Origin of the sequence: Vagococcus vulneris (assembly GCF_003950515.1) — a bacterium.
Taxonomy (GTDB): Bacteria; Bacillota; Bacilli; order Lactobacillales; family Vagococcaceae; genus Vagococcus; species Vagococcus vulneris.
In genome coordinates, this window is record NZ_NGJS01000001.1 from 230686 (window position 1) to 288356 (window position 57671).

Consider the following 57671-nt stretch of genomic DNA (forward strand, 5'->3'; position numbering starts at 1 on the left):
ACTATATAACCAACCTACTCCGAGACCAATCACAATAGCACAAATCATTCCCTTTCCTGATGTCCAATCTTTTGAAATCACATTAATTGCCAAGTTCCCATCCTCTGTTGCCACAGAAGACGGTATCAGTAAAACAAACGCGGATAAAGCAGTGAGACTTCCGGCAAGTGATGCCTGGATTCCTTCATTTTTGATATAAGTGTAAGAAATACCGATTACAGCAAAGAACGCCATTAAATTGAAGGACGATTGAAAAATTTGTGAAAATACTATTCCCAATCTATTACCATTAACCCAGTTTGCTACTATCGGAATTGGAATATTTGCTAAAAGCAAGAAAATTGATCCCACGATAAGAAATGGCATTGTATACATCATACCATCTTTTAGTGCCCTAATTGCTTTGGTACTAGTGAACTTCAAAACTGCAGGTATCACTTTTTCATTAATTAAGTTTCCCAATTTATACACCTCTTTTATCATTTTATACCTAAGATTAATCTTTCAAACATTCTCCGTTTGAATCTATAACATCTTTATACCAATAAAATGAAGCTTTCTTATAACGTTTTCCTGTCCCAATGCCGCCATCTTCCAAATCAACATAGATAAATCCATACCTTTTTGCATATTCACCTGTAGAAGCGGCCACAATATCGATAGCTGCCCAAGGAGTATAACCTACTACTTCAACTCCATCAATTTCAATAGCCTTTATCATTTGTAGGATATGATTTTGCAAATATTCAATTCGATAATCATCCTCTATTTGACCATCTTGGAATTTATCATAAGCCCCAAAACCATTTTCAACAATAAACATCGGCAAGCCATAACGTTCATAGACCTCATTTAGAATTATTCTCAATCCGATAGGATCTATAGCCCATCCCCAATCACTTTTAGGAACATTGGGATTTGGTAATTCTATAAACTCGTTCTGCTCATCGAACTTCGCAGTTGTCGACTTATAGTAGCTGAATCCGATAAAATCAACACATCCATCTTTAATGAGCCCTAAATCTTCATTGGTAATATCCAACTTGAAAGCTTTCCGTTCCCATAACTTTAGAGTGTACGACGGATAATTCCCTCTTACATGAAGGTCACTAAAGAAATATCGTCGATCCATAGCTTTTACAGCTGCCATTACGTCTTCAGGTTTACTTGAATACGGATAGATTGGCCCAAAGTGAAGCATACATCCAACTTGACAAGTTGGATCAATTTTCTTTGCATCAATCACAGCTTGAGCGCTAGCTACAAATTGATAGTGGCTAATTTGATACATTGTTTCCTCAATATTCTCTTCACTATTGTATAAAACGCCACCACCAGTCCATGCATTAAAAGGATTGTCGGTATCAATTAAATTATTTATCTCATTGAAAGTCATCCAGTATTTTACTTTTCCTTTATACCTTTCAAAACAAGTATGTGCAAATCGTCTAAAAAAATCTATCATTTTACGATTCCGCCATCCTCCATAAGCTTTTGATAAGTGCAACGGCATTTCGAAATGAGATAATGTCACAATAGGTTGAATCCCAAATTTTAAACATTCATCGAATACACGGTCGTAATAAGCTAATCCAGCCTCATTAGGTTCCGTTTCATCCCCATTTGGAAAGATTCGAGTCCACGCGATACTTAGGCGAAAACACTTGAATCCAGCCTCAGCAAACAGCTTAATATCTTCTTTATAATGATGATAGAAATCTATAGCATTATGATTTGGATAGTACAAATTTGGAAGAACTTCACCCGTAATTTCTCGCGGCTGTGTCACACTGCCTGCAGACATCACATCTGTTACGCTTACTCCTTTCCCGTCAATATCCCAAGCTCCCTCGTATTGGTTTGCAGCTACTGCTCCACCCCATAAAAAATCTTCTTTCATCATCACTAATCAATCCTTACTTTTTTCTTTTTCGACTAATTCTGAAATATTTTCAATTTCTTCATAATTTTGAAGCAATTTAACTGATGTTAATACATCAAAAACATATTGTAAGCTTGCAAGGTAAACAAAATTACTCAATTCAATAGTGTTTTTAGTTGTCATTATGACTACCGTTTCATCACAGATTCGACTAATTTCCCGATTGTGGCTATCACAAATTGCAAGCAAATGATATTCATCGTTCAATAAATGATCAGCAATCTCATACATATGTCTATTGCGCCCTGTATGAGTTAATATAATTCCCAATGTTCTTTGTCTATTTCCTTTTTTTACAAATTTTGAATTCATGGGATTCAACGCATTGTAAGCGTACGCGTCAACACCAATTTCTTGAAGATTCAATTGAAAAACCTTAGCTAGTTCAAAATTTAAACCCTCACCATAAATTTCAATACGCCGAGCATTTCTGACTAAACAATGAATATTTTTCAGTTGATCTGATTCTATAAGATTTTTTGTATAACTAATTGAGCGTTTGTGAATCGCCTCAATTTTTTTTAAAATCATCAACATATCATCTTCAATTTGTAAATTTTGAACATCTAAATCTCCAGCTAATTCCAAAATATTAGGTAATTCTGAGGCATAAATCATTTTGAATTCTGAATAGCCACTGACCCCTGCTTTTTTACAAAGTCTAAATACAGTCGCGGAGCTTGTATAACTTACTTGCGCTAACTCTGTGATATTCATCGTTAATATGTCTTTTGGATGAGCTACCAAATATTCAACCAAATGTTTCTCTTGCGGTGTCAAATTCTCGATATTTTGTATTTTGTCCAGTAACAATTTTCTATCTCCTTCGGCCGAAATGGGGAAATACTACTGATCTGTTTCTATCTTAAAACCTTACATATCAAAAAACAATAGGTATAGACTTGTTAGAAAAACGTTTTCAAAAAAAACAATTCATTTCTTTAAGATTGAAAATATTTTCCAATCTATATGTTTCTAGCTTAATTTTACAATCAGCTTATTATAAAAAAAGAAAAAGGGTGTTCCTACTCAGATTGAGTAACAACACCAAATATTATAGAGCCCAAAAAATACGTCAAAAGAATCATTTGTCTATTCAAATAATTTTTTCATGTAGGTAATGCCTGATCGAATCAGTAACAGTCCATATTCAACTATCTAAAGATTAACCGTTTGCGAAAGCGTTGTTAATAAATTATTGCTAAATTTTCTTAGAATTTGTTCCCTTCTACATAAGTTGGCAAAGAACGCCTGACCAGTAAATTTCAATATAGGAAAAGGATCTAGAACCCTTTAAGATTCTAGATCTCTTTCTACTCTTCAAGTGATTGAATTATTTTTTTTGCGTTATTAAAACTAATTCCAAATCTAGAGACGCCTAGTTCTTTCATTTTATAAACTGTATCTTTGTCTCTAATCCCACCAGCTGCTTTTATTGGAATCCTGCCTCGAACCTCATCTGAAATTAACTTTATGTGACTAAGTGTGGTATTTCCTGATAAACCTGTAGCTGTCTTAATATAATCTGCCTTAGTATCAATCAATAAACAACTCGCTTCTCGAATTTCTTGATTGGATAATACCGGCGTTTCAATGATACATTTTAACGGAATGGTTGGACCAATCGCTTGCTTGACAGTATTAATGTCACGGCTTGCTTCTCGATACATCTTTCCTTTTAAATAACCAATATTCAGGACCATATCGATTTCTTTTGCACCTTGTTCAACTAAATACTTCGCATACGATGCTTTAATTTCAGTTGGGTCATGCCCTGCCGGAAAACAACAGCCTGCTCCAACCAATGTATCACTGCCTCTTAACTTTTCTACCATTAAGGGGACAAAACATCGCGGACCAATCACCGAGTAGAATTGATGATCTTTTGCATATTCAATCAACTCCAACGTGTCTTCCAATGTAGCACCCGCATGAGATAGCGTGCAATCCAACATTTGGGAAAACTGAAAAGTATTAACCATTCAATTTAACCGATATTGAGACGAGCCAACTCGTCATCGATTTTCTGCATATCACTCTCTGCTAATTGCCATTCGAACGTTTCGCAATTGATTTTGGCTTCTTTTTCATTTCTTACGCCCAATAATGCTGTATTTACAAAGCTTTTCTGAGTGGACCAATTAATAGCGACTTGTGCGACAGGTTTTTCATACTTCTCTGCCACATCATCCAAAGTTTCCAAAAGCTCCATAATTGTCGAAAATGCTGGTTCCTTAAAGAATGGATAGAATGTCAGCCGGAAATCCTTTTCATCGAACTGCGGCAGCTCACGAATAGTTCCTGTCAAAATACCTGCCCCTAATGACCCAGAAGTCATGGTAGCTATTCCTTTCATTTCTGCCCATTCCATCAATTCTTTTTGTGATTGGTTAACCATCGAAAATGGTGGTTGGATTACATTGATCTCACCATACTGCAACGCCTCTTCAATTAACTCTTTTGACGAATTACATAGACCGGTATATCGGATTTTTCCAGCTTTCTTCAAATCATTCAGCGCGGCCATCGTTTCTTCTATAGAGGTATTCACATCCGGCCAATGCATCAAATAGAAATCGATATAGTCAGTTCCCAGACGTTGAAGTGAGTCTTCTACCTCCCGTATGACTGCATCATATTTATTATTTCTAACAGGTTTTCCATCAAAATGGCTAATATAGGAGCCAAATTTAGTCGCAATATATAACTTACTACGATCATAATCTTTGATTGCTTCACCAACGATTTCCTCTGCTGTTCCTTCACCATAGATGGGTGCCGTATCAATGATATTCACACCTTCATCCAGCATTGCTTTGATCGCTGCAACTGATTCTTCACGATTTACTTCACCAAAGCTGCCTCCCGCTGAATTTTCTCCCCCCATTGCCCATGTCCCGACTGCAACAGAAGAAATCTCTAGGTTAGTATTACCAAATGTTTTATATCTCATCGTTTTTCTCCTCACTCTGAATTGAATCTGCTTGTTTTTTTATCAATTGGTATAAAATGTAATCTTGCTCTTTATTCAAGCCGCAGACATCTTTTAAAAGCTCATCAATTGTACGTTCATCACTTCTTTGTAAATATCTTAGACCGTATGCCACTCCTTTTGCGATATAGAATGGTAATACTTTATGTTCTAAACACAATTTTGCTGGACCAATGAACCGATCAGATGTACCCAATTTTGTCTCTGGATTAGCGATGACTCGTTGAATGGGGTCCTTAATATCTTGATTCAATTTATCTTGCATATAGACCGTCCACGCCTCATCTTCTTTCGAATCAAAAAGATAACTAGACTTAACTGCTTGATGAGCTTCTTCAAACGCCTTCTCAATCCATGTTCTTATAAGCTGATCTTGCTGAGCCTCGTATACATAGGTCATTCCTTCTACAGCTCCTATAAAAGCAGCCATTGTGTGGCGCATATTTCCGACATATACCTTCCTGTATATCCGACCTTCTGCATTGTCTACAAATTCAACATCTGAAATTTGAGGCTTTTCTCCTTTAAATGTTACTCCATCAATTTCCAAATGAGGATTGACAGTGATCATAACTGCGTATGGATAGTTTTTACTTAACTCATTAGACAACGGCAAGGCAGCAGAAAGGACCATTACCTGATTTACGCCTACCTTTTCATGGAAGTAATTCAACGCCTCTGGATCATCTTTCAAGTACTCAGTGACAAATCGACTGAACTTCTGCGGAGCTCCTAATGAATTCACACATAACATAATATTTTTAAAACTTTTTTGATTGCCTTGTTGAATCGTTTGTGCCAAGCATTTTGCTATACTTTCAAATGCGCCTTCATATACACAACAAAAAATGAAATCATGCAACATTAAAGCATCTGATAATTTGTTTGGAGAAACTATCGAAAAGGAAGAGATATGTTTCTCAGTTTGTCGAGATTTCTCCTCAACAAATACAGAATACCCTCCTTGTTCTTTCATTTTTTCTAAATTCTCAGAGTTAACATCATAAAAAGATAGATGATAACCTGCACTATTTAGCAAGTAACCCACAACACCACGTCCGATATTTCCGGCACCAATGATTAATGCATCTTTCATATTTTTTCTCCCTTAGGCTATGATGCCCAACATAAATAATGCTACACCGACTACCATTGTTCCTAATAATAATGGAACAACTTTAACGCCTCTATCTAGTAACCAATAAATGATACCTACAAGAATCAATGAGAGCATACCTGGTAAAATACTATCCAATGTTTCTTGTAACTTCATTGCACCATCTTTTACCGAACCTCCAATTACAATTGGAGTTGAAATTTTGATATTAAACGCGCACATCGCTCCAATGGCCATTAAACCTACAACTGAACATGCATAAGACACTTTTTGCATGAGGTTTGATTTTTCAGACTGGATAATAAAATCGCTTCCAAGATTATAGCCTAGTTTTAGAGAATAAAAACGCGCTAGGAAATTCGGGATATTGTAGACTAGCAGAAAAATAATTGGCGCTAAAGCACTCCCCTTCGCAGCCATTTCTGTAACCATCGCCGTAGCAATAATTCTTAAAGTTGCTGGAAAAATAGTATCACCAATAGCGGATAATGGTCCCATTAACGCTGTCTTCATACCGCTGATCGTAGTAACATCAAAATCATCAGTTTTGGCATTTTCTTCTTCCATCGCTAATGTAATTCCTAATGGGAAACCTGCCAATGAGGGGGTAATATTAAAATACTCAATGTGATGGCGAGACACTGCTTCATTCAACTTATCAGGCTGATCAGAATAAATTTTTTCTAAAGCTGGGAGCATCGAGAAAGTAAAGCCACTATGCATTTGTCCTGGGTAATCATTCATACAGTTTAATGCAATATATCTGACAAAAACGCGATTCAAGTCTTTTTTTGATAATTTAGAAGTCATCGTCCAAATCCTCCTGTCCTGTTGCCGGTGCAGTATTTAAGTTATGAGGGGTTAACATAATGATCACAAACATGACCGCTAACAATGTGATCGCAATTGTTGGCAATTTCAAGTATGCTGCCAACATAAAACCAATAAAGAAAAACGGAGACATTTTTTTACTAATAATCATTTTTAAAAGCATGGCGAACCCAATAGCGGGTAACAAATTCGCTGCTGCAGACAAGCCATTAATAACATCTACTGGAATAGATTTCACAAATGATTGAACAGCACCACTACCAGAATAGACTGCCAGTAAGCCAAAGATAAAATAAATACCAAAAGTAGATATCCAGCAACCAATCACATAGATTCTTGAAGCCGCCTTCATTTTACTTTTTTTCAACTGATTACTCATTGCTGTTGCAAATACTGAGTTAAAAAGTTTTACAACAATAAACAAGAATCCACCTAGAAGTCCGATTGGAACAGCTAAAGCCGTTGCTAATTCAGGTCCTGTATTGGTCATAATAGCAAATGCAGTTCCAATAACCCCTGCTGCTGCTCCATCAGGACTGACCGCTGCACCTACCGGGAAAGACCCGATAAAAATAACTTCCAATACTCCACCAATAATTATCCCCTGAGTCACATCTCCTAAAGCTAGACCCATCAAAGTTGAAGCAACCAATGGACGTGAAAGATAACAGTAACCAAAAAACATATCCATTTTACAAATACCTAACACCAGCCCTGCCAGTATTGCTTGTAACATATTATTTTCCTCCTCTACTCAAAAACAACACTCACGCGATAAGCACCCGGAACAGTTGCTGCCTCAAATGCAGCTTGAATATCCTCCAATGGGAATTTTTCTTCAACTAGTTTAGAAACATCTATCTTTTTATCACTAATCAAATCTGCAGCATATTGAAAATCATCAATATCCGCACTAAAAGTCCCTAGTAACTCCATCTTTCTATAATGAATCGTATTGGAGTCAATATTCATCTCTGGAGCTGGATAACCCGCGGCAAATAGGAGAATTTTTCCATCGATTTGTTTAATCATTTCTAGTGCTTGATTGTTAGCCGATGTTGCCCCTACAGCTACAACAACCGCATCCACTCCTTGATCATCAGTAAGGGCTTTTACCATCTCAACCGGATCTGCTTTAGAAACATCTACCACCTCAAAGCCATATTCTTTAGCCGTTTGAATTTTCTTTGGCATCATTTCAGTTAAGATCACTCGGCAGCCCATTTCACGAGCAATCAATGCATTTAAAATCCCCATCGTTCCTGCACCAATCACAACCAAGGTCTCGCCTTTTTTCACCCTCAACTTACGTAAGCCTTCAACAACTGTTCCAGCCGGTTCAACAAAGGCTGCTTCAGACGGATCAATCGCTGGATTCATCTTGCATAACGCCCGATAGGTCTTAACTACATATTGTCCACAACCAAAATTGCCATAATATCCATCATCAGAGGCAATATTCATGATTCCTCGATGCGGACATTGACTCGTTTTTCCTGCTTCACAATATTCGCACTCTCCACACCAATCGTAACCAACCCCAATGGTATCTCCAATTTCAAAACCTTTTACGTCACTTCCCATCTCAATAATTTTTCCACTGTACTCATGACCAAACGCCATCGGCAGTGGTTGTTTTCCTAACCGCGCCCCATTCCAAACACCATATTCTGAAGTACATAAATTACAGGCATTAACCTTAACAAGAACCTGATCATCCTTAAGTTCAGAAATTTTTCGTTCATGTACTTCTGCAATAAATTTTTCTGTAATGACGGCAAATTTTGTTGATGCTGGATTTGTCATTTGTTCTCCTCCATTTTTTTGATTTGATGATACGTAGCTTCATAAACTTTCTTTGGATTTTTTTGATACTTAGTTGCTGTATATTCCAAACAAAAATCTCCTGCATAACCAAATAACTCTAGTTCTTTTAAAACCTTAAAAAGTTCAAACTCTCCATCATGCCAAGCAACATGGGCAAATTGATTACTCTGATAATTTGTCAAATGACAATAATCTATCTTGTCACCAAAAGTCTGAAAATATTTTGAAATACTATCCTCACTCCGTAAAACTGTTCCCGTATCAAGAATGACTTTAAGATTTTTGTGATCAACTTCAGTAAAATACTCAAACATTCGATCACAGGAGTTTACAAGTTTTGTACTACTTTTGGTCAAAGGTTCGATTGCTATTTTAACTCCATAGGATTGAGCGAATTGGCATACCCACCGACACAGTTCAACCGAACGTCCCCAAGCCACTTCCCAAGCCTCATCTTGAAAGGACCAACCAGATGTAACCATAATCCTGGGCACTTCCAATTCATGGGCAGCATAGATAATTTGTTGAAAGTAATTTCTCGTCCGTTGGATTGCTTCCGTATTCTTTACAGCTAAATGGAAAGGATTCGGACAACTTTGTCGAGGACTTAAACAACTTATCACTAAATGCTGTTCGCTCAATTTCTTTCTCAAGGTATTTACATCTTCGTGCCAAAAATTGTCAACATAAAAATGTGTTGGACAGGTCCAGAGATCAATCTTTTTAAAACCAATCTCTGAAACCTCCCGTAAGAAAGTATCCAATTGATGCTGTTGGTAACAATGATTCATTGGCGCAAAACGTTCAATCATTTTACCAACGTCCATTTGACTTAAATAGCTTCATATAATGCATCAATTTCTCCTTATATCCATCTGCTCCGAGTGCATATAGCTGTTGCATATTCATTCGTTTCGTAGTAAATTCATCCATATTTACTCCAGCAGGGACTTTGATTTCAAAATTATTTTTACAACTTGCCTGTATTCTATCTAAACCAGACATGACTAAATCAGTGTTTAGATTTACTTTTTGAATTCCATGTTCAATCGTTTTTCTCAGATTTTCATCGCCAGAGCCAGAACCCCCATGAAGTACTAAAGGCTGTTCAATCTGCGCTGCTAAAGTATCTAGCAAAGGAAAATCGATCTTGCATTCTCCCTGATACACTCCATGTGAAGTTCCCACAGCCACTGCTAGACAATCAACTTGCGTTTGTTTTAGAAAGTCCGAAGCCTCTTCTGGCCTTGTCAAACCTGAATCTCTTGTCTTATCATATTCATATGCTTGACCCACATGTCCCAGTTCTGCCTCGACTGAAATGCCACAAGCATGGGCTATTTTTACAATCTCAGATGTTTCCTTTACGTTATCCTCAAAACTACTTTGAGAACGGTCGATCATGACCGAGCTGAAACCTGCATGAATCGCGTTTACAATATCTTCATAAGGTCCTCCATGATCTAAATTGAGTGCAACAGGAACCTCAGGGTATCTTCGTTCATAGAAACGAGCAATGTCCGCACATTCATAAATCCCATGGACGCCTGCAACATCTAAAATAATCGGTGCTCGCAATTCTTTAGCTGCTAAAAAACAAGCTTCAATGGTTTCACGATTGAATACATTTGGTGCCGCTACCCCATACTTCCCTTTTTTTGCTTCTTTAAGTAACTCATGCATTGGTATAATCATTGTCTTCCTCCAGTTTCTACTTATAATTTACGATCGTATCTGTTGGAACTTGTTGAATTTCTATGGTAATTCCGTTAGCGGCTAATTCTTTCAGTTGTTCTTCCTCACCAGGAAAAACATTGATAGCTTTGGAAATATTTTTTGTGCCTTCTCGTGCTTTCGTTCCACCAAGATTCAACTTCTCAATTTCTGGAACTCCACTGATCAGCTTGTATGCATCGCCAACTGAACCAACAACTATGAACAATTTATACTTTTCCGTCTTACCTGATTGAATTGCTTTAATTGAATCTTCAACGTTTTTGATCACAACCTTAATGTTATGGGGACAAGCCATTTTTAAAGTCGCCTTTTGTAATGGATCATTCACCACTGCATCGTTAGCTACAAGAATACAATCCGCTTTAATACTATTTGTCCAAGACAAAGCAACCTGACCATGAATCAAACGATGATCAACACGAATTAGTTTAATCATAATTTTCCCTCCTAAAAATCATCTTCTTCTAAATCCATTTGCAATTGATTACAATAAACAAAATTTTCTCGTGCACTCGTCATAGCCTTTTGTACTACTTCTGCTCCTTTCATCTTGGAATCATTGATCAATACCAGCAGTTCAATCACAAAGGCTAAGTTCATTCCTGCGATTAGATGGATCTTTTCCCCTTTATTGATTCTTTTTATCCATTCATTATTGACGCTGCCACCAAAAATATCGGAAACAATAAAAAGCTCATTCTCTTGATTTTCTAAAATAATGCGATCAATTTCTTTCTCAATATCTTCATCCTCTCTGACGTACGCGCAGTAATAATCGATATTATCAAAATTTCCTGCAATCATTTTAACTGTCTCAGTCATTCCTCTAGCCAAGTTACCGTGACTGAAACAAATAATTTTTCTCATCGAATTCCTCCTTCTTCTCTCTTCACTTTTAATATAGCAATTGGCGTGCCAAGTAGTTGGTTGCTAAGGAAAACACTTATAAATCAACTTGTTTTTGTTTTCTCAAAGCAAAAAGTGACACTATCTTCTTCAAAAGATAGTGTCACTCGTATAAATCAATAGTGTCAGTCAAGGTTTTGCGTAATATTGAAAATGTAATAGCACTCTTCTACAGGCAAAGAGATATTGTATAATTGTTCGATCGGTTGAAAAGCCATTCGAATGATTGAGCATAGGCGTTCCTGATGCTCGATGAAGTAATCATCCTGCGGAAAAGAATCCATCTGCTGACCACGAATCAAGCGCTCAATCATACAACTGATATGGACATAAATCGTTAATTTCTGGTTGTTATTCATTTGTCTATTCATAAACCGTTCTAATGACTCAATACAAGGTTCAATCTGAGTAATAATTTTACTACTATCTAAAATGGTTAGCGAATCAATAATCTTGTTCAAGGATAGATTTTTAATCATTTCATTATTCACTACTTCAGCTAGTTCTTTTGTTGTATGCTTTTCAAGTAGTTTCAGCAATCGATTATCCTTATCAGAAAACAAATCTTCAATTGAAATAAACAATAATCCTTCGATATAAGGATCTTTCGTACCAATTAAACCAATCACTTCATTTGACTTGAAGATTTCCATTTCGAAGCCATTCTTAAGAATCTGCTCAAAATCTTGAGCAGCAAATTGTATCGGGCTTTCCTCTGGCATGATCTTCATGAACATTTCCTTCAATTTTATGGCAGTGCCATATCCTGTACTGCAGGAAATGACGATCATTTTTTTCTTTTTCTTTTCTGGGTAAATGATCTGACAATGAATTTTCCCGCTTTCTTTCATTTTCTCAGAGATCTCAATCATACTTAATCCCTGCTGCAGTAAGTTGCCACCCCATAAAGCCATTTCAGTCGAAACATTATTCACTAAAATAATCGGTGATGAAATGCTTTGGACTAGCTTCCTCCCGATGTTATGCAGTGACCCCATATCCACTAACAAAAGTAACCCTTCCTGATATTGATTGTTCTTGATATATATTTCTACCCGTTCAATCAATTCGTCAACACTAACATCTAGTGGCATGTCAAATGAATCAAATATGTGGACCTTTAACATTCGATTAACAACACTGCTGATACTGCTTGCTGTTGCATAACCATGAGCGACAATCAGTCCACCAAACATACTTTGCTCCGTTTGATTAACACTACCCACCGCCTGTGTTAATTGAATAAAAAGTTTATCAAATTTAGTTAGAGAAATGTCCAAATTATTCTCTAGCATCTGAAAAAGAGTCGCCATATCCTGTTTCACTGATTTTTGGAGATACTGATACAGTCTTTCCAATTCAGCCTCGTCAATATTAAAATGCGAATTATCATTTTTTTTCAATAGATAATGAGCAATAATAAAGATATCATTTCCATTGAAAAAGCTATTTTTAGCATGTAGCACCATTTGAAAGCTTTCCTGAATCTGCCGGATCATATAGTTCAAAATCTCTTGTGAAGTATTCAGGTCATTAAAAATCAGCTGATCAATAAATGAGTATAGGTCCGATAAAACTTGTTGCTGGAACTCAGTCTGATCAATTGAATCTTCTCTAAGTGAATTAAATGTTCGTAATACATTAGAAATAAAACGATCGGCATATCTATTAAATATTGTCACTTCCTTAGACTCTCTGATTTCCATCAAAGGAGTAAATAGCACTGGCTCATTCAAAAATTTTTTCTCATTAAGAAGGTCAATATTTGCAGTAATCATTTCTTCTGGAATAGATGAACGTCTTATATCAACAGGGTTTTTATCTTTTTGAGCTGAAAATTCTTGCGCACAAACTCGTCTAATCAAATTCTTCACTTCACCAACATTTCCTTTATGTTCGGCATGAGTCAAAATATAGATTACTGTACTAGAGACACGTAATGAGCATCTCAAAATGTTCGCTTCCTTCTTCAACATTAAAAAAACTAAATCCCGCCGTTCTCTATATGTCCGATCAGAAAAGTTTGGAAGGTAACAGACCATTGGAATCCTTCTTAAAAAAGTCGGCAAGAAAGAAGAATGAACATCTTCTGTTGTAGCAAAAATTAATCGGATATTAGCATTCCTTTTATTGTCAGTTTCTCCGACTCGACTAAAAACTTTTTGATCCATCAGAATAAAAAGCTTTTCTTGACCTTCTGGAGGTAATCGATGGACTTCATCCAAAAATAAAATTCCTCCTTCTGCTTCCTCAATCAATCCGCCTCGATCCATATCGGCTCCTGTAAATGATCCCTTTTTATACCCAAATAATTGACTGGAAAGCAATTCAGGATTATTGAAATATTGCGCACAATTGAATACAACAAACGGCGACTTGTCTCCAAGAATCCCTTGCTGTAAGCAATACTCATACACCTTTTTTGCAAGCATACTTTTTCCTGTTCCAGATTCACCATTTAGTAAAATCGGTAACCCTTCAGGATAATTAGTCGCTGAAATTAGTTGATCAATCACGTTACTTAAGCTACCATTACGACCAATTACAGAATCGAAGGTATCTTTTTCTTCGATTCTAGCATTTTTCAATTCGGCGAAAGACGAATACTCTTTTTTAACCTCTCTCTTTAAAGCGCTCTCAACCAATTGCTTATGAAAAAATAAAACTGGACGTGTGTTTACTTTTATTAATCTGCCTTCATCCAACAGCTCATTTAAGTATCTGCTAGCTGTATTGCGTTTGATATTGAACATTTCACTAATTTGAATGGCAGTAATCGCATCCTGCTCATCGAAGGATTCATTAAAGTCAACAAATTCTTCCACATAATTCAGTATTTCTCTATTCATTATCAGCCCACCCTTTAAAAGTATAGTCAATAATATTTATCTATCATTTTACCAAACAAACTTGAGAAAACAACTCACCCCAAAAAATGAATGAATACAATAACAGAGACCATTATTTCCCGAATGATTAAAAAAATAATTAATAGGCCAAGAACTGGTTGAGTTTGAAGACTTCGTTCCAATGAAGTCATTTACAATAAACTATTACACCCAATTTGAAAATTTGTTTACTAATATTAATGACTCATAAACTTTGTCATCAATTCAATAAATTTCTGGGTATCTTCTTCTCCCATTTGCTCAAAAACATGAGCATAGCTACTTTGGATCTTTTCACAAGAATTGTTAGCACCGTTTGTTTTCCTTCCTGTTAAAGAAATTACGATTTGACGATGATCAATACTTGATTGTTTTCGTGAATTCATCTTTTTCTTCCCTAAAGCGTTCAAAATTGCGGATACGCGCATACTTGATAAATTTAGTGTCTCACTAATAAATTTTTGGACTAGCAGGACCCTTATAGATAGCAAGAAACTGGATAACATTTTCTTCTCCAGTATTTCTCTTTTTTTGCTAACTAGGATATGCTTGGTAATATTTAAGTAATAATTGAGAAAACTCATCTGCTACCTCTTCAAAAAATGGCATTTCAATCCTCCTAATTTCTGCCTAGCAAATTTTTATAAATCACGCAAAGGAGGAAGGTTATTAGCTGAGATGGCGAATATTGCTAGAAGAGAAAAGGTAAAGTAATTCATTTAGAAACTTTCTCATTTGAGGCACCTAATTTTTACAAAAAGAATGGGTACAAGGAGTTCGGAAGTATTAAAAATGTTCCAGTACAAAGTTGTGATTATTTCTTCTTGAAAAAGCAAGTTTAAAAGGATACTAGAGAATTTTGGATGAATACGCGAATAGATGTATATTATTTTTGTAGATTACCCTTACCCACTCAACGATCAAGCAAAAATTGCTTGATCGTTGAGTGGAAGCAGCATGTTGGTTACTAAAGATTTGTGAATGAAAAGCTATTAATTATTTAGCGATTATTTCTTTATGGTAACTCTTTTTTTCATTTATAGCATACTCGTTTTTCATTTAGCTTATGATGAATGACTAGCAAAACGGATGCGCGTATTACCTTTCTTTCAAGAAAAACTATTTCTCTTACACATACATTTTGTAATAACCATTACAGTTAATCTCTGTACTCTTTTGTCTTTGAAAATTTCATATAGTCTCCTGATTGAGTACGACATTTAGAGTAATCTTGTTTATAGAGACTTAATATCAAAGCATCGATTACAAAAATCAATCCTCCATTTTGCGTGTAGGCAGTCAATCTTGTTTTCTATGGATCATATAAGAAATGGATCAACATGGTTGAATAACCAGCTAACGTCGTGTTTCCAAAATTGGTAATAGAGATTACTATTTGACTTAGAACCCAAATAAAGAGTAGTGATCAAAATCATAAACAATTTTGATCACTACTCTCTTTGATTTTAACCATAATCAACTTTCTAATAGATCTTTAAACTTTATACGATTGTACAAAGTGTATAACCCATTCTTATCAACATTTTCATTTAACTTCTTGAACCCTTGTCTAGAATAGAAATTGTCATACATACATTCTCTACATTCCAAGATTACGTGTTCTCCACCAACAGCTTTACTAACTTCCCGCAATTGTAGATAACATTCATGCAAAATTTAATGTCCTGGCAAATCTTCAGAAGTATAAAAATCACTTCTGCCTAATTGTCCAATTAGAAATGCTGGAAATGAATTAAGATTATCTCTCCCCGGCATAGACCCTAATACTTTTTTTTGTTTCTTTTTTCCCATCTTAGAAATATCATAGGAAGTTAAAGCATTAGTGAAAAAACCCATTATAGAAAACTCGTTCTCATTTAATTTTTGTTTATCAATAAACAAAAAGGTTTTCCCAAACTCACTATTTTCATAGGTACATGCCTTATTATGCAAAAAATGTTCTAAATCTTTTTCTTTTTCACATGTAAATTGTTTTAGTTTATCTAATAGTTCGCCTTCATCATATAACTCTAAAAGTTCTCCTAAAGAAAAGACCACATAATCAGTCATTCAGAACTTTCTTTGGCGAAAGGACGTTATTAAGTTGACCTTGGAAATTTTTAGCACTAGAGAATTTAGATTCAAATTTTTTGCTCATATTTGCTCCTAATTTGTCACTAGTCATGACTGAGACAACTCTATCTTGTTGCTTTCTAGTCACAGTAAAGTTCTTTTGAAAACTTGAAGTTGCCATAGTACTTTCCTCCTTCAAATTAAAACTATGCTTCCACAGGCGAAATTAAACAAGTCGTAGTTTTAAAATTTTGTTCCTTTCGTGTATACTAACACAATTAAGGAGCTCTTGTAATCAAAAATGCCCACTTCTTAATATTTTTGTTACAATACTGAAATATTAAAGAAATATACACCCTGCTCACTTTTTTAGGCACCTGGACTAATTCAGAACGACCATAAGCAATCCGTTTTATCAAATTGACTTTGTTACTGTTATTTGTAACAGATTCATAGATTGTGTGGAAATTATCAAAAAAAGGATTATAGCATTCATCTACCACAATCCCTTCCCCATTATCATAATTATTCTTGATCATTTACAGTCATTTTTAATCCCTCGTAAAACTCACTCGCTAAATGCAAGGAGCGTCCTTTGACAATTCCATCAACCGCATGTTCTGGCCGGTACGACGCCAATTCGCTTCGAATCCATTGTCAAATGATTTAAACTGATGGTAAGGAATATTTACTTCGGTTAAGTCATCCGTTAAGCGAACCAAACCAGTCATTGGCATTTGATTCTAGAATTACAGGGCTTAGTTGATCTTCTTGAATGATGGCAACATGAACCAGCGTCGGTGTGCCATATATCCCAAAAGGTTCGATTCCTGTGATACTTTGCTCATTCATAATTACTTGAAAATGTTCGGGATAAGCAGACAAGCCAACCTTTTCATCTCTTTGAATTGTGCTCATAATTTGTATGAACGCTTCTAGAGAAACACTTTCTGCTTTCATGATGTGCCTCTTTATAAATGGCTTTTGCATCGTACCCTTTATCAAAGATAGCAGAGGTATTTCGGATACCAAGTTTATTCAAGGCTCTGAACAGGTGTAAAATGGCAAGTATACGAGCTGATGTTCATTACTACACTTACCTTAGCTTATCTTAGAAAGAAAATTTTTAGTCTTATATTTTAATCTAGCCAGTTGTATAAAGAGACATGTGGCAAAGGTTCTGAATCATTTTTAAACTCATCAAACCGCTCCCTTCTACGAATTCCTTCTATAAAATATTGAACAGGATTATATATCATAGTTTGTATTCTCATCATTTCTAGCTGTTCTTGGACTATTTTTGTTGTTAGACTTTTAAAATCTAATAAAGATAAAATTTGCTGAATATCTTTCTGAGTAAAAAGGTGGCTTTTCTTTAAAAGCTTTTTTAAAGACTGAGTAGAATACTCTTGTTCGTTATCTTGTTCCTTTTCAATTTCTGTTATCTCTTCTTCTCTTTTATTAGTTAATCTCTTTTCTGTAAATCTACTATCTTCCGTATTTGACATCTCCATTTTGGACTTTCCAGATTGGAAAGTTGAAGAATCTTTGCTGCAATCGCCTTTTTTGGAGTTCCCATTTTGAAAAGTCCAAAAAGAGAAATCCAAATTATTTTTTTCACCCTCTGTCAAAAATAGATAGTTTCGCAAATTCAAATCAGTATTTTTTTTCATTGACTTATGGTAAAGAAGAAATCCTTTTGAAAACATCTTTTCTAATAATTCTTGCGTTTCATTAACAGAGAATTTTTCTGTATTGAAGAAATATTGATACAAATATTTTTTCCCTTCTCGTCTACGAAATTGAAGAATATAGCCTTTACTAACTAATTCATCCCAAATTTTATCAACCACTTTTTCACTGTTTTTAAAGCGTCTTCTGAGTTCAGTTTTTCGAAGTATCCAATTTTCTGGATAACTTTGTAAATTACACAATAACCCTATTGCTTCTAAACTAAGTACTTTAGATTGCAACAGTTCTCTTGGTAGACTTTCATATCCTTTATTCTTACTAAACTTCTGAATACTATCCATTGCTAATTCCTCCATAAAAAAAGAGAAAACAATCATATGATCATTTCCTCTATTATTCCATATTCAAAATTCAAAATAAGTTTTTTCAAAACTCGCTCTATAGTATTGTAATCACTTAATTTGGTTTTCTCTTTTACATAGAAATTATAGTAATATTTAATAAATAACTGTTCTGTATCTCTATTTTCCTTCAAAAACCTAAGATAAGCATCTTTTATTTTACTAACTTACATGGTTCAGTTGCTGCCTTTCCGTTCTTGGATAAATCTACCTTTATAACTTTATCGCTTTCAATCTCAATATTTTCCATTGTAGTATATACGTCGGAATCAACAATCTTCATTCTAATTTCTGTACCATCTTTTTTGATTTCATAGGTTGCGTTTACTTCACCATCATCATCTGCTTTAGCCATACCATCCTCGAAAAAGATGATTTTGCCTTCACCTTCTTTAGTCACAAATGTCCAAATACCAGTTCCTTCAGTAAGCGTTGCTTCTAATTTTTTATCTTTGTTACTACAACCAGTAAAAAGAAACAGTGCTAGAAATAGTAGCCCAACAATCTTAAATCCTATCCTTTTCATACGTTATCCTCCCCACTAGAATCTTTTCTAAAATATTCCAGCATAAACAGATAATATTTTTTGAAGATTTCCTTTTCATTTGAAAACTTATTTTGTAAAAGAAACGCGTCAATTCCAGATGCTAAAGCTCCGATTCTAAGAGTCAACTTGTTTTCAAGGGAAAAGTAGAAAAAGAGTTCAAAATGGTGATTTCTCACTAAGATCAACTTTTCTCCCGGCTGCAAGGTTTCAATTTTATTGTTAAGTTCATACAGGTTTCTTGAGTCATCAACATTACTATTAGGAAATAACTCCGTTGGAACAGATACAGTGTACCCTGCAGCAGTTAATTCGTTTAGAAAGGCAATCCGCCAGGCTTCCAACGGATTGAACACTGATAATTCTCTGAATTTTGCTTCATTAAAATCAATTATTTTTGCCATTTACTTCCACTCCCTTCTGTCAGGCTCTTTTGAGATTGATGTACTGCCATAATCTTGTACTGATACTTTTAATAATCAAATAGACCGCATAAATTATACTAAATAAAACGATCCATCCGATAAACAGTTTCAACAGAAAAATAGCTGCTGGAATAACAATAAGAGTCACGATCACGATATAGGGAAATACCCATAAACAAGCTAAAAAGATACCTATAAAAATGAGAACTAGCATTGCACTGATTGGAATTTGAATGTTTTCAGGTAGTGATTGAATCTTACTAATTCCCCACCCACAAAAAGAAGTAATACCTTTCAAAATCAATTTGACCAACCACGCAAATAACCATCCTACAGTATCTACTATTAAGTTTACTCCATTAAATATATGCGTGAGTAGATTCATTTTCATTCCCTCCTTTGGAATTCATCTAACACTTCTCTATACATTTTTTCTAATTCTGCTTTATCGTCAGAATTATATTCTGGTGAGTCAATCAGTTCATTTATTCGAGCAAATATATATCGCTGGAAATCTATTAACTCAAAAAAAGTCGCATGTTTCGTTAAATAACCTTTAGTTGTTCTGCGGTAAGTTGCAATCCGCTCCTGATCTTTATTTCTTTGACGATATTCTCTTTTTGCTTTACGCTCCGCTTCACTCGTTTTGTAATTCAAAAAAAATCACCTTTTTCTTTTTATAGATACTTTGCTTTAACTACTATTGAATTCTTGGTAGTAGAGAACAATATCCTTTTTTAAAATTACTATCTCTATCCACAGTATATCCCGTATACGGGATATACACAAGGGATTGTTAAAAATACTTTCACTCATCTTCCTTGTTCCATTGCTAGAGAAGTAGGTTTGATGGAGCTTACTTCATCTGCTATCTCTACAGTAGGTTGTTGAATAGAAGTAGCATTTTCACCCATTTCTAAAGAAAGGTTGATGGCTGTCTGTTTTTCTAGCAACTGTTTCAATTCCTCCTCTTGTTCAAAAGGCTTAGCGACTTGTCGCTTGGCTTGATCGAGTTTTTTAACCAGATCCTCTTTTTCGTTTCTCAAATTATTGATCTTTTCAGGAAGTGTCCGCAAAACATTCGTCATGCGCGTTAGAGACCCTTTCCCATTTTTTTCTACAGCAACCGTATAGCTTCGTTCTCGCTCTAAGGAAACAATCATTTGACCGAAACGAGAAGGAGCGATTTTTAGATCAAAACCGTGCATTGAACCGATTATTTTTCCTTCCATTTCTGATCCCATTTCTATAATCGAATTGAATGCCTCTAACGCTTCCGATCGATCTTCATAAACCTGGTCTAATAGTGTCATGGAGAATTCACCATTTAATTGCTTAGCGACCCACTCATTGTCCTTGATCGTTTTTTCCAAATTTATTTGTGTATCTTCCAACTGTTTGGGATATACGTTTTCTAAGTTATGAGTTAATGTTAATCGGCTAGATTGCCAGCTGCTTTTTAGTAACTGCAGATTCATGACTTCCCGATCGACTGTCATCTTTTCTAAAAGCATAGGATTGTTGGTGGCCAGCGCTTTAGCTTCAGCCGCATCTAACGTTGATTGGTCAATATCATCTGCACTTCTAGCAATGCTTTTACCAGTCATAACCTGATTGATAAACTTCAATTTGTTTTCTTGGGTCTGCCATAAATAAGAATCAAAAGAATTTCGAGCAACATAGCGATAAATCTGAACTTCTGAGTTTTCATTTCCTTGCCGCACACCACGACCATCCCTTTGGGTCAGATCACTTGGGCGCCAAGGAACATCCAAATGGTGCAGGGCAATCAATTTATCCTGGATATTTGTACCAGTTCCTAATTTTTCAGTACTTCCTAAAATAATGCGAACGTCTCCCCGACGAACTTTTTCAAATAATTCGTCCCGCTGCCGGTCGTTTTTGGCCGAATGAATAAAAGCAATTTCATTTTCTGGTATTCCTTTTTCAACAAGAACTTTTTTCATTTCATCATACACATTAAATTTATTAGGATTGGGCGTACCAGAATCTGAAAAAATAATTTGAGTCGATCTCTTTTCAGACGTACTTTGCCAGATCTCATAAACGTTTTCTGCACATCTGAATAGTTTTCCATCCGTATAAACTGGTGCTGCTGGCTCTAACAGTCGGGGATCAATCGCCATTAATTTGGCTTCATTAGTGATTTTCAGCATATTGTCTTCTCGTGGATCTACTTGCCCCAAACGCACCGCATCTGCTCGTTCGGCCAATTCAGCCATTTTCTTTTGCTGAAATTCTGAAGGTTCAGAAATCACCAATTGCGGTTTTCCTGTCGCAATTTCAGGAACTGGTAAATGGAGCATATCACTCGTTTGGATATCTGCAGTTAAATGGAACGAGCTCATTAACTCCGGTAGATTATGGAATTTTGCAAAGCGACTCTTCATGCGGAAGCCACTGCCTTCCGGATTGATCTCTGGTGCTGTAACCACCTCACCAAAAGTAGAAGCCCAGCGGTCAAATGTATGAAGATTCATCCGAGCTAATTCATCTGGTTGAAGATAGCGCTGCATGGTATACAATTCACTCATTGAGTTAGAAATCGGTGTACCAGTCGCAAAAACAACTCCTCTATTTTGAAATTTTTCCAACATATATTGGCACTTCATAAACATATCTGTCGCACGCAAGCTGTTTGAAGTATTCACACCAGCAACATTCGACATTTTTGTATAGGTATAAAGGTTCTTATAATTATGAGCTTCGTCGACAAATAAAAAATCGACGCCCAACTCTTCAAAAGTTAGTAGCCGATCTTTGTACTCTTCATTTTGGAGGTTCTTCAGCCGTTCTTTCAGCCGTTTTTCAAAACTGACCATCTGCTTTAAACTCCAAGATTGTCCACTTTCACCCTTTTCGAGCCGGATTCCTTCCTCAAGTTCACTCAGTTCTCGCTTGATCAAAGCGGCTCTCCGCTCCTTACTTAAAGGAATTTTCTCAAATTGACTATGCCCAATGATAATTGCGTCATAGTCGCCTGTCGCAATTCTTGAAATAAATTTTTGCCGATTCTTTTTCTCAAAATCTTTTTTACCGGTAATCAAAACATTCTTTGAGGGATAAAATCGAAGTAATTCTTGGCCGAATTGTTCCGTCAGATGATTAGGCACGATATACATTGGTTTTTTAATCAAGCCCTGGTCTTTCATCATCATACCAGCACTGATCATACTAGCCGTTTTACCAGCCCCCACCTCATGAGCCATCAATGCCCGCCCATTCTCAACGATCCTAGCGACCACATTTTTTTGATGGGGTCTTAATTCAAATTGCTCATTCATTCCCTCAAAAGAAAGATAGCTGCCATCATATTGTCTTGGCCGGATTCTGTTGAACGTATCATTGTAAATCCTCAAGAGCATTTCCGCACGTTGGGCATCTTGGAACAGCCAGTCTTTAAAAGCATGGTGGATATGTTCTTGTTTCGATCGGGCCAACATGGTTTCTTTTACATTCAGCACATCTTTAGTGATTTGTTCCCCATTTACCCAAACTTCTTCCTTATCAAAGATTTGAACAGTTTTCATATTTAAAGACTTTTCAAGAATTTGATAAGCATTGATACGACTGGTTCCATATTCGTTATTGATCAACACCGAATTATCCGATTTTTTACCGTTGATATGGTACGTATCCGAATACTGATTGTATTCTACTTTTATTATTTCATGTGAAAGCTTGAATGGTGCTGTATCTAACACCTCTTTCATAAAGGTGTGATACGTGTCCAGTGGTATCCAACTGGTTCCAATATCATATTCTATTTCGCTAATCGTTAAATCTTTAGGTATGACTTCTTGCAGCGCTACAATATTTTTTTCAAAGCGATCATCTGTGCCGGCCAACATTTTTGCCAGGCTTAATTTATGTTTCACGTCACCTGATAAATATTCGTCTTTAGGAACGTACGCTTTTTCTGTTTGCTTGTCCGCTTGTAAATATTTTTCGGTATCAATAAAAATGTGGTTATCAAACTGTTCTAACAAAATGGATTCTTCTACTGGATAAATCGACAACATATAGCTAAGATCCACCCTGCCAAGTTTTGACAAGCTATGGTTCAACGCTTCAATTGCACTATTTACTTTCGTCACAGGTTCAACTTGTCGTATGGTTGCCTTTCTAAAAACGTCACCTTTTGAAACTGAACCATCCTTTTTGGGAATTTCAATCGAAGAAAGCAGAGCAAAACGGTCATCTTCATAAAATAAACGACTGTTTACTTGTGAATTGATTGGACCGTATTTTTTGACGAATTTATCATAGACTCGATTCAATTCAGTAAGTTTATCTGCAAAAATAGTATGGTCAAAATCATACTGCTGCTGATAAGAAATAACTTCAGACAAGCAATCACGGATATCGATCATACCCAGCATTCGTTTTTTCCTAGTATCTCCTAGACTTACTTTCTCAATATCACCATTGCCGTGATAATAAATAGAGCCTTCTCTTTCAATATAGCTGTATAGAGGCAATTGTTCCTGGTCAAAATTAGGTGTTTCTTCATCAATCAGCGGCAACACTTCGGGTACCTTATAACTTAATTCTACTGGTGGAATGTACTCACCTTTTACTATCTGCAATCGATTTTGTAATTGCTCACTTAAATTGCTGTTCTCTTGCGGAACAACGGTATAGGTTCCTCCACGGAAATTCTTGTATTTAAATTCACCTAAAATAGAAGACCATCTTTCAGAATAGAATTTATTTACAGTAATTGGCGGATACAACGAGCCATCATCAAACCGTTGATGATTTTCAATTTCTACAGTAGATTCCCATGAGCGTACCCCGTAATCCCTCTTTAGTTCGGCAGCTTCTTTTCTAAAGAAAAGGATATCCGTTGTTACTTCTGTACCAGCAATCGCCTTAAAAGCAGTTTCCGGCAACCTAACAGCCCCCAATAACTCTGCCCGAGTGGCTAACTCTTTTCTGAAGTAAGAGTCCTTCTTATCCAAAGTACCCGAAGAAGTGATCACCGCAACAATGCCACCCTCGTGAACAAGATCCAGGGAGTGTTTGATGAAGTAATCATGAATATAGTAGCTTTCCAAGGTCTTTTGGTCCTTGATTCTGAAGTCCGCAAACGGCACATTCGCCACGACTAAATCAAAACTACCATCGATAAATTGTGTCTCTTCAAACCCTTTTTCTTGTATATGAACCGACTGCTGCAACTGCTTAGAGAGTGCTGCAGATAAATGATCCAGCTCCACACCATATAGTTGGGAGTTTTGCTTCATTGTAGCCGGCATTGCTGAGAAAAAGTTCCCTGTTCCCATTGCAGGATCAAGAATTCGGCCATTTTTAAAACCAAGACGTTCTACTGTTTCATACATTTGTTCTATAATCATCGGGTCCGTATAATAAGCGGTTAAAACACTTTCTCTGGCACTTTCGTATTCTTCGGTGGTCACCAATTCCTTTAGCTCTTCTCTCTCTTTTAGGTAGGTATCATTATCTGTATTAAAGATTTCAGATAAGCCGCCCCAACCAACATATTTAGCTAAAATCCCTTGTTCGTCGGCAGTGGCTAACCGATTCTCTTGCTCTAATTGTTTTAACAGTCGCAAGGCAGCCAAGTTATCCGCTAGGCGTTCTTTCGGTTTTTTACCATAAAGAGAATCATTGTTTTTGTCAAAGGAGAAATCTATCGGTACGACTGAATCTTTTTTGGATTCTGCTTTGTTGGTTGCAGCAGTGACTGCTTGTGCTTCCGTATACTGATAATCAAATAAGTCCATTTCACCTTCAGCCACTTGTACTACTTCGATCGTTTCAACAGTAGCTTGCACAATGGGCCGGTAGTATGTCTTTCCTTCAGAATAAGTGATTTCGACTGGCTCAATCTCAAATTCACCTTTTTCATTAACTAGATACGCCTTGTCATTCAATCGCTGGAAACGATAGTCTTCGGGTAATTCGTTCCATCCAGGTACATCGACTAACGAATCCGCGGGGACATCCCTCAGATCTTCTTGCGTTGATTCAGCCTGATCCTCCATACCTGATTCATCTAGGTTTAGATCGATTCCATAATCTCGTTGTTGTTCCTCATAATCACCTGCTTGCATATACGCATTTTCATTTAATAATTGTTGGATACCTTCTGCTACTTGTTTCCAGGTAAACGACTTTGATTCATAATAGTTCGTTAACGTGATTCCTTTATCTGCATGGGCATAATGGTAGGGTTTATCAGGTGTATTCGCCCCACCTATTCCATATCGCTCTTTCAGGAACTCTGCTCGTTTATCTACTGAAGGTTCTTCTTGGAAGAAATAATAAATATCTCTCTTTAGATTGATCAACATGTTTGATTTCAAGACTTCTGGCAAATATTCTTTCGGTGTGATTCCTGCATTTTTCGCTATCTGGCCATGTTGGTATCGTTGATAGTTCAATCTTTCCTCTTCCGAAAAATAAAGTCCTGCAGAAACCAACGTTTGGGTGTAATCTCGAACTTGGTTCCAGGTAAGACGCGTTTCTCTTTTATCTTCTCCCTCCCACTTATCTCGAATCCGAATTCCTTTGCTATCATGATCTGTAATCAGTTTAAACTGGCCGGTAGAGGTACTGCCACCAGTGCCGTATTCTTCTTTTAAGAATTGAGAGAGTTCCGTCTTTGATAATCCTTTATTAAAGGCGTCATAAATTCGGAATTTCCCATCCTGAAATTGAGAGCCCATTTTTACGACTGAAACCAGTTCTTTATAAGAAAATGGTTCGGCCTTGCTTAAACCGGAAGAAGATCCTCCAGTGTCATTTCGTAGGCTTGTTCCTTCAGCTGGTTGATCACTTGTGTCCGGTGTAATAGTTCTGTCGGCAGTTGGCCCGATCTCTGCTGCAGTAGTTCCTGGAAGATCCTCTGTTCTTTCGTCTTCAATTGTTCCTCCTTGTTCTTCAGATAAATCATCAACTCGCCGCTCAGATACAACTCGTGATACAGTGCTGCTTGATTCTCCTGCAGATATTCCTGTATCATCATTTCTTGTTTGCTCAGTTCGTGGTTCCCGGCCATTTCTGTCATTTTCGGATACAGTAGGCCGTTCTCTTCCTTGTAATCCAGCATCACGATCGGCTCCGTTCGCCGGTTGTACGCTTGGTTTTGTTGGTTCATTTTCTCTTGATACTGATTGATTTGAGCTAGATTGCTTTGCATGGTCATTCTCCTTTGAAAGTAATTCTCTTTTCGCTTGATCTATTTGTGCTAAAAGTGAACGGTTTGCATCAATAATTTCAGGGACAGCCTCAACGAATAGTTCTGGATTTCCGACAAAAGGCTGCACGTCGTCGATGTAATCCTTCCACCGAGGAAGCTGGCCAAGTTTATATTTCAACATAAACTCACTAACTTCCTCATAATATTCAAACGAATCCGACAAGTGTCCTATCCCCCGATTATCCGAATACTCCCTAACAATCCCATTCCAAAGACGATCAACAGAATCATCTGAAATCTGGAATGCCCGATCAGTGACAGTAGTGTATTGAACTTCATCCATCAGCCAAACCGGAAAAGGAAACTCTCTTCCAGTTGTTTGAGCGACATCAAATAAGTTCACATGGTAAAATAAGCCGTTTTCTTTTTGGTGCAACACTTTAATGGCCTTAGAACCTTGCGTAACAGATCGACCAATAGATTTCCAGGTATCGAAATCTGCTAAAAATTTTGCATTTGGATTCTGACCATAAGCAAACAAAGCACTTTCTAAGTCATACTTGTATAGTTGGCTGCTAAACTCTAAGAACTGCAAAATTTCCTGTTCATTACTAGTTACCTGTTCTAATATCTGTTTGTACATTGAAGCCAAATCATTGTGTAATTTGTTAATCGAATGTTGTTGATTTTTCCATCGATCTAATAAGCCCATACATCTTTCCTCCTAATATCAACGACTCATCGGCCATGATTCTTCATGTTTCTTTCCTTCAGGCACTCGACCAGGCTGATATTTCACACGATCCTCTTTATCTACTGCCTGGAACCCATAATTTTTTACTAAAAGAGCGGCCTCTTCAGGAGAGTCCGCTTCAAAGAAAGGTTCATGAAATTGTGAATCTTGAGAAACAGCGACATACTTTTTTCGTTCCTCATCTTTGTGGATTTTCATCTGCTCTTTACCATTGCGCTCATATACGGATTCAAGTAAACGAGCTTCTAATTGCACCAGTACTCTATATCGTAGAGAATCATTCCAGTCCTTAATAAGAGCGTCTGTTGGTCGGTAGCCAAGATTGCGATAATCTTCATAATAACTGCTTACTTTTTGATTTAGTCCATGCAGCTCAATCGGGTCCAGTCCCTCGTTAATACGAAACAATTTTTGGAAATCATACTCTTCAGTAGTTGTTTCAATTTCGGCTAGTTGCTCTGCCACATTCTTACTTTCCAAAAATAAATCAAAATCCTCACCAGAAAAGTAATGATCCACATTCCAAGAATTTGCAGTTTTCCCTTCGGTATTGAAATTCGTAAGCGCCTTGTGAGTGGCCGCAACTGCCCTCCAATCAACATTAAAAGAGCTGGCCGCTTCCTGGTAAATGGGAATATTTTCTTTAGGGATGTCCAAATCATGTGGAATCAATTTTTTGAAATGAATCTCTTGACCAGTCTCATTAATTACATAAGAAAGTTTGGATAGATTATCAAAAAAACGGTGGCCCGCTTGGTCATTATCAACGCCAATGTAAATCCCCTCATGAGGCAAAGAACCTTTGGAGAGATACATTTGATTGATAAATTTATAAACTGATTGCTCCTTCAACCCTTCCATTTCCGCTAACATACAATTCTCCAATTGTGGGTTCATGGACCAATAACTGAGTAGATCAATAGGCGACTCAAAAACGAACAACTTATTTGGCGTTCCGATTGTTACGTTAAATCCGAAATTCGTTTCACTATTTTTGGCGATTCCTTTAAAGCGGCCACGTTTAAATTTTTCAGGATTGTATTCAGAGCCTACCACGGAAGCCCCAACCGCTTTGCCAGTGTCCGACCAAACAAATATACTTTGCTTGTATTTATCTTCTTGAATGAAGCCTTTCTCGTGTAATGTTTCGACTAGAGTAGCTGATAATTTCCGCTGATTTACCAAATAATCAGCTGCATTAGAGAAGTCATTATTATGTTCAAAATAATACTGAAATGGTTCTTTGGGGTTTTCAGTAGTTTCAGTCTTTCTGAGCTGTTCATGGTGTTCCTGGGTTAAATAATTCAGCGCTTCTAAATGACTCATGTCGTAAAATCGGGAAACAAAGTCTAAGACGTCTCCATGAACAACTTGACCATTTTCAACTTGAGAGTTCCAATAAAAGCGATTCTTTCGCTTGTCGATCATTAAACTGTCATGCTCGATTCCCTGGGCAAAATTGCGCATATCAATATAGTCCATTCCTTGATCATCCATGACTGAAGTAATAGAAATTTTCTTGGCTTCAGTTAATAACTTTTGGTACTCATTTTTTTCCATTCATGTCACCTCCAAAATAGAAAAAAAGTGAGCATTTTCTACTCACTTCTTCTCTCAACGATAGCTCATATTTATCGTTCTAATCCGTGAGAATTTGAACGATTAGTGTGTTTGTTCGGTGTATCCATATCAATTTCGAAAACTGGACTTGTCCTTTTCTTGCTAAACTCTAAATCATTTGCGTTCACTTGAAATACCTCTTCTTCAAAAGAAATCTGGAACTCATCTTGAACATTACCTCTATAGATTCGTTCATCTTCTCCTGACCAGTTATCCGTCCATTTCACTTCATTCGGACCAACAACAAAATAATCCTGTTCCTGTTCTAAAGAAGATAAAACCAGCACTTTTTCATTTTCTTTATGCTTAATCTTAAGCAAATTAAAAAAACGATCGTCACCGATCGTTAACTCTGAATCAGGTATTTCAAATAATCCCTCATACTGCTTATTTACTTCATTAACTAAATTTCCAATCGAATAAGTTTGTTTTGCATTTGATGTATTCGCCATTAAGCTTCCCTCCTTTTTTTTGATAATAAAAAAAGAGAAACGAATAATTCGCTTCCCTTAAAAATTGTTATTATTTTTTTCATTAAAAATGTTTTTATGCACCCATTTTTTTGCTTACGATTGCATCAGTTAAAGTCTTTGAAAAGTTCAAATGAAGATCCTTTCCAAGCTTATCTGCCCACTTGGGAATAGTTAAAGTCTTTTTAATGGGATCATTATTCCCAAGATATTGGGATAGATCAACACTCACCATAGACACAAACGATTTTTCAAAATCATATTCAAAATTAAAATCTGAATCATCTTTAAAAGGATCATTCTCTTCTAAAGATAGCGAACTGATTAAGGAAGGTTTTGGTAACTCGCGTTCCTGTTCAATATCATCAGATAATAAAATTCCTAAATAATCAGACGCCATTTCCAGAGCTTCAGAGATTGTAGAACCACTCGTACCACCTGTATTGGGAAAGTCTGGAAAGAAAACAGAAAATCCAGGGTCATAGCCTTCGCTATTTTCGAAATAGAACAAGGCCGGATAAGAAACAAGCATCATTCATTCTCCTTTCTTTTAATGAAGCAGAACAGAGTTATTTCAACCCTGCTTGCTTCAAAATACCGTTTTCTGTCCCTTTGGGTAATTTCTGAGGAACAATGATCGGCCGGTTCACTCCAGGAAACCTCACTTTTATATGAGATCCTTTCCCACCTTTGACTTTAACGCCGCCGTGTTCAATTAGGAGTTTCACCATTTCATTTTGCGTCATTGGCATGTGCACTATACCTCCTGACAAAAATATTATAGCACGTATTACACGTATTGTAAATGGTTGGCTATAATTCTATCGAGATAATCCTTGATCTGGTTGTTCTCTTTCCCTCATATTCTTCAAGTAGACTTGTTGGTTCTTAATACTTTGAAAATCTTTTCTTAGTGCCTTTTTTACTTTAGATAAATCAGGTTTTGTTGTATGGCTACTCCGGTTTTTGGATTGCTTAGAAAGTAACTTATTCCAATCAACAGAACCGTCTTTAGTTGGGATATCATGTTCTGCTTTGTACTGATTGGACATCTCTTTTAGCAATGAATTACCCAACAAGGAATACAATTCTGCATTCTTATTGATCTTAAAATCATTTGCTCGTTGATACTCTTTTGTTCCTTCACCATACAACTTCATATAGAAAGAAGAATTTTCATCTAATAAATTTTGAAGCTCATGATACTCATTTTTTTCATACGTGTTGAGATAGGTCCTAATGAACCGATCAATATCTGGTCGTATCTCGTTCATTGCATTCATGTTGTACTTCCACTTGTTACGATCTGGCGGTAAAGATTGATAAATCTTATCGTATAAATAGTTTAGTTCACTATCTGGCAGTTGCCGCATACTTCCTTTGTGTTTCCCTAATTGGGTACGTATCATTGAAGATATTTGAGCCAATGGCTGATCTCGATCCAACAACTGACTCATGACCTGGCTTCTAAAACGATCAACATTTTTCTTCGATCGGAACCCCTTTCTCGCTTCATAGGTTGAACCGTCTTTTCTGGTAAAAGTGCCGTATTCACGAGTCGGTTCAGGTTCCACGATCACAATGTGGACATGAATATGATGTAGCTCATTGTAATGGATTGCGGCGGTCCACACAGCACTATTTTTTAGCTTTTCTGCATTTAACTGCTCTTTCATAGCGACTCGAATAGCATTCATAATTTTTGGTTCGTTTAATTGATCGTTTTTTGCGTCGTATAACCCAACTTCCGTCAGCCAATTCGTGTCAAAACTAACAACGTCTTGCCACATTAGCGAGTCATTGCTTTGCGCTTTTTGGAATAATTTTTTTACTGTCAGTCGTTCTTCTTTAGTTAAGTGATCCTTGTTGGCTGTAAACAATCCTGAAGACTTTTCGGGATCCTCCATATAATGATTGTAGCCGTCACTTTCCAAGATATTATACTGGTGAAATTCTTTCGTCCGTGTCGCTTCATCACGATCAATATAATCGATATATTTCTGAAATTTTTGGTTGTTTGACATGACAAATTTCCACTTCATAACCAGTGCTGCCTTCACCATAATTATTCAGCCCAATCCGCAAACGTAGCTCTTACACCAGCAGAATCTACCTCACTAAGACCTTCTTTTTCTGGTAGTTTTTGATCTTGGTCTGATGTATTTATTTTTTCTGCATCTGTTGTTAATGATTCACTCCGACTTCTTTTTTTCGCAGATAACTCTTTGTAATACTGGCCGACTTCATGCATTGCTTTTTCCATTGGTGGCGTCACCAGCTCACCCATAGGTAAGTAGCTGGTGACGTTCTTATCAAAGTTGTAACTGTTCCATAAATGAAGAAGGGTTCTAGCACTTTTCTCAGCGTCGCCACTACGCAACAAAGTAAAATGAACTTCTTCTTGAATTTTGTCTAACTGACCGGATAATTCTTTTTGCATGGAGGTCATATTCTCAGTAATGGTCCTATACATTTCATGTTCACGAAATATTTGCTCAAGTGCTTGATATGCTGGCCGACGTTTGCCATCTGACTTTTCCAAATAAGGTTCTAAATATGCCCAACCATACTCGGATTCGTCTGCTTCTCTCAAGTTTACTTCCAATTTTTTCATCAGGAGTTCTCCTTCCGAATGTCAATAAATTCATTCAAGGCTTTGGTATTTTCTTTGAGCACAAGAAGCATATTTTGCGAAACTTCTTGGACCAACGTTTCATACTTCTTATTCAGACCTTCCACTTCCGAATACATCACATGGTGCTCTAAAAGTCGGCGGATGTATTCTTCCCTAGACTGACTATTTTTTTTCGCCAGCTCATCAAGAGCGGCGACTGTTTTTGCGGGTAAGTTTCTAATTATAATGTTACTCAAATTATCAAATCCTTTGTCAATTTTTCAAAGTAAGGGAAACCGAATGTGTTCGGAGAACTTACAAATCCCTGACATTGTGAAACAATGAGAAGGGATTTTGTAAGAGCATAAGGGAAACCTGCTATCATAAATGATAGAAACCGCAGTGCGGTTTGGTTTTAGCGTGATATCAGAAAACTTTGTGAACCATGCTCCTTAGCGGGTCTGTTAATCCATCGACCTGGCTCCTTAGCGGGTCATTTAGTGCAAACCCGACTTTATAGCGGGTCAAAAAACTAGGACAAGAAAGTTATAAAGCTACTAGATTAAAAATTCCGGGAAAATACCATGTTCCGTAGCGGGTCTAATTTTTAGGGAGCGACTTATGAATTTTGCAGCTCCTCTTTCCGATCATTCAATTTATTCAGCTTCAAATTCAGCTCATTGTCACTTTCTTTTAAGGTAGATATTTCCTTGTCGATTGATTCGATTTGTGATTTATTCTGTTCAATCGTTTGCTTCACTTCTTCTTGTTCCTTATCGGTTTTTTCTTCAAGTGAGGCTTGCAGATTATCGTTAACCTTTTCGATTTTTCTGATCGATTTTCGATGAGTGGTCTCTTTCTTTGCATTGTTCCTCATTTCTTTTTGGGTCTGATCAATTTCCAATTTAACTGCAGATAGCTCATAAGACTCTTTCGAACGATTCGAATTATATGGATCATCTGTAGATATTTCATTTCTGACAAAATGGATTTTTTGATCGTCACCCATGGATTCTAAATCGACTTTTTTTGCGTAAATCGCGACGGCTAATTTCTCCCATGTATCAGGTAAATGTTTGACCTTAACGACGTAGAGATCTTCATTAATCTTCTTGATTGATGTATCATATTTCGTCTTATCGGTGCGATCTTTTTTGGCAGATACTTTCAACTCATCAAGAACAGTAGAGCTATTAACTGGTGAGGTAAAAGAGAAAATTAATGTTTCCTCTTTGGGATAGTACTGTCGTTCTATCAAAGTAATACTACGAAGTTCCGAAGAGATTTCGTCGCCTACTTTCGTAGATTTTGCATCGACTTCCGGTTTGACTAGAAAGCTACTTCCAAAGAAAAATAGGAAAACACCCACGATTGCGAACACCATTCGCTGGTATTTTTTTCGTTCATTTTTCTTCAATGAAATTTTTACGGCCACTTAATTCCTCCCCCCTTTCTTTCAAAAAATATTTCCAATCATTTGATGAATTTTTTTCTTATTTGTCCCTGAATAGTGGCGGTCTTTTTTAACAATCGTAGGAACACTTTTCAGGTTATAGGTTTGTATATAGTGTCGGTTAGCTGGCTGATTCATATTGACAAAAACGAGATCGTTTTTAACCAGGTTGTGATAATACAACAAAGGAAAAATGGACTGACAATCAGGACAATCATCACGATAAAAGACTATGATCTTTTCTTCTTTTTGAGTAAGTTTTATGGTCGTAGTGTTTTTTTCAAAAGCATTCATTTGAGTAATTGAACCTACAGTCGTTAATAACAGGACGCTTATTAATAGAAGAAAGACGATCCACTTCGGTTTATATCCTTTTCTCATACGTTCACCTATTCTTGATTCAGAATTGAGTTTTGTTTTTTACTTTAATCGATTTAAGGTATTGAAATTTCACCAATATTTTTGATTTCTATTACTTGTTTTACAGCAGGATCAAAGACAATCTTATAAAGAAATTTCCCCTCTTGTTTCTCACTTCCAGCGATTGATAATGAGTAGTTGACTAATACCATTGCAGTTAGATTTTTTTCGTCTGAGGACATTCTGTAGACCTCCGGTTGCCCTTCTAATTCAGATACAGTTGTGACACTTGGGGTTAATTTATCCGCATCTTTTGAGAAAAGAGCATCCAGAGTTGTCGTATTCGCATAAGGTTCTGCTTTCGTTTTTCGAGCCGCGACGCTGTCCGATCTCTTACTAGTATCGTAAGAATAAACGGTGTTGAATAACTTATTCGTAGTGCCCAATAATGCTTCATTCGCAGAACCATTTTTTTCATTATTTAGTGAATTATATTGTTCGGAAAGGTGCGTATATTTAGCGGATAGTTTCCTTTCATTACTCTTCAAGCTAGTGTTTTGTTGCCTTAATTCCTTGATACTTTGTGCCTTCTCTCGATTGTCATTCACTATGGAAAATAGAGCGGCGAGAAGAAAAATAGCGATCAAAACACCAGCGATTCCTTTCACTCGTTTAGAAACATTCTCCATTTTATTTCCCCTTTCCTTGGATAAATTCTACTTGCGAAGCTGTTGCTTTATCGATCACTCGCCAAGAACGTGTGCCTGACCCTGGACTCACAACATTGGTTTCACTAACTAACATACTGCCATCGGAATTGACGTACTCAACGACTGCAACATGACCGTATGGAGGAGTCGAACCTGCTAAACCACCATAGAAACTTGCAGCCCAACCAACTTGTGGTTTTCCCTTCACTACGGTGTAGCCTCTTGCACGTGCAGAAGCTCCCCAGGAGCCACCATTTCCTCCGTCACCAGAGAACCATTCAATCGGTTTACCAATTTGAGCCATACGATTATAAGCTCCCCAAGTACATTGTCCCATTGGGTATTGATTGCCAGCATAGTTCTTATTATCGGGCGCTGGAAGTGTTAACTTACCCTTGTACTCAGGTGGCACATCAAGTGTAGGCGCAGAATTTTGACCAATGACTTCACCTGAAGTATCACCGGTTACTACTTCGCAATTATCACTATCGCTGGCCTTGCCTTCATCACTTCCGAGGCCGTCCATAGTCCCAAACCAATAGTCCCCATATAGCGGAACTTCTTGACAATTTTTTCCTGGTTGCGGTTCTTCAATAACCTTGTTGTCACCACTATAGATGGCCACATGATGTGAGCTTCCAGCAGGTCCCCAAAAGACAAGATCTCCTTTTTTGGCTTCCTCTTTACTGATTTTTTTAACGGCATTTGATTGAGTCTCAGACGTGGGTTGTAAAGTGATTCCGACCTTTTGATAAACCAACATAGTAAGACCACTGCAATCCATTCCTTTGTCCCAATCACGGCCACCCCAAACATAGGGAATGCCAATTCTGCTTCGAGCAAAACCAACAATATTGGCACGTTTAGATGAATCCACTTTACCGGTTGATGAACCAGAACCTTTATCAGGTATTGATGGATTCTCATTAACCGCTCCTGATTTATATGGTGCCGTGCCGTACTTAACAACCGCCTCTTGATCTAACCATTGATACTTTTTACCGAGAGAGTTATAGGTACTCAGAAGCTTGACCAGGTAGCTTGGATCGGTCGCCCAGCCACCTTTAAATATCGCAGAAAGGGCACTCGCCCCATCTGTATTATTAATTGCTCCAGTGTAAAGAGTTTGGTGTGCCATGAACTCTGCTTTACCCACAATCCCCGCATTGTAATCCTTAAACCAGGTATAAGCGCCGCCAGTATTATCACCTACCGACGTTCCTGGCTTCGTTCCAGTAATATCTACTGAGTCATCACCGAATGTTGCTAAGGTAATAGGAAAGTTTGATTTACTTGATGTTTTGACGCCGCCCATATTATGCGCTTGCCATAGAGACGTTCCTGATGGATTCGTAAAATTAAATCCGTTCTCTACCATTGTTTGAGCGATACTTGCAGACGGTAAAAAACCTCCCGCTTTCCACGAGAGGATATAAGCATCTTTATGCTGTTTAACAAAATCGTCGATTGATGCGGGGTCAGCCCCGGAATCACCATTGATCGATATATCTGGACTATCCGCTGGATCACACTTATTATTTTGACTCATATAAAGCATTGAAAAGACTGAAAGAATCACAACGAATAACGTTCCCAATAAGAGAAAGTTCGACAAGATAAATGGAATTAGATACCTTTTAAAAAGTAAATTTTTAACCTTTTTACCCATTAGGCACCCCCGTTAAATAAGGCTAGTTCTTCATCCGTGACTTGGAAAGTCATTTGAATATTTTGGTCTCCAGCAATACTCATGATTCCCTGGGAACCGCCTACCTCCTTACTCGTTTGGAATTGTGCCATCATTGCGTATTCAGTTTCCGTAAAGATATTGCCGAAAATACTTTTTAGAAAGTTGAGCGAAGTCACATCTTGCTTCAGTAATATCTTGTATTGTGTTAATCCGAAAATTTCCTTTAGCTTATTGGCCGCTTCAACCGTATCTTTGTCTTGGGCATTTTCTGCATTTGGAAACATCCGCTCGACACGTTGTGTTGCTAACGCTAATCCAATAAACAATTTTCGTGCTTCAGACATGAGCGTAACGAACCATTTAGCCGCATAAGCCTTCTCAATATTTAAGATGTTGTGGCACTCATCAACAATAATTAAGCAGCGAATAATATCCCACCAATTAATCTGATTCCGATCAAATAAATCTTTCTGCTTTTTACCAATCCGTGTCACATTTCCCATGATATTATTCAGTGCTAAGAACAACTGACAGTCAAAAACTTCCGACCCTAATTTAGATACCCCTTCAATATCAAAAAATACGATTTGATTTTCACCAAGATCTGGAACGCTAGTTTTACCGTCAAAAATTCGTTTATATTGTTTTGTTAGAGGCTTCATAGTTATACGAATCGAGCTGATATGTGCTTTCGTGTCTTCAGGAGCATTTGGTTCAATCTTATCCAGGTAAGTAATAAAATCGCTCACTGTCGGGTATTCTTCATTAGACAAAGCCGTAATATCAATTGATTCATCTTCCTGCCAAATCCCATAGTCAATAAAGAAATCCCAAACTTGGTCCTCGAAAACACTAACTAATTCATCTGAAGCTTTTTTATTCCTAATTTTAAATAGGATACCCAGCATTGAGATATGCTGGGTAAATGATCCTCTTACATCCACGACATACGAGTCATCTTCTGTTTTCTTTGATACCAGCGGATAAACCTGGAACATATTTAAAACACCACCGGTCCCATCCAGGGGAATAGACACACCGCCGTATTCCTTAACTACATCTAGAAACTCACCAGATTTATCAAACCCTCGAATGACATTTCCCTTGGCGGCATTATCCCTCAACAGTTTTTTTAATACAGTCGATTTTCCCGATCCCATATCACCGGCTAAGAATAAGTTATAGTACAAACGCATGGCGTTTTTATGAAACATATCCCAATAAACTGTTCCGCCGGTTCGGGTGATTCCATAATAGAAGCCTGTTTCATCATCTAAAAACGTCTGATTATGGGCAAAACCTAAGCCCAAAGCTTCAGCTTGAATATCCATACCCTCACGTCGATTTCTAAGTCTTTTTTGTTCAGACATAGGAATGAATAATGACTGCCATTCTTCCTTTTGTTCTCCCAGAAACACTGTTGCTTTGTAACCATTCGAATCTAAGCTTTTCAGAATATCATTGACTTGTTTTTCCAACGCATCTAGCGTTGGTTGGCTGCAGAAAATACGAAATGCTACCTTTTTGATCTGCTCTCCCTGACTTCCCATGCTAAGACTCAGGTGGCGTAAAATATCAATTTCTTGTTCTAACTCGTCACGTTGCGTCGTCTTCGCTTTTTTTCTTCGGATCTCCAGTTCCTCAATCGTTTCACTCACGCCTTTTTTATAGGCGACACCTTCATCTGTTCTTGAATCCTTCATAACAATCACATTATCTAAGCTAGTGAGATCCATTAACCAAAATTCTGTCATGATCGTTGGTGTCTCAAAAATATGGATTGTTGCACGATAGCCATCACCAAAGCGATTGAAAAAATCGTCTTTAAAGGATATACCTCCTTGCGGTTGCGTATCATAAATAAACTGAACATCTTCATCAATTATTTTCTGTTTCATTGTCATAAATTTGAATCCCTCCTGTATTATTCAGGATATACAGCATTTTTTTTACATACTCTTTTTTCAACAACTTCGCTTGAAATAGGTTATCAAATCGTTTCAGATTGGATATGTTTTCCTCTAATTCATTGATCGTCCGACCAAATATCACGACGTAAGAAGTGAGTTTTTTATATGTTTTTTCAATATATTTGAGCTTTTCTAGCTCCGTCTGAAGAATCCGCATTTGATTGATGTCTTTCGATCGATCACGCTTATACTTCACATAATTTTGTTGTTTTTGATTCTCTTCAGGGAAATTCATAAAGAGTTCCTTTACAGAATTCCCATATTGCTTTTGGAATGACCAATAGTTATCGGTCACGAAATCGGCCTCTGATTCATCTAAAAGCTCTAAATCATATTTCTTGGTATCAAAAAAGGCCGCGTACCAACGCTGACCTCTAATGGATAGCTTCACATAATTTTTCTCATGGATTCCGGCGACTGGATAGACCTTCGTTAAACGATCAATCTCTTTGCGGACACCTCGTGGCTTCTTTTTTTCTTGCTTTTTCCGTTCAACGGAATCAAACTTCATGGCTCTCTTCCTCCTTTGGAGGGTTGATTGAATGGTATATTCTTCTGTCCTTCAATAACACCTGCATAGCAACTTGATAGTTCTTTTTTCCATGAATATCACTAGGAGACAAAAGTAGATACGAGATCACTGGATAGGTGAGAATATAAGGAATGCTCAACATTTCAGGCACTAAGTATTGAGAAATCATTCCGATAAACGGACTACCCACAATAAATAGTACATCTTTAAAATCAAACTTTCCTTGCTTGATATTGGTAATAGCTTCTTTCGGTCTGGCAACTTCTCTACGCATAAGCTCCCTTCTTTCTGGTTTATATAATTAATCTCTAAATGAATCCTTCACACGTTTGCTGGTCGCTTTGGATACATCGTAAACTTTACGAGATCGTGTATTTGTTGGACCGTTATAGACATTTCTAGCTGTATCCGCATATTTGTTCACCGCTTTTTCACCGAGTGTTTCGGTATCAATTGGCCGCGGCTGCATATCTCGTTGTAATTGAGCTTTTGCTTCTTGTACGTGTTGTGGCAATTGTTCTCCAGATACTTTCGGTGGTTGTGGCATAACTGGTTGACCGTCTAAAGCCTGACGAGCTTTAGAAGCCCCAGAGATATCTGAAGCACTTCTTGTTGGGGTAATTCCCATATTTTGGAAGGCTTCCTTATTCGCTTTTGCTTGTTCTCCTATCGCTTTATTGGATAATGGTGCACCAGGTGTTTGCATACCCTTTAAAGTGGCCGGTGATTTATTCGCTGAAGTAGTTCCATTTTCTGAAGTTTTTACACCACTTGGCCCGCCGAGCGGACGAATACCATCATTACCAGCACCAGGATTCCCCGTAGGGTCATTCCCAGCTGGATTATTTGCTGAAGATCCAGAAAGTGGATCATTTTCATTAGATTGAGGATCATTGGGCGAGTTTATACCAGGACTACCAGAACTCCCACCTCCTGGGCCATTATTTGGCAACTCCGGCACATCCGTTTTACTCGGTTTAAAGCCATCTAACGCTCCTTTTACAGCTGATCCTGTATATGCAACGCCTCTTGCAGCCTTTTGACTTGCGCCAGTTACTTTAGAAACAGCAGACTTCGCGGCACTTCCTATTCCAGATCCGACACCTCTCAATGCCGCACCGCCTTGAGCCGCTGCAATGACTGTTCGTCCGACACTAGACAACCCAGCGTCAATTCCAAATAATTGTTCAATGAAGTTTGGCCCATCTATGACTAGCCAAGCACCGCCGGCAACAGCAATCGGCTTCACTAAAGCAGATAAAGATGAATCTGCAATGAAAGCGCCCCATATGTCGAAAAAGTTAATCAGGAACATCATTAAATATAAAACAATAAATGAGTCTCTGATCTTCATTGCTAGTTGCTTATTTCGTTGGCCGTCTTTCAAGTCAGTCAACGCTATCCCGCTTGTAATGACATAAAGCAGACCAATCTCGTTAATTAATTTAGCAGATTTGAATATGACAAAAGCATAAACAATTCCTTTAGTGATCAATTCAAACGCAATCAACCACGGATGCCAAGAATAGCGATAATATGCGGGATCACCAATCCCCCAAAAGCTTTTCATATTTGCTTCTTTAAACTTTCCATCAACCTTATTCAAGCGCTTTGTTAACAGCTTTTGCCCCTCTTCAGATATTGGGGAAGCTTCAAAGAGCTTTCCGTCAGTATCAACTTGTTCTGTAATATCCAGCACCGTAAGATCATTTTTTTCTTTAATATCGTTTTGCGTATCGGTAGACTTCCATCCATTTTTATCAACGGTATATAGATCAGTGATATTATTTTTAAACGTTTGGACGCTGGCTGCTTGTTTACCATGTAAAAGATTTACACCAGCTGTCGTTAATTCTGCCCCCTGCTGCATTGCCCAGGGTAATACGAAAAACAACGTAATCGCAAAAATGATATTATTGATTAGTTTATCTCGATCAAGTTTTCTTGTAATAATCAGTTGCCAACCAAAATAAGCGACCGCAACGGTCGCTAGTGCCCAAATTACTGGCTGATATTTACCGATAAAATCCTGTACTGGTTGGTATTGATAGAAATTCATCAATCCATAGACTTCTTTAGCCGCTCCTGATAGGGCATCAACAACCCAGGCAAATCCTTTCAGTAATCCAAAACCGATTGCCCTCAGTACGTCCCACCAAAATGCCGCAACATGAAGCAGATCCTGAAATTTTAATAGTTGATCAACCAACCAAAACACCTCCTTCTTCTTAACCGTCTAATAGCGTTAGTTTTCTTGAGCTTATTCAAATTCCATGGGTTCTACTTCAATGTTGTTTTTAATCATCTCAAGTACCTTCTTAATGGGAACATCCACTCTATGAGCGAATGACTCTATCTGCATAGCTAAAAACGTAATATGCATTGGTTGATCTTCCAAAAGATTTTGGGAAATTTCAACTTTGGCAACTCCTGTTTCTCCTTGAATCACACGAGCTGCTCCTAATACCTCACACTTTTCGTCTTTCGGCATAATTATCTTCTCCTTTTTTATTTGATACCGTCCGATTGTGGAACAAAGATTTCTTAAATCAATCAGTGATCTTTCTATTAATATTTACGTTCAACTGATTTTTCATCCACCCAAAGAGTAAACTGATCAACAATCACTGCTATCTCGGTCTCCTGTAAGTTCGTAACTTTCTCGCTACGAATCCAGTCCGATAACGCGAGATAATATGGCTTAGACTGTGTTTCACTACGATGATTGTATCGTTCTTTTAAATAATTCAAATGATACTGTTGACGCTCTGTCAATTCTTTTTTCTCCATAATACTTCCTCCGTGAGTGCCCCAAACAACCTCCATTTTGTCCGATTGCGGAACTATCTTGTTTGTCATAGTTTACTGACGATAGTTTCAAAAATTGGGTGAACAATAAAATTAAAAACCAAAAAAAAGATTAGTAAAAAATTGCCTACATAGATAGCAACCCTAACCTTTTCTTTTAATGGTGAAGTTTGATCTATAGAAAGATACTCAAGATTTGTCATTACAACCAAAATTCCTATCGCTATAGGCAAAGAGATTAATCCCAAAGCTACGGAAGATAAAAACATTAAAATTACAAAACCATAAATCACTAATTTGATAGCATCCATAACAACACCTTCTTTCTTTTTCTCAGTGATAGCACCAATAGACGGACTATTTAGCTTACTTTGTATCATTGAGCAATTGCATTGCTCTTTCTTTTTCAACTCATAGTCGCCGGTGAATTAATCTTATAGTGAAAAATCAGCTTTAACCTCTGCTAGTTAATAGACTGTATATACTCTAAATAAGCCTTTTTGAGGTTTGGACGATTATCACTATTACAAAATACTCTTAGCTGTTCCATGGAAGTAAATTGATTCAATCGTTCTTTTTCTTGAGTCGTTAATCGATCCAGATAAGCAGCTTGTAAAAATTTGCCAAAAATCTTTGATCCCAATGTTTCTTCTAAACGAATGGTGTTCATAGTATCTAGTGAAACACTATCGATCGATTCCACGCGGGTTTTCATTAGCTTTTCCTCCTTGTTCTCATCATCGTAATTATTTTTTGGTGCTTGCTCTTCCTTACTAACTGGCTTTCTTTTCCACTTCACAATGTAATCAACTAGATTGATTTCCTCATGTCCTTTTTTATTGAGCTTCAATTCAGACAAATTCAATTTGCCATTAAAACGGGGCATTAAATATTCATAATGAAAGGTCATATTTGTTCCGGCATCGATATTGGCAAAAATCGGATACGGCGTGATTTTGTTTTCTTTAAGGTCGCGCCGCATTTTTGTTCGGTCCAGTATCCACTCACCTTCACGCAAATCACGCAATTCATTGGCCGTTAACAAGTTTCGACCTTCCTCATTTTCGCCATAAGATTTATCTGTACTCATGGGGTCTCCATGACGATCTGTCTTAATAATTGTCTTATCACCGATTTTCTTTGAAAAATATTCAGCGTCATCATATTCATCTGACATAATATAAATCTGATTTCCACAAGCGCCGGTGATTGCCTTGCTAAGTTTGTCACCATATTTATCATCTAATTGCGCATAGGATTGAACAATCAAGTGATAGACTAAATTTCTTTGAAGTCCGACATTCATGGAACGGCTCAGCCCATCAATAGCTGGGATGTTGGCTGCTTCCTCCAATAAATAGCGGACACGACGTTTCAAGCCAGTGCATGATAATGTGGCTTTTTCTGCCAACACTTCGTTTACTTGAGATAAAAATGTTGAAATTATACTGTAGTTACTGTCGTTCCAGTCTGGATACACAATAAATAAAGCTATTGGGCGATCCCCATAGCCTAAATCTTCTAAATTAAAATCACTATCAAGCGTAAGTTTTGCGATAGCGTCGTACGTATAGTTTTTTAATTTTGCCATTGTTCCTGTAAAAATCCCACTTCGTGTGATTCCTTGCGAGAATTTGATCGTGCCATATTGTTTCCTGGCGACGCTAGTCACTGGCAGTTGATCGAAAAACTTATCTAATGCTGTATTCCCTTTTTCATCAAGATAGGCTCCAAGCTCTTCTAACATACTAGTGACGGCATACATGTTTATGACTTGAGTCTTATCCTGTTGAATCCCAATCTCACAGATTGCAAGAATCAAGGCATTTAATAGGGATATACTCGCCTCTTCCCACATAGGTTCTTTCGCTTGGGGATTATGATACAAACTAAATGAAAGACTATTCGCCAACATTTGTGCCTTTGTCGTATCACCACGCATATACGCTTGTTTCACTAAATCTAACGGATTGTAATGAATCCCATTGGTCGGATCAACTAAATTTAGGCAATATACATCATAACCAAACCGCTCAAATTCTGATTTCGTATTTTTGAGCATATCGCCTTTTAAGTCATTCACAATAACCGAATCTTTTTCTTTGGCTCGCATGATCAAATCCAAGGTTGGATAAGAAAAAAGCGACGTCTTCCCTGATTGTGTCCCCCCAAGCGTTAGAGAGTTCGTATTTTTAGTATCGATGAATACATATTTTTCCTCTTTTTTCCACGGTCCAAATCCAATAACTTTAGTAAAGGTCGCAACCGGAATACCTGATTTCCCTTCATACTCTTTATCATTGAGAGGAACCATTTTATATTGTTCTTTTAACTCTTTTAGAGTTGTGAACTTCTCAGACCCCTTAGTTAATAGATTGATATCTTTGTAGGCGATTCTCATGCTATAAATCTTTTTACCAACGATCACACCATTAATACAGAGTAACCCTAAGTACACTAGGGAAAGAGTGACATTCGTGAGTGGTGGCTTTCCTAACCACGCGAATGTGGGCTGCAAAGGAAATACCCCACCTTCATTCACATAACTATTCAGTTTTGGAATGATTCCTTTTAAGGAAAGGATTCCATTAAATATAAGATTAATCAAAAGGACACCGAGAAGACAAAGTAAAAGGGCGACAACCGCAAGAAAATAGGGATTCGCTAAATGTCTTTTCCACTGCTTATATTCTTTATCCATGCAGATTCCCCCTTACTAGATTTCCTTTTTTATTGAATGATAGGCTTGTTTCACTCCTAATACCATTCTCGGGCCATCTTGGAAAAGAACAATCGCACTCATTGCAATAACGGCTAAATATGAGGTGTCCCGCTCAATAACTAAAGAATACATACAAAGGATGATAAGCCCTATACTTAGTAAAGAGTAGACAACTACTACAATCAGTTTTTCACTGTCTTTTCTAAAATATATGCAACAAACAGCTAGCCAGAGAATGAATAAAAATAATAGTTCCATCCTATTTCACCTCTTTCTTATATGCTTTTCCAAGACTACCGATTACAGTATGAGGATAGCCGAGACTGACTAACTCATAGATTTTCAGCTGGAAAGGAGTGTATCTCAACCTGAATGAGATCCGAAAAGAATCTGACTCATGCCTTAACCCCCACATAAAGAAATTATCGTTTAGCGATTGCTTCTCACTTTTTTCTCTATTTCCCCTGATATTTCGTAAATAACGTTTCCATTCCTCAGAAATATTGGGCAACCCTTCAACACCATTTGCCTCATAAATATTCTTCAGAGCTGGAAAGATGTCTAAAAAGACTCTTTTATCCTCAATAGCAACGTACCGACGAAAAAGGAGATAGGTAATGCCAGCAATAAGCGTATTTTTAGCGGAAACAATGGAACTACTTTGCACAGAAAGAAGATCGATTGCTCCAAACAGCCCCGTCCATACATACATGGCGATAATTAATCCAATACCCTTTTTTATATATTTTTTATTGTTCGTAATCAAATACATCCAACAAGAGGTTATGAATACTAGGACGGCAAGAGTAATAACGATGGAGGTAATGCTGAATTGATTCACCTTATCCGCTCCCTTGAAGCCTAAGAAAAATAGTTCATTGATATGGTTAAATCCTAAGCGTACCAAAAAAAATAATTGAAATAAAAAGGCAAGGAATAAAAATCCTTGCCCATAGTGCCTAAAAAGCAGATAGAAATACTTTTTCCTTACACTCATTTAGCCACCGCCTCAGATCCTTGATTTGCTGATGCGGCTGCCTCTTGTGTAGTCGTTTGATCGGTTGATGCTTGTGTTTGAGTTTCTGTCGTTGAATGCTCTGGTGTAACAGGTGTTTCTGGATTGGTTTCAGCTTCTGGTTTAGGGAAGTTATTGAAATCATTGACCACATCTGATACAGCCTCATTTTGTTTGGCTGCTTGATCGTTAACAGCTTGAGCTGATTGGGACGCAGTATCGATTGCCTCCTGCATTTCAGTTGAATTTATTTCATCGAGCTGATTTCCTACTTGGACATTCGCTGCATTCATTTCACTGCTTGATACGGCAGCTTGATTTATATCTGGCTGAACCGCAATGCTTACTTGATCATTGTTATTTGCATTTGTAATCGCCGTAGTCACTTGCTGGGTGGCATCTGACACTTCCGCTTGTGTTTCTTGATACTCTGATTTGGTTTGATCCATTTGATCTAGCGTTTCTTGTGCGTTTTGAATCGTCGAGTTCATTTGATTAGTCGTTGAATTCGCTGAGTCTTGCGCGTCTTTAATTTCATTTACTTTTTGGTTCAGTTTTTCATAGGTTTCTTTGTATAAATCTACATTCACCTCTGGTACCGTTCCATCTTGATCCATTAACTGTTTTAGTTCATCTGACAATTGGTTGTATTCTTCAATCAAACTCTGAACTTTGTCCCATTGTTCAGCCGCTTTATCAGCATGAACTTGTGTATTCGATTCAACATTTTGCATACGATCCAATTCAGATTTTACTTTAGTCAATCTTTCGTTTACTTCATTTGCCTTATCCGCTGCACTGCTCAGTTCTTCTTTAGATTTAGCAATTAGCTCATCAACAGAAGGGGCCGGATCTGGCGTTGGTGTCGGATTAGGATTAGGATCAGGGTTCGGATTTGGTGTCGGATCAGGGATTGGGTTTGGATTAGGCGCTGGATCAGGAATAGGCTTAGAATCATTATCCACGTCTGGTTCCTTACTGGTTTCTTCATTTATTCCCTTGTCAGGAATTTGATCTTTGATCAAATTTGAATCCGTTGCAGGAGCTTTATCTACTTCAGCAGAATGAACGACCTCTGAAGCATTTCGAGCGTCTTCTTTTTTAGATTGATCGTCTATTGCGACAGCCAATTTTTCGACTAATCCTTGTTTCTCTTCCCCTGATGGCATTTGTACACCGAACAGACTATTCTCTTTTTTATCACCTACGACAACACTCAGCACATCATCTGCAGACTTGCTTTCTTTAGCTTTCTGCTTTTTTGGGGGAGCTACTTGCTTTTCCCATGCACTCTCTTTTTTTGATCCTTTTGATGCAGAAGCTTTCTGTTCAATTTTTTGATTTGACTGATTACTCGATTGATTATTATAAATCCCATATCCCACCGCACCACCTAATAAAGCGGCGGAACATAGGCTAATCCATAACCACTTCTTTTTTTGGCTCAATGGTCCCTTTTCAGGCATTTTTTCCTTATTCTCCGTCATTCGATTTTCCCCCTAATTGTTCTAAATTACTGGTCCATAATTCAAAGTTCTTTTCGGCTTCTTTACGATCAGTCTCAGATAGTTTTGAATTACTTTTATCCGTTTGGTATTTCTTTAGTAAATTCACTATACTTTTTGCTACTTTGATATCCTCTTCTAGTTCAGGATCATTGATTTCCTTATTGATTAATTCGGCCGCTGAAATATCTTGGTCTCTCAAATTTTGATAAGCTCGATCCTTTTTTGCCTGATAAATCTGATCATTAAGCGTGTCATTTTTCAGCACTTTATTAATCAATTCGGCTTCTTCCAACTTACCTTGTGCTAAATAGGCGTACCCTCTCATAGCCTGAACAGTTGTATCTTGATTTATTCCTTTAATTTCAGTCACTTGATTCCATTTTTTATTTAGAAATGCCCAATAGAAACGTGCCATGTCAGAATGGTGGTCATCAGCTAAGTTCTTCAATGCCTTTGATTTTTTTTCGTTATATAACTGTTCAATCAACTTCGACTCTTCATCTGGATACTCATTTAGTGCTTGACTATGTTTACCCTCTTTGACCAATTCGGAATAACTTTCCTGTTGATTTGAACCATTAGAACCAGTCACAAATAACGTAATTCCCGCACCACTGAAAATCAGAAGAGCCAATATAAGAATAAAAAGTCTCTTTTTTTTCACAAAAAAACCAGCGAAATCAAACGCTGGTTTTTTCGATATCTGTTTTTCCCTAGGCTCATTAACAACTTTCGTTTCGTCTAAAGATTGATCTTCCGCCGGAAGTAAGGCCACTTTTGGAGTTTCAGCTTCTGCGGATGTTTTTTCAACAATTGTAATTATTTGTGGTGCAGGTTCTTCTTCTGCTTTCCGTCCATAATCGTTGATTGGATTTGTTTCAGCTAGATATGCGTGATTAATCCGTTGGAGAAGTTCGGATTTTTCTTCCTCGTCAACATCTGGAAATTCTGTTTTAAGAAGATGTAGTAACAGTAGCCTCAAATTATTCGACTCATCTGTTCCTGCAACGAAATCACTTCTAAAAATCATTTCTTCATCATCGTAAATTTCAATGATCACATAATTGGGCTTCTTTCCAATCGATAGCGTCTTAGTGAAAACTTTGAGCTGATTATCCGCTTCGATTAAGGTATATCTTTTTTTGCTTGGCAAAAACTTACCTAGCCCTTTCTTGCTCGTTCCAAAAATTACATACAAGTGTTATCCTCCTTTCCCCAATGAATCAATCTAATCTGTTAGCTTTTTAGCCAAGTAACGATCATTTGAGCGCCAATGACGATAAAAATACCAATAACGATGTTTTTGACTCCGTCTTGTGCCTCATCTAATTTCTGACGATTTTTAGTCATGAAATGGTACCCCATTAATGCAAGCATCACAGCCGCATAACTACCAGCAATCGCTTGAATCCCTCTGAGAATAAATTCTAGCTTTCCAGTAATAAAATCCATGGTAGATTCCCCCTTATCGTATGATTATCCCAAGTGTTGAGACGGTAATTTTCTTGTTTGGTCTTTAAAGGATTTCAAAGCCTTTTGAATGATTTCCTCGTTCTCACTAAACACTTCATCGTATTTTTCAGCCAGCCACTCATCAAAATTTTGTCCTTTTGCTTCTAGGATTAATTTTGCGGTCGCCTTTTTTTTCACAAGTTCTTTATTTGTTACTGCCATGGGTGGACCTCTCTTTCTAATGTATACTTTCATACGAATCAGGATTACACATAATAATCAATGACATAGCCGTCATCTTCCTGCTTCTTTTTTTGTGCTTTGATTTCTTTTTCTACTTTTTCTTGGGTCTGATTCGGCGTCACTTTTTTGAATTCTATTCCAGCGAATTGCGTTAATTTTTCAAGCTCCGTGTAATAACTTTGGGCATCTACCTTTTTCACCCACATCTTTTTTACACCATATCCCTCCCAAAAATAACCCAACTCTTTCAATCCGTAGCGGTATTCATACCCATTTTCAATTCCAATATAGTAATAGGATAAAAAAGTAGGCGAAATAACTGGTCGGATAAAAAAATTTTCTGGCTCTGCATAATTTAAAAAAAACTGAACTTCACGTTCAGCCTCCTTCAACGTATTCATTTCTTTTTGCCAAGTTTGACTCACAGTAAACCAATGGAACCCTCTATTTTTTAGGATATTTCTGAATGAACGACCATTTCTAATGATCACCATTCTTTTCTCCATGTCAGGTATAGTCGGTACTTCCCAGTTTGAAGGCTCTCCAAAATAACGATAAAGACCTTTATAATCATTTGCATCAGTTTCTTCGGTCACATCCAAGAGATCCAACAATCTTAAAGCAACAGCAGTTAAATATAGTTCATGTAAACGTTGGTAAAATGGCTCTGCATGATCGCTATCCCCCAAATCCTCATACTCTACGTGGTGAGCGATTTCATGTAAACAAGTAATTAATAAAAAACGAGATTCCCGTGATAAATTAAATATCTCAATCATACGTTCTTTTCGAATGTAATGAGCGTGTTTACTTTTCAATTCTTTCGGCCTGATGCGGATAAAGTAACTCAGATATCTCTTGTACTCATCAGGATATGTGTAACGCAGTACGGTATCGATTGTCCCTTTGATCAATGCCTCATCTTTACTCATTCAATGACCTCCTAACCTAAAAAAAAATCGATCAGCGAATCGATTTTCGTTACTATTTAAACATTCCTCTGTTCATGGTAATTTCGATTACGAAACGCTTCCTCAGCAGCTATATCCGCGTTTTTGGCCGCAAAGCAAAGAGACATAACCATTACTCCAGAAACCGCACCTAAAAGTAAACAACCCACACCAACAGCTATTGTAAACATACGAATCATCCTTTCCGTTTTTAATGCCCAAATAGAATAGGTTGCGGATCTACAAGCCTACCTTGAGATAAACTGCTATCTTGGCACAATTCTAAATGCAAATGACTTCCGATACTATTTCCGGTACTTCCTACATAACCAATCGTTTGCCCTTGTACAATGGTATCACCAACTTTTACTGAATATTGTTGCTGGTGCGCATACAATGCGGTTGTCCCATCTTCATGTTGAATCACGACATAGTTTCCCCAGCTGTAATGATACTCAGCTTTAATTACCTTACCGCCTTTAGTGGCATGGATTGGTTCGCCTTGTGCAGCCGCTAAATCTAAGCCTCGATGAAATTCGCCACCTCTCGGTCCAAAGGGACTCGAAATAGTATAGCTATCCAGCGGTACTTTATACCCTTTAGTATTGATTTGTACACCTTGAATTTCCTTATCGAATTGAGTGAGATCATACGTTTCAATCAGCCCATTCAATTATAGCAATAGGTAAACTTTTGAAAGATGACTACTCTTGCAAGTCATAATCATACAAATCTCCAGTTTTTCCCCTGCTCCACACCGTACGTGCGACTTTCACCGCATACGGCGTTCCAACTTCTTCTTTTCAATAAATAATAAATAAATTACATTCTTTACGATACTTGTTCAGTTTCTCAAGCTGTTTTCTGGTCAGCTTGAATAGTCGTTTATACTTTTCAATCGTTTGAGAGTTGGTCGCATGAATGAGTTTGTGGATACCTTTGTGCAACACAACGAGATTTTTAAACTCATCTGTTCCCTTCAAGAATTTAGGTAAGATATGGTGGCAATGTATTTCACCCGCTGTCAGAAACAATCCTGTTACTGCACATTTTCCATTTTGCATAGAATACTTAGAAATTCGGTTATCTGCATATTCTATACTCCTGCCTAAATTGCTAGCTTTTTGTAATTTTTGAATCTCTACTGAGATAACAAATTTGAGTTTCTTATGAGTCTCCATTCGTCCCTCTTCTGTGTAGTCGTTCAAACTTTGTTTAAGATTCCGGCCTATTCGCCATTGGACATCTGCTAATGGGAATAAGTAACTGTTTCCTATTTTGAACGTTTTCACTTTGTTTTTATAGAATTTACTATAAATACTCGGAGGACTCCTTGGAACTTCATAGACTCCGACAGATTTCAAACGATTATACTGTGTATATAAAAGTTGATAGGCTATTTCAGAGAAATCGACATTGACATGAGTAGCTACTCCAAAGTAATTATGAATACCTAGAACGTAGGAATTATACTTTTGAGCGTTTTGCCAACTCGGATTTTTCTGCAACCTTTTTAAGTGCTGTTTTATCTTTTCACGTATTGCCTTTTTGTTTTTCTTTGAAACATGCGTATTTGCCACATATTTCTTCCGCTTTTTGACTGTTTTTATTTCAAACCCTAGAAATTCTGAGTTTCTTCTCCTGAGGTTTGTTACATTTGATTTTTCAGGAGAGATTTCTAGTTTCAAATGATTGTTTAGATATCCTTTTACTGCATGAAATATTTTCCAAGCAGTTTTAACGTTTTTCGCAAAAATCTTAAAATCATCGGCGTATCTTACAATAAACATCTCTTTCAAATCACTAGTTCGCATTGCTCGATATTTATTCCGTACAGTGTATTTTCTTTCTGTCGGAAACCTTTCCCATTGAGAAGCTACCCAGTTATCTAGATCATTTAGAACAACATTCGACATTAAGGGACTAAGTATCGCCCCTTGGGGGCACCCCTTTTGTTGAGTCCCTAGATTTTCAACTGGCGCTTTCAACATCTTGCAGATAATCGCCAATATCCTCTTGTCCTTTATTCCAATCGTATACAGTTGTTTTAACAACTTCGAATGGTTGACATGATCAAAGAATCCCTGGATATCAACATCTACGACATAGTGAAACGTTGAATTATTCATCAAATGTTGACATCTTGCAATTGCATGGTGTGCTGATCTATTTGGTCGGAATCCATATGAATGCTTATAAAACTTGGCTTCACATATTGGCTCCAACACTTGCTTGAACATCTGTTGGATCAGTCGATCTCTCATGGTGGGAATCCCCAACGGACGAGTTTTCCCATTTGATTTTGGAATTTCTACTCGTCTTACTGGTTGAGGATTAAAATTTCTAAGGCTTTTCCGTATTTCCTGGATAAATTCCCTTTGATCTCTGATTTTGAAATCCGAAATTGTCATCTTATCCACACCAGCAGTATTAGAACCTGTATTAGACTTTATTATTCTGTAAGCAAGTAAGATATTGTTTTCAGATGTGATAATTTTGTATAGATTAATTCCAGCTGTTCGATTTTGCGAGCTCCGTAGATACAACCAATCAAAAGTCTTCTGCATATTGTAGTATTCGTAGTATCGTAATTTCGTACTCACTGATGGCATGTTTCTCCTATCCCCGTAGTCCCATCATCTTACTCGACCCTGTGAGTTTCATTTATTTATTATTTATTTTTTTCAAAGAACAAATCTCGGGACTATCCCTCCACCTTAATTAGAGGTTTCTTCGGTACTGTGTCCCTACTCTCACGAGAATTAAGAATTTTTGGTAGAATACCTTATATTCAACACTCCGATAACAGTCGTTTAAGTAAGTGTTTCTCGCTTTCCACGTTCCAATGATCCTAGCTTTACATCTATCCTTAGGTGCTTACTATAAGCCTGAACATGATTATAAGGTCCTTGTTCCTTATCCCGAATTTCATAATCAAAAATCTTACTTTTCGGTAATGTTCCTTGCACTCGCAACTTTATATCTTTTCAGATACATATACATTTAGACCCGTACATTCGTAAGTTCGTCGGTTCTGATCGAACATTCTCACCATAGATAGTTTATAGCGTTCCGACTTATCCTTTGCCCTATGAATTAGCTACTTCACTTAGGCATTGTTCAGCCGACTTTACCTAGCTTTACACCCTTGGTTACTGTTATAACCAAGAGCATATAGGAGTATTAAACCAGTTGTTTCGGCAAACATGACTGCTTTCATTCCAACTGTCGAATCATTAGTTGTGACTTACTTTAGTTCGTAAATCCTCGCTTTTCGTGCTAAGCACTTATAGCGAAACGTGTCGCACTTTGGTTGTATTGTGTATCTGTCGCATACCGTCCTGTAAGAAACTTCGTTGCCTCTTGGTATGTTTTTGCATTCGATTTCCAGACTCCTGCATAGAATTCTGAGTCTCCGGTGATTCCTTCTTTCAATAACGTTGCATAATCGCTAAAGCAGTCCTCGTAATTTTCGTAGACTCTAAAACCCGCTTGAGTAGTATAAGGTGTGCCATTCCCCAAATCTTCTTGAGTGGCCATTGAAACAGATTTCCCATTATGCGTTCCTTTAATTCCAAATAGATTGTAATTAGGTGCTTGTGCTAATTTACTTTGACCGCTGGCCGACTCTAAAATGGCTTGAGCGACCATCACTGAAGCGTATAACTCTTTTTCTTTGCCAATCTTCCGTGCGGATTCGCCAATTTTCCGTACAAACGAATCCACCGACTCATCTTTTTCAAAATGAAAAGAACCGTCTTCAGTAACGGTCGCAGAAGGAACAAGCTCCGCTAATTTTGAAGTTCCCTGTTGATCGATCGAAGGTTCTTGAATTAGAGTGGTTTCTGATTTTGGCGCCACTTCCTGTTTATGTGACTCCTGAGCAGGCTGACTAGGTTGTGTCGGTTCTGCTGGTTTTTGCGGTTTTTGAATAAGTTTTTCCTTTGGTTGCTCTTGACTATCAGAGGTAGTCGTTGTGGTTGAATCAGTTGTTTGACTTGTACTATTTGAATCAGAGCTGGATGGTTGCGTTACTGATTCACTACTTGTTTCAGTTGTACTACTTTCTTTCGACGTGGATGTGGATGTCGTAGAATCGTTGCTAGTTGAAGAACTGCTATCTTCTTGATCACTTGATTCTGTTGACGATTGCACTTGTTCCATTTTGTCATCATGATTATGTGTTTCATTCGCTAAAGCGTTTAATGGTATCGAAAGAAATGCCTGAGTAGATAGAAACAAAGCTGAAGCGAGTCTAAGAAATTTTTTCACATATATCCTCTCCTTTTACAATTAGGTGTCCTTTTTATAATTTGAGATCTCCCAATAACTTAACATCTCAAAAGCTTATCTGTTATACGGTAAAATCAACCTTCTTTTTGGTATTTTTTCATTGTCGTTTACATAAAATTCAAAATAACCTTGTTGGTAAACATTCCTATTTCCCTTTCTTTCGTCGGTTCTCTTCTGATTTATCGGTACTTTCTCATATTTGGCATTTCCATTCATTACTTGCTTTCCCCCGATGACTTGAATATACGTTTTATAGTTACTCTGAGTTATCAGGCCTACGATTGAAACATCAAATATGCTCTCTTCGTTGACAAGCCCATTTCCAACTATTTCAGCGACCTTATTAATTGATAGGCGGATACTAGCTAAATTATCCGCCTCATCAAAATTTAGTTTTACTTCTTTACCGATTGTCAGAAAAAAAACATTCGCCTCATTTTGCTTAGACATTTGGTGTTCTTCTCCTTCTCCCTTATTTTTTCTCTCAAAAATGAAAGACCTCTCTCAAAGAAATGCTATTTTATTCTTCTCACACGATTTGAACCATACGAAAATATGAGCATGCCTAAAATAAAAGTAAGCGCTACACATAGTGGACTCGTATTAAATAATTTAAAAACGTGAATACTAAACGTATCTACCCGATTGTAGACTGGTTTCTTAATGATAAACCTTTTGTTCTCCCCTTTAGTACCACTGTCTTTTTCTTCAGATTCTGTTGCTTGTTCCGATGTACTCTGGACAGAGGATGTATCTTTTTCATTGTTGTCGCTTCCTCCTAGAATTTGTTCACCTGGGGTACTGATGGCTTTTTCCAAACCTAAATTCTCTTTGACAACATGAGTCCCTTCGTTTGCTGGATAAGACTTATGAAATTTTGCTTGGATTAGTGAACGGTTGGGTGTATGAAGACCGCCTTCACACCGAAAAATGGTAATTAGCGCGGGTTTCTCTTTTTCAGGCGGATCTAGTAAATGGCCTTCGGACTGATTCACTGTTTTATTCAAATCAACGACGTACTCATAAATGGTTGTAAAATCTGTAACAAAAACAATCGTGCCTACAGTAGTTTGTGGAAGGTCTCTCAACACCCCTCCACCCTGTACTAGATTATGAGCCATCATGACATAGTTTCCTTTACCCAATTTTTGATCAGGATAATAAGTTCCCAGACCGACCATCAGATTATCATTACTCATTCCAGCAAGTATTTTCGAATGAACATTTGATGAAGGAATGAACACAGAACCAATGCCCCAACTATTAACGAGTTTTTCGTAGTTTAATTGAGCATTCGCATACTGTGCTGGGGTAACTGGTTTAATTTGTGTTTCATCAAAATTACCTTGTTCTGTCTTGCTTTGCTGGAGACTGTCCGCCTCTTTTTTGCTTTGAATGGGGTGTACTACTTTTCTTACTTGTTGAATTTGATTGTCAGAACGCAATAGAACGGTATAGCCATAAATATAAAATCCACTGGCTAAGAGTCCCACTATTAACCAAAGAAGCGGCAACTTTACTAAAATTTTTTTCACTGCTTGATCGCTCCTTCTAATCAAACCACCTAAAAGAAAGAAGCACCGGTTAAAGTGCTTCTCCTAACAATTATTTTTCTTCTTTAGTTGCTTTCTTTTGGTTTTTTACATAGATTGTCACGCCGCCGATTGCAGCAATAGCAAGAATTACCAAAGTAGCAACGCTGATCATTGTTCCAGCGGTTTGCGGAATTGATTTAGTTGGTGTACCTGGTTGTGCAGGGGTAACTGGTTTTTCAGGTGTTTTAGCAACCAATGTTTGTTTTTCGTTCTTTAAATCAAAGTGTTTTGCATATTCATTTTTGTGTTCTTTATCCGTATATGCAATGTGTGTTGCAACTAATTTTTCACCGTCTTTCAACGTATTGGCTTTATAGTTGTAAACCGCTTTGAATTCATAAGATAGTTCTTTAGCCGTGTGTTCAGATTCGTCAGTACCAACAACTGTATCTTTTCCATCTTTATCGATTTTATGGAATTGAGTCACATAGTAGAACGTTTTGCCGATATCTTCTTTAGGAACAGTGGCTTTCACTTCATCGATTAATTCATTGTCTACAGTCGGATCAAATGATTTGCCGCCGTCCTTGGTTACAAACAATGTTTCAATCGTTGGTGTTCCAGGAACAACCGGACGGATCGTTTGCTCTTTGTTGGTTAAATCATTGTGTTCTGCTACTTTTGGTCCATCTTTGATAAATAATTCTTCAGTAAACACATAAGAAACAGTATTTTCGTCTTTTGATGTATCTACCATTTGTTTGATCACATCTTCTTCTTTGTCGCCTTTTGCTACAAAGTCATGAGCGCCTTCCCAAACGACTTTCGCATTGTCGAAGTCGTCATTAACGACTCTCCACAATTTGATTTTGTTGGTGTATTCAATCCCTTTTTGCGCATTTGTAATTGTCGCAACATCTTGCATTGGTGTTTCTTTCGCTGGGGTAAATGTTTTTTCACCATCTACTGTAGCCTTAGTGCGAATTTCAGGCATTTCTTGAATTTTGTTTGTTAAGAACAATTTACTCAAATGAATCACGTTAGAACCTTCATTGATCTTGCTTTCTGGAACAGTCAATGTTTTGATTGCTTCATTTTGTCCGTCTTCCGTAATAGTGAAAGTATATTCACGTTTTTCTTTATCGAATTTGCTATTCACGATTAAATCTTTGATTGTTTTGTAGCCTTCAGGAGCTTTTACTTCTGACATTTTGTAGTCTCCGTAAGGGACTTCGTTAAATGCCCAATAACCATCGTAGCCATTTGCATCTGTTTCAGTAGTTACCTTGCGCTCTTCACCCTTGGTTGGGTCAATAGGATTTAAAGTAAACTCAATGCCATTATAGCCAGATTTTACGTCACCCGATTTTGAATCAACATATTTAAAACCATCAAGACTGAATTTAATCACGTTTTCTTTTGAGGTCGTTTTTGTTTCAATGACTTTCGTATCTTGATCTTTATATGTGATTGAAAAATTATGTTTCGTATTGTCGATTTGATAGCCTTCAGGGGCTACAAGTTCTTGCCAGTAATAATTTCCTAACGCCAAATGTTCTACGCTGGCTTGTTGTTCTTTGTCAGATAGTTCGAATTTGATTTCGTCGCCTTCCAATTTATTTCCTTTAGATGTCACAGGTTTGAAATTTTCACTCCATTTAACAGGCGTACCATCTTGGTGGAATAATCCATAAGTAGCACCATCAAAGGTTGCACGACCTTGGGTTTTCGCGCCTGTTTCAGCGTCTTCTTTAGTTAATAAAGTAGATCCAACAACTTCTTGGTTCGTACCTTTAGAACCTTCGATAATGATCGCTGTCATTTGGTCTTTATACTCAATTTTCACGGTTACTGGTTTGAAGGTGTTCGCAAAACCATTTGAAGCCGTTTTTTCTGTTACAACATACGTACCTAAAGGAAGGTCTTTTCCTGTTTCAGCATGACCTTTATCGTTGGTAGTTATTGTACGAACAACTTCACCTTTTTCAGTGTCTTTATGAATTTCAAAAACATTTCCAGCTAAGGTGTAGTTGGCGTTCCACATATCAGAACCACTTTCAACACCTTGTTTTTCAACTAAGATTTGTCCTTTTGCTTTCGTATTACGTTGCGTTAATGTAATTACTTGACCGCCAACTACGTCTCCTTCTACCACATCAGATTCACCTAAAGCAGAACCTAAAACATAAGGATTTGGTACGGCAATCTCAGTTGCTTTTACATGAACACCATGACGAACGTCCTTAATGGTTGCTTCACCATTGGCATTAGTTGTTACTGTTTGGGTTGCTGGGGCACCATTCCCTGAGAATTCAACTTTGAATTGAGTATTTGGAACGACTTCACCAGTTTCTTTGTCTACCTTTTTGATCTTGATATCGCCAGCCGTTTTGATTTTGAATTTTACT

The 57671-nt window shown here is 37.3% G+C and carries 57 protein-coding genes and 1 pseudogene (2 of these 58 only partly in view); all 58 read right to left on the reverse strand.

Translation table 11 applies throughout. The annotated features are described in order from the left end of the window. A protein-coding gene (locus CBF37_RS01090) for a PTS sugar transporter subunit IIC (protein WP_370683876.1) crosses the window boundary here: on the reverse strand, window positions 1-471 show its 5' portion. Its footprint begins 822 nt before the window's first position; the window shows 471 of its 1293 coding nt (coding positions 1-471); its start codon is at window positions 469-471; its stop codon lies beyond the left edge, outside the window. Between the two features lie 25 nt (window positions 472-496). Continuing rightward, window positions 497-1903, reverse strand: a complete 1407-nt coding sequence (locus tag CBF37_RS01095) for a 6-phospho-beta-glucosidase (RefSeq protein ID WP_002350299.1) — start codon at window positions 1901-1903, stop codon at window positions 497-499. Window positions 1904-1909: 6 nt separating this feature from the next. Continuing rightward, a complete protein-coding gene (locus CBF37_RS01100) occupies window positions 1910-2755 on the reverse strand; it encodes a MurR/RpiR family transcriptional regulator (protein ID WP_002350300.1) in 846 nt (281 codons plus the stop codon). 500 nt (window positions 2756-3255) lie between these two features. After that, window positions 3256-3924, reverse strand: a complete 669-nt coding sequence (gene deoC / locus CBF37_RS01105) for a deoxyribose-phosphate aldolase (RefSeq protein WP_002350301.1) — start codon at window positions 3922-3924, stop codon at window positions 3256-3258. Between the two features lie 5 nt (window positions 3925-3929). Beyond that, window positions 3930-4895: an aldo/keto reductase gene (locus CBF37_RS01110; RefSeq protein WP_002350302.1), complete on the reverse strand. Its 966-nt coding sequence runs from the start codon at window positions 4893-4895 to the stop codon at window positions 3930-3932. Then, on the reverse strand, window positions 4885-6030 hold the full coding sequence (locus CBF37_RS01115) for a mannitol dehydrogenase family protein (protein WP_002350303.1): 1146 nt from the start codon (window positions 6028-6030) through the stop codon (window positions 4885-4887). The genes CBF37_RS01110 and CBF37_RS01115 overlap by 11 nt, the downstream gene beginning before the upstream one ends. Window positions 6031-6042: 12 nt before the next feature. After that, window positions 6043-6861, reverse strand: coding sequence for a PTS system mannose/fructose/sorbose family transporter subunit IID (locus tag CBF37_RS01120; RefSeq protein ID WP_002350304.1), 819 nt, complete (start codon window positions 6859-6861; stop codon window positions 6043-6045). Then, window positions 6851-7618 carry a PTS mannose/fructose/sorbose/N-acetylgalactosamine transporter subunit IIC gene (locus CBF37_RS01125; protein ID WP_002350305.1) on the reverse strand — a complete coding sequence of 256 codons (768 nt, stop codon included), beginning with the start codon at window positions 7616-7618 and terminating at the stop codon, window positions 6851-6853. Before CBF37_RS01125 ends, CBF37_RS01120 begins: the two co-directional genes overlap by 11 nt. 14 nt (window positions 7619-7632) lie before the next feature. Further along, window positions 7633-8688 carry a zinc-dependent alcohol dehydrogenase gene (locus CBF37_RS01130; RefSeq protein ID WP_002350306.1) on the reverse strand — a complete coding sequence of 352 codons (1056 nt, stop codon included), beginning with the start codon at window positions 8686-8688 and terminating at the stop codon, window positions 7633-7635. Continuing rightward, complete coding sequence (locus CBF37_RS01135) at window positions 8685-9536, reverse strand: sugar phosphate isomerase/epimerase family protein (RefSeq protein WP_002350307.1); 852 nt, start codon at window positions 9534-9536, stop codon at window positions 8685-8687. Before CBF37_RS01135 ends, CBF37_RS01130 begins: the two co-directional genes overlap by 4 nt. Then, a complete protein-coding gene (locus CBF37_RS01140) occupies window positions 9523-10404 on the reverse strand; it encodes a class II fructose-bisphosphate aldolase (protein ID WP_105467013.1) in 882 nt (293 codons plus the stop codon). The genes CBF37_RS01135 and CBF37_RS01140 overlap by 14 nt, the downstream gene beginning before the upstream one ends. A gap of 16 nt (window positions 10405-10420) precedes the next feature. Next, window positions 10421-10882: a PTS sugar transporter subunit IIB gene (locus CBF37_RS01145; protein WP_002350309.1), complete on the reverse strand. Its 462-nt coding sequence runs from the start codon at window positions 10880-10882 to the stop codon at window positions 10421-10423. Between the two features lie 11 nt (window positions 10883-10893). Continuing rightward, window positions 10894-11313 (reverse strand): PTS sugar transporter subunit IIA, encoded by a 420-nt coding sequence (locus tag CBF37_RS01150; RefSeq protein WP_002350310.1) that lies wholly within the window; start codon window positions 11311-11313, stop codon window positions 10894-10896. A 164-nt stretch (window positions 11314-11477) separates the two neighbouring features. Beyond that, a complete protein-coding gene (locus tag CBF37_RS01155) occupies window positions 11478-14201 on the reverse strand; it encodes a sigma 54-interacting transcriptional regulator (RefSeq protein ID WP_087040388.1) in 2724 nt (907 codons plus the stop codon). A gap of 236 nt (window positions 14202-14437) precedes the next feature. Continuing rightward, window positions 14438-14668 (reverse strand): hypothetical protein, encoded by a 231-nt coding sequence (locus tag CBF37_RS01160; RefSeq protein WP_165866592.1) that lies wholly within the window; start codon window positions 14666-14668, stop codon window positions 14438-14440. Between the two features lie 1249 nt (window positions 14669-15917). Then, window positions 15918-16310, reverse strand: a complete 393-nt coding sequence (locus tag CBF37_RS01165; protein ID WP_002350313.1) for a hypothetical protein — start codon at window positions 16308-16310, stop codon at window positions 15918-15920. Beyond that, on the reverse strand, window positions 16303-16494 hold the full coding sequence (locus tag CBF37_RS01170; RefSeq protein ID WP_002350314.1) for a hypothetical protein: 192 nt from the start codon (window positions 16492-16494) through the stop codon (window positions 16303-16305). Before CBF37_RS01170 ends, CBF37_RS01165 begins: the two co-directional genes overlap by 8 nt. Window positions 16495-17015: 521 nt before the next feature. Next, entirely contained in the window at window positions 17016-17273 is a 258-nt protein-coding gene (locus tag CBF37_RS01175; RefSeq protein WP_105467012.1) for a hypothetical protein, read from the reverse strand. A 179-nt stretch (window positions 17274-17452) separates the two neighbouring features. Beyond that, entirely contained in the window at window positions 17453-18346 is an 894-nt protein-coding gene (locus CBF37_RS01180; RefSeq protein WP_111231129.1) for a hypothetical protein, read from the reverse strand. A 214-nt stretch (window positions 18347-18560) separates the two neighbouring features. Next, window positions 18561-18932 (reverse strand): hypothetical protein, encoded by a 372-nt coding sequence (locus CBF37_RS01185; RefSeq protein WP_002350179.1) that lies wholly within the window; start codon window positions 18930-18932, stop codon window positions 18561-18563. Next, window positions 18929-19354: a hypothetical protein gene (locus tag CBF37_RS01190; RefSeq protein WP_002350178.1), complete on the reverse strand. Its 426-nt coding sequence runs from the start codon at window positions 19352-19354 to the stop codon at window positions 18929-18931. The genes CBF37_RS01185 and CBF37_RS01190 overlap by 4 nt, the downstream gene beginning before the upstream one ends. A gap of 19 nt (window positions 19355-19373) precedes the next feature. Continuing rightward, window positions 19374-19760, reverse strand: a complete 387-nt coding sequence (locus tag CBF37_RS01195) for a hypothetical protein (RefSeq protein WP_105467011.1) — start codon at window positions 19758-19760, stop codon at window positions 19374-19376. A gap of 2 nt (window positions 19761-19762) precedes the next feature. Then, window positions 19763-20032: a hypothetical protein gene (locus tag CBF37_RS01200; RefSeq protein WP_002350176.1), complete on the reverse strand. Its 270-nt coding sequence runs from the start codon at window positions 20030-20032 to the stop codon at window positions 19763-19765. Window positions 20033-20187: 155 nt separating this feature from the next. After that, entirely contained in the window at window positions 20188-26091 is a 5904-nt protein-coding gene (locus CBF37_RS01205; RefSeq protein WP_420824155.1) for an SNF2-related protein, read from the reverse strand. 47 nt (window positions 26092-26138) lie between these two features. After that, window positions 26139-26570 (reverse strand): TnpV protein, encoded by a 432-nt coding sequence (locus tag CBF37_RS11925; protein ID WP_111231128.1) that lies wholly within the window; start codon window positions 26568-26570, stop codon window positions 26139-26141. A gap of 724 nt (window positions 26571-27294) precedes the next feature. Continuing rightward, window positions 27295-28878 carry a DUF3991 domain-containing protein gene (locus tag CBF37_RS01210; protein WP_002350174.1) on the reverse strand — a complete coding sequence of 528 codons (1584 nt, stop codon included), beginning with the start codon at window positions 28876-28878 and terminating at the stop codon, window positions 27295-27297. A 71-nt stretch (window positions 28879-28949) separates the two neighbouring features. Beyond that, complete coding sequence (locus tag CBF37_RS01215) at window positions 28950-29390, reverse strand: hypothetical protein (RefSeq protein WP_002350173.1); 441 nt, start codon at window positions 29388-29390, stop codon at window positions 28950-28952. Between the two features lie 94 nt (window positions 29391-29484). Further along, entirely contained in the window at window positions 29485-29940 is a 456-nt protein-coding gene (locus CBF37_RS01220; RefSeq protein ID WP_042958047.1) for a type II toxin-antitoxin system HicB family antitoxin, read from the reverse strand. Window positions 29941-29977: 37 nt separating this feature from the next. After that, window positions 29978-30160: a type II toxin-antitoxin system HicA family toxin gene (locus CBF37_RS01225; RefSeq protein ID WP_002350171.1), complete on the reverse strand. Its 183-nt coding sequence runs from the start codon at window positions 30158-30160 to the stop codon at window positions 29978-29980. Window positions 30161-30229: 69 nt separating this feature from the next. Next, window positions 30230-31471, reverse strand: coding sequence for a MobP2 family relaxase (mobP2, locus tag CBF37_RS01230; protein WP_002350170.1), 1242 nt, complete (start codon window positions 31469-31471; stop codon window positions 30230-30232). Between the two features lie 2 nt (window positions 31472-31473). Continuing rightward, on the reverse strand, window positions 31474-32022 hold the full coding sequence (locus tag CBF37_RS01235; protein WP_002350169.1) for a hypothetical protein: 549 nt from the start codon (window positions 32020-32022) through the stop codon (window positions 31474-31476). Beyond that, the gene (locus CBF37_RS01240; RefSeq protein WP_002350168.1) at window positions 32022-32279 is read right to left on the reverse strand and encodes a FitA-like ribbon-helix-helix domain-containing protein; all 258 of its coding nucleotides are present in this window, start codon (window positions 32277-32279) and stop codon (window positions 32022-32024) included. Before CBF37_RS01240 ends, CBF37_RS01235 begins: the two co-directional genes overlap by 1 nt. A 362-nt stretch (window positions 32280-32641) precedes the next feature. Beyond that, entirely contained in the window at window positions 32642-33457 is an 816-nt protein-coding gene (locus CBF37_RS01245) for a hypothetical protein (RefSeq protein WP_002350167.1), read from the reverse strand. Window positions 33458-33478: 21 nt separating this feature from the next. Beyond that, a complete protein-coding gene (locus CBF37_RS01250) occupies window positions 33479-33856 on the reverse strand; it encodes a thioredoxin family protein (RefSeq protein ID WP_002350166.1) in 378 nt (125 codons plus the stop codon). A gap of 53 nt (window positions 33857-33909) precedes the next feature. Next, entirely contained in the window at window positions 33910-34524 is a 615-nt protein-coding gene (locus CBF37_RS01255) for a hypothetical protein (protein WP_002350165.1), read from the reverse strand. Window position 34525: 1 nt separating this feature from the next. After that, window positions 34526-36214 carry an NlpC/P60 family protein gene (locus tag CBF37_RS01260; RefSeq protein WP_002350164.1) on the reverse strand — a complete coding sequence of 563 codons (1689 nt, stop codon included), beginning with the start codon at window positions 36212-36214 and terminating at the stop codon, window positions 34526-34528. Beyond that, entirely contained in the window at window positions 36214-38139 is a 1926-nt protein-coding gene (locus CBF37_RS01265) for a VirB4 family type IV secretion system protein (RefSeq protein ID WP_002350163.1), read from the reverse strand. The genes CBF37_RS01260 and CBF37_RS01265 overlap by 1 nt, the downstream gene beginning before the upstream one ends. After that, window positions 38114-38716, reverse strand: a complete 603-nt coding sequence (locus CBF37_RS01270) for a hypothetical protein (RefSeq protein WP_002350162.1) — start codon at window positions 38714-38716, stop codon at window positions 38114-38116. The genes CBF37_RS01265 and CBF37_RS01270 overlap by 26 nt, the downstream gene beginning before the upstream one ends. Beyond that, the gene (locus CBF37_RS01275; protein ID WP_002350161.1) at window positions 38706-39011 is read right to left on the reverse strand and encodes a hypothetical protein; all 306 of its coding nucleotides are present in this window, start codon (window positions 39009-39011) and stop codon (window positions 38706-38708) included. The genes CBF37_RS01270 and CBF37_RS01275 overlap by 11 nt, the downstream gene beginning before the upstream one ends. A 27-nt stretch (window positions 39012-39038) precedes the next feature. Continuing rightward, on the reverse strand, window positions 39039-40955 hold the full coding sequence (locus CBF37_RS01280) for a pLS20_p028 family conjugation system transmembrane protein (RefSeq protein WP_002350160.1): 1917 nt from the start codon (window positions 40953-40955) through the stop codon (window positions 39039-39041). Between the two features lie 42 nt (window positions 40956-40997). Then, window positions 40998-41228, reverse strand: a complete 231-nt coding sequence (locus CBF37_RS01285; protein ID WP_002350159.1) for a hypothetical protein — start codon at window positions 41226-41228, stop codon at window positions 40998-41000. A 77-nt stretch (window positions 41229-41305) separates the two neighbouring features. Next, entirely contained in the window at window positions 41306-41527 is a 222-nt protein-coding gene (locus CBF37_RS01290; protein WP_042958044.1) for a hypothetical protein, read from the reverse strand. 65 nt (window positions 41528-41592) lie between these two features. Next, a complete protein-coding gene (locus CBF37_RS01295; protein ID WP_002350157.1) occupies window positions 41593-41925 on the reverse strand; it encodes a hypothetical protein in 333 nt (110 codons plus the stop codon). Window positions 41926-42008: 83 nt separating this feature from the next. Then, entirely contained in the window at window positions 42009-44246 is a 2238-nt protein-coding gene (locus CBF37_RS01300) for a VirD4-like conjugal transfer protein, CD1115 family (protein WP_002350156.1), read from the reverse strand. A gap of 15 nt (window positions 44247-44261) precedes the next feature. After that, the gene (locus CBF37_RS01305) at window positions 44262-44525 is read right to left on the reverse strand and encodes a hypothetical protein (RefSeq protein WP_002350155.1); all 264 of its coding nucleotides are present in this window, start codon (window positions 44523-44525) and stop codon (window positions 44262-44264) included. 1 nt (window position 44526) lies between these two features. Beyond that, entirely contained in the window at window positions 44527-45264 is a 738-nt protein-coding gene (locus CBF37_RS01310) for a hypothetical protein (RefSeq protein ID WP_002350154.1), read from the reverse strand. Next, window positions 45261-46769: a hypothetical protein gene (locus CBF37_RS01315; RefSeq protein WP_002350153.1), complete on the reverse strand. Its 1509-nt coding sequence runs from the start codon at window positions 46767-46769 to the stop codon at window positions 45261-45263. Before CBF37_RS01315 ends, CBF37_RS01310 begins: the two co-directional genes overlap by 4 nt. Beyond that, window positions 46756-47988: a hypothetical protein gene (locus CBF37_RS01320; protein WP_105467005.1), complete on the reverse strand. Its 1233-nt coding sequence runs from the start codon at window positions 47986-47988 to the stop codon at window positions 46756-46758. The genes CBF37_RS01315 and CBF37_RS01320 overlap by 14 nt, the downstream gene beginning before the upstream one ends. A 38-nt stretch (window positions 47989-48026) precedes the next feature. Continuing rightward, window positions 48027-48242, reverse strand: coding sequence for a hypothetical protein (locus CBF37_RS01325; protein ID WP_002350151.1), 216 nt, complete (start codon window positions 48240-48242; stop codon window positions 48027-48029). A 24-nt stretch (window positions 48243-48266) separates the two neighbouring features. Further along, window positions 48267-48464 carry a hypothetical protein gene (locus tag CBF37_RS01330; RefSeq protein WP_042958042.1) on the reverse strand — a complete coding sequence of 66 codons (198 nt, stop codon included), beginning with the start codon at window positions 48462-48464 and terminating at the stop codon, window positions 48267-48269. Window positions 48465-48508: 44 nt separating this feature from the next. After that, complete coding sequence (locus CBF37_RS01335; protein WP_002350149.1) at window positions 48509-49417, reverse strand: hypothetical protein; 909 nt, start codon at window positions 49415-49417, stop codon at window positions 48509-48511. Window positions 49418-49473: 56 nt separating this feature from the next. Next, window positions 49474-49635, reverse strand: a complete 162-nt coding sequence (locus tag CBF37_RS11565) for a hypothetical protein (RefSeq protein WP_002350148.1) — start codon at window positions 49633-49635, stop codon at window positions 49474-49476. Between the two features lie 11 nt (window positions 49636-49646). Beyond that, window positions 49647-50108, reverse strand: a pseudogene (locus CBF37_RS01340) (M23 family metallopeptidase); the annotation flags it as partial. Between the two features lie 130 nt (window positions 50109-50238). Then, window positions 50239-52047, reverse strand: coding sequence for a group II intron reverse transcriptase/maturase (gene ltrA, locus CBF37_RS01345; protein WP_206168022.1), 1809 nt, complete (start codon window positions 52045-52047; stop codon window positions 50239-50241). 667 nt (window positions 52048-52714) lie between these two features. Beyond that, window positions 52715-53707: a glucosaminidase domain-containing protein gene (locus CBF37_RS01350; protein ID WP_125982928.1), complete on the reverse strand. Its 993-nt coding sequence runs from the start codon at window positions 53705-53707 to the stop codon at window positions 52715-52717. Between the two features lie 75 nt (window positions 53708-53782). Then, window positions 53783-54178: a hypothetical protein gene (locus CBF37_RS01355; protein WP_002350146.1), complete on the reverse strand. Its 396-nt coding sequence runs from the start codon at window positions 54176-54178 to the stop codon at window positions 53783-53785. Window positions 54179-54243: 65 nt separating this feature from the next. Then, the gene (locus CBF37_RS01360; protein WP_105467003.1) at window positions 54244-55287 is read right to left on the reverse strand and encodes a class A sortase; all 1044 of its coding nucleotides are present in this window, start codon (window positions 55285-55287) and stop codon (window positions 54244-54246) included. A gap of 46 nt (window positions 55288-55333) precedes the next feature. Further along, window positions 55334-57671, reverse strand: partial view of a SpaA isopeptide-forming pilin-related protein gene (locus tag CBF37_RS01365; protein ID WP_002350144.1) — the 3' portion only. It continues 896 nt past the right edge of the window; only the last 2338 of its 3234 coding nucleotides appear in the window; the start codon falls outside the window, past its right edge; it ends in the stop codon at window positions 55334-55336.

Coding starts and splice junctions, on each gene's coding strand:
- CBF37_RS01275 (WP_002350161.1), bottom strand. CDS start 39,011: ATGCGTAGAGAAGTTGCCAGACCGAAAGAAGCTATTACCAATATCAAG.
- CBF37_RS01310 (WP_002350154.1), bottom strand. CDS start 45,264: ATGAGTGTAAGGAAAAAGTATTTCTATCTGCTTTTTAGGCACTATGGG.
- CBF37_RS01110 (WP_002350302.1), bottom strand. CDS start 4,895: ATGAGATATAAAACATTTGGTAATACTAACCTAGAGATTTCTTCTGTT.
- CBF37_RS01305 (WP_002350155.1), bottom strand. CDS start 44,525: ATGGAACTATTATTTTTATTCATTCTCTGGCTAGCTGTTTGTTGCATA.
- CBF37_RS01295 (WP_002350157.1), bottom strand. CDS start 41,925: ATGATACAAAGTAAGCTAAATAGTCCGTCTATTGGTGCTATCACTGAG.
- CBF37_RS01210 (WP_002350174.1), bottom strand. CDS start 28,878: ATGGAAAAAAATGAGTACCAAAAGTTATTAACTGAAGCCAAGAAAATT.
- CBF37_RS01160 (WP_165866592.1), bottom strand. CDS start 14,668: ATGCGCGTATCCGCAATTTTGAACGCTTTAGGGAAGAAAAAGATGAAT.
- CBF37_RS01235 (WP_002350169.1), bottom strand. CDS start 32,022: ATGAAAAAATTGGAAGTAAACTTGAGAGAAGCAGACGAATCCGAGTAT.
- CBF37_RS01325 (WP_002350151.1), bottom strand. CDS start 48,242: ATGGATTTTATTACTGGAAAGCTAGAATTTATTCTCAGAGGGATTCAA.
- CBF37_RS01190 (WP_002350178.1), bottom strand. CDS start 19,354: ATGGCAAAAATAATTGATTTTAATGAAGCAAAATTCAGAGAATTATCA.
- CBF37_RS01220 (WP_042958047.1), bottom strand. CDS start 29,940: ATGCTTGTTTCTTATCCGGCCTTGTTCTATTTCGAAAATAGCGAAGGC.
- CBF37_RS01260 (WP_002350164.1), bottom strand. CDS start 36,214: ATGGGTAAAAAGGTTAAAAATTTACTTTTTAAAAGGTATCTAATTCCA.
- CBF37_RS11925 (WP_111231128.1), bottom strand. CDS start 26,570: ATGACCATGCAAAGCAATCTAGCTCAAATCAATCAGTATCAAGAGAAA.
- CBF37_RS11565 (WP_002350148.1), bottom strand. CDS start 49,635: ATGATTCGTATGTTTACAATAGCTGTTGGTGTGGGTTGTTTACTTTTA.
- CBF37_RS01150 (WP_002350310.1), bottom strand. CDS start 11,313: ATGAGAAAAATTATTTGTTTCAGTCACGGTAACTTGGCTAGAGGAATG.
- deoC (WP_002350301.1), bottom strand. CDS start 3,924: ATGGTTAATACTTTTCAGTTTTCCCAAATGTTGGATTGCACGCTATCT.
- CBF37_RS01140 (WP_105467013.1), bottom strand. CDS start 10,404: ATGATTATACCAATGCATGAGTTACTTAAAGAAGCAAAAAAAGGGAAG.
- CBF37_RS01205 (WP_420824155.1), bottom strand. CDS start 26,091: ATGGGCTCTCAATTTCAGGATGGGAAATTCCGAATTTATGACGCCTTT.
- CBF37_RS01170 (WP_002350314.1), bottom strand. CDS start 16,494: ATGGCAACTTCAAGTTTTCAAAAGAACTTTACTGTGACTAGAAAGCAA.
- CBF37_RS01135 (WP_002350307.1), bottom strand. CDS start 9,536: ATGGACGTTGGTAAAATGATTGAACGTTTTGCGCCAATGAATCATTGT.
- CBF37_RS01165 (WP_002350313.1), bottom strand. CDS start 16,310: ATGACTGATTATGTGGTCTTTTCTTTAGGAGAACTTTTAGAGTTATAT.
- CBF37_RS01145 (WP_002350309.1), bottom strand. CDS start 10,882: ATGATTAAACTAATTCGTGTTGATCATCGTTTGATTCATGGTCAGGTT.
- ltrA (WP_206168022.1), bottom strand. CDS start 52,047: ATGCCATCAGTGAGTACGAAATTACGATACTACGAATACTACAATATG.
- CBF37_RS01225 (WP_002350171.1), bottom strand. CDS start 30,160: ATGCCAATGACGCAAAATGAAATGGTGAAACTCCTAATTGAACACGGC.
- CBF37_RS01120 (WP_002350304.1), bottom strand. CDS start 6,861: ATGACTTCTAAATTATCAAAAAAAGACTTGAATCGCGTTTTTGTCAGA.
- CBF37_RS01315 (WP_002350153.1), bottom strand. CDS start 46,769: ATGACGGAGAATAAGGAAAAAATGCCTGAAAAGGGACCATTGAGCCAA.
- CBF37_RS01115 (WP_002350303.1), bottom strand. CDS start 6,030: ATGAAAGATGCATTAATCATTGGTGCCGGAAATATCGGACGTGGTGTT.
- CBF37_RS01335 (WP_002350149.1), bottom strand. CDS start 49,417: ATGAGTAAAGATGAGGCATTGATCAAAGGGACAATCGATACCGTACTG.
- CBF37_RS01265 (WP_002350163.1), bottom strand. CDS start 38,139: ATGACAATGAAACAGAAAATAATTGATGAAGATGTTCAGTTTATTTAT.
- CBF37_RS01215 (WP_002350173.1), bottom strand. CDS start 29,390: ATGGCGAATACATCAAATGCAAAACAAACTTATTCGATTGGAAATTTA.
- CBF37_RS01195 (WP_105467011.1), bottom strand. CDS start 19,760: ATGAATCTACTCACGCATATATTTAATGGAGTAAACTTAATAGTAGAT.
- CBF37_RS01270 (WP_002350162.1), bottom strand. CDS start 38,716: ATGAAGTTTGATTCCGTTGAACGGAAAAAGCAAGAAAAAAAGAAGCCA.
- CBF37_RS01130 (WP_002350306.1), bottom strand. CDS start 8,688: ATGACAAATCCAGCATCAACAAAATTTGCCGTCATTACAGAAAAATTT.
- CBF37_RS01300 (WP_002350156.1), bottom strand. CDS start 44,246: ATGGATAAAGAATATAAGCAGTGGAAAAGACATTTAGCGAATCCCTAT.
- CBF37_RS01355 (WP_002350146.1), bottom strand. CDS start 54,178: ATGTCTAAGCAAAATGAGGCGAATGTTTTTTTTCTGACAATCGGTAAA.
- CBF37_RS01180 (WP_111231129.1), bottom strand. CDS start 18,346: ATGGATAGTATTCAGAAGTTTAGTAAGAATAAAGGATATGAAAGTCTA.
- CBF37_RS01330 (WP_042958042.1), bottom strand. CDS start 48,464: ATGGCAGTAACAAATAAAGAACTTGTGAAAAAAAAGGCGACCGCAAAA.
- CBF37_RS01095 (WP_002350299.1), bottom strand. CDS start 1,903: ATGATGAAAGAAGATTTTTTATGGGGTGGAGCAGTAGCTGCAAACCAA.
- CBF37_RS01285 (WP_002350159.1), bottom strand. CDS start 41,228: ATGCCGAAAGACGAAAAGTGTGAGGTATTAGGAGCAGCTCGTGTGATT.
- mobP2 (WP_002350170.1), bottom strand. CDS start 31,471: ATGGTGAAGGCAGCACTGGTTATGAAGTGGAAATTTGTCATGTCAAAC.
- CBF37_RS01255 (WP_002350165.1), bottom strand. CDS start 34,524: ATGGAGAATGTTTCTAAACGAGTGAAAGGAATCGCTGGTGTTTTGATC.
- CBF37_RS01155 (WP_087040388.1), bottom strand. CDS start 14,201: ATGAATAGAGAAATACTGAATTATGTGGAAGAATTTGTTGACTTTAAT.
- CBF37_RS01250 (WP_002350166.1), bottom strand. CDS start 33,856: ATGAGAAAAGGATATAAACCGAAGTGGATCGTCTTTCTTCTATTAATA.
- CBF37_RS01175 (WP_105467012.1), bottom strand. CDS start 17,273: ATGAAAGCAGAAAGTGTTTCTCTAGAAGCGTTCATACAAATTATGAGC.
- CBF37_RS01290 (WP_042958044.1), bottom strand. CDS start 41,527: ATGGAGAAAAAAGAATTGACAGAGCGTCAACAGTATCATTTGAATTAT.
- CBF37_RS01185 (WP_002350179.1), bottom strand. CDS start 18,932: ATGAAAAGGATAGGATTTAAGATTGTTGGGCTACTATTTCTAGCACTG.
- CBF37_RS01125 (WP_002350305.1), bottom strand. CDS start 7,618: ATGTTACAAGCAATACTGGCAGGGCTGGTGTTAGGTATTTGTAAAATG.